This window comes from Streptomyces sp. NPDC050508 (assembly GCF_040655155.1).
Taxonomy (GTDB): Bacteria; Actinomycetota; Actinomycetes; order Streptomycetales; family Streptomycetaceae; genus Streptomyces.
The window spans coordinates 56651-114321 of record NZ_JBFAJJ010000011.1 but is presented as its reverse complement, the minus strand read 5'-3'; the positions used below and the strand labels follow the sequence as shown (position 1 = coordinate 114321).

At 69.5% G+C, this 57671-nt stretch carries 50 protein-coding genes and 2 pseudogenes (2 of these 52 running past the window's edge); 33 read left to right on the top strand and 19 right to left on the bottom strand.

The genetic code is table 11. From position 1 onward, the window contains the following. The 7 genes from AB0I69_RS29390 to AB0I69_RS29360 all read left to right on the top strand — a co-directional run. Positions 1-2892, top strand: partial view of a type I restriction endonuclease gene (locus AB0I69_RS29390; RefSeq protein ID WP_363098728.1) — the 3' portion only. The gene continues 678 nt to the left of window position 1, outside the view; only the last 2892 of its 3570 coding nucleotides appear in the window; its start codon lies beyond the left edge, outside the window; it ends in the stop codon at positions 2890-2892. Between the two features lie 5 nt (positions 2893-2897). Further along, a complete protein-coding gene (locus tag AB0I69_RS29385) occupies positions 2898-3680 on the top strand; it encodes a SprT family zinc-dependent metalloprotease (protein ID WP_363098727.1) in 783 nt (260 codons plus the stop codon). A 122-nt stretch (positions 3681-3802) separates the two neighbouring features. Next, the gene (locus AB0I69_RS29380; RefSeq protein WP_363098726.1) at positions 3803-4648 is read left to right on the top strand and encodes a serine hydrolase; all 846 of its coding nucleotides are present in this window, start codon (positions 3803-3805) and stop codon (positions 4646-4648) included. A 46-nt stretch (positions 4649-4694) separates the two neighbouring features. Next, positions 4695-5744, top strand: coding sequence for an esterase-like activity of phytase family protein (locus AB0I69_RS29375; RefSeq protein WP_363098725.1), 1050 nt, complete (start codon positions 4695-4697; stop codon positions 5742-5744). Positions 5745-5846: 102 nt separating this feature from the next. After that, entirely contained in the window at positions 5847-9581 is a 3735-nt protein-coding gene (locus AB0I69_RS29370; RefSeq protein WP_363098724.1) for an ABC transporter ATP-binding protein, read from the top strand. 311 nt (positions 9582-9892) lie between these two features. Beyond that, positions 9893-10285 carry a hypothetical protein gene (locus AB0I69_RS29365; protein ID WP_363098723.1) on the top strand — a complete coding sequence of 131 codons (393 nt, stop codon included), beginning with the start codon at positions 9893-9895 and terminating at the stop codon, positions 10283-10285. 104 nt (positions 10286-10389) lie between these two features. Next, positions 10390-11814, top strand: coding sequence for a S28 family serine protease (locus tag AB0I69_RS29360; protein WP_363098722.1), 1425 nt, complete (start codon positions 10390-10392; stop codon positions 11812-11814). A 33-nt stretch (positions 11815-11847) separates the two neighbouring features. Here AB0I69_RS29360 and AB0I69_RS29355 read toward each other — a convergent pair whose 3' ends face one another. Next, positions 11848-12480 carry a hypothetical protein gene (locus tag AB0I69_RS29355; protein ID WP_363098721.1) on the bottom strand — a complete coding sequence of 211 codons (633 nt, stop codon included), beginning with the start codon at positions 12478-12480 and terminating at the stop codon, positions 11848-11850. A gap of 111 nt (positions 12481-12591) precedes the next feature. Then, a complete protein-coding gene (locus tag AB0I69_RS29350) occupies positions 12592-14376 on the bottom strand; it encodes a glycoside hydrolase family 3 protein (RefSeq protein ID WP_363098720.1) in 1785 nt (594 codons plus the stop codon). 432 nt (positions 14377-14808) lie between these two features. Here AB0I69_RS29350 and aroA point away from each other — a divergent pair, with 432 nt between their 5' ends. From aroA to AB0I69_RS29335, 3 genes are read left to right on the top strand one after another with little or no spacing between them, the layout of a single operon-like run. Further along, a complete protein-coding gene (aroA, locus tag AB0I69_RS29345) occupies positions 14809-16050 on the top strand; it encodes a 3-phosphoshikimate 1-carboxyvinyltransferase (protein ID WP_363098719.1) in 1242 nt (413 codons plus the stop codon). Between the two features lie 21 nt (positions 16051-16071). Then, positions 16072-16713 (top strand): GNAT family protein, encoded by a 642-nt coding sequence (locus tag AB0I69_RS29340; RefSeq protein ID WP_363098718.1) that lies wholly within the window; start codon positions 16072-16074, stop codon positions 16711-16713. 48 nt (positions 16714-16761) lie between these two features. Beyond that, on the top strand, positions 16762-17349 hold the full coding sequence (locus AB0I69_RS29335) for an alpha/beta hydrolase (RefSeq protein ID WP_363098717.1): 588 nt from the start codon (positions 16762-16764) through the stop codon (positions 17347-17349). 15 nt (positions 17350-17364) lie between these two features. Here the strand turns inward: AB0I69_RS29335 and AB0I69_RS29330 are convergent. The 4 genes and pseudogenes from AB0I69_RS29330 to AB0I69_RS29315 all read right to left on the bottom strand — a co-directional run. Continuing rightward, positions 17365-18576, bottom strand: a pseudogene (locus AB0I69_RS29330) (MFS transporter); the annotation flags it as partial. A gap of 94 nt (positions 18577-18670) precedes the next feature. Further along, positions 18671-19471, bottom strand: a complete 801-nt coding sequence (locus AB0I69_RS29325; protein ID WP_363098716.1) for a sugar phosphate isomerase/epimerase family protein — start codon at positions 19469-19471, stop codon at positions 18671-18673. Positions 19472-19488: 17 nt separating this feature from the next. Further along, positions 19489-20433 carry a bifunctional helix-turn-helix transcriptional regulator/GNAT family N-acetyltransferase gene (locus tag AB0I69_RS29320; protein WP_363098715.1) on the bottom strand — a complete coding sequence of 315 codons (945 nt, stop codon included), beginning with the start codon at positions 20431-20433 and terminating at the stop codon, positions 19489-19491. A 101-nt stretch (positions 20434-20534) separates the two neighbouring features. Continuing rightward, positions 20535-21533 carry an NADP-dependent oxidoreductase gene (locus tag AB0I69_RS29315; protein ID WP_363098714.1) on the bottom strand — a complete coding sequence of 333 codons (999 nt, stop codon included), beginning with the start codon at positions 21531-21533 and terminating at the stop codon, positions 20535-20537. Positions 21534-21609: 76 nt separating this feature from the next. On the opposite strand from AB0I69_RS29315, the gene AB0I69_RS29310 reads away from it, so the two are divergent. Further along, on the top strand, positions 21610-22194 hold the full coding sequence (locus AB0I69_RS29310) for a TetR/AcrR family transcriptional regulator (RefSeq protein WP_363098713.1): 585 nt from the start codon (positions 21610-21612) through the stop codon (positions 22192-22194). A gap of 310 nt (positions 22195-22504) precedes the next feature. Here AB0I69_RS29310 and AB0I69_RS29305 read toward each other — a convergent pair whose 3' ends face one another. Continuing rightward, complete coding sequence (locus AB0I69_RS29305; protein WP_363098712.1) at positions 22505-23551, bottom strand: LacI family DNA-binding transcriptional regulator; 1047 nt, start codon at positions 23549-23551, stop codon at positions 22505-22507. A gap of 226 nt (positions 23552-23777) precedes the next feature. Here AB0I69_RS29305 and AB0I69_RS29300 point away from each other — a divergent pair, with 226 nt between their 5' ends. From AB0I69_RS29300 to AB0I69_RS29285, 4 genes are all read left to right on the top strand, one after another. Beyond that, positions 23778-24935, top strand: a complete 1158-nt coding sequence (locus AB0I69_RS29300) for a Gfo/Idh/MocA family oxidoreductase (RefSeq protein ID WP_363098711.1) — start codon at positions 23778-23780, stop codon at positions 24933-24935. Continuing rightward, positions 24932-26086 carry a dihydrodipicolinate synthase family protein gene (locus tag AB0I69_RS29295; RefSeq protein WP_363098710.1) on the top strand — a complete coding sequence of 385 codons (1155 nt, stop codon included), beginning with the start codon at positions 24932-24934 and terminating at the stop codon, positions 26084-26086. Before AB0I69_RS29300 ends, AB0I69_RS29295 begins: the two co-directional genes overlap by 4 nt. Positions 26087-26121: 35 nt before the next feature. Continuing rightward, positions 26122-26922 (top strand): sugar phosphate isomerase/epimerase family protein, encoded by an 801-nt coding sequence (locus tag AB0I69_RS29290; protein WP_363098921.1) that lies wholly within the window; start codon positions 26122-26124, stop codon positions 26920-26922. Positions 26923-27193: 271 nt separating this feature from the next. Further along, a complete protein-coding gene (locus AB0I69_RS29285; RefSeq protein WP_363098709.1) occupies positions 27194-27547 on the top strand; it encodes a hypothetical protein in 354 nt (117 codons plus the stop codon). Between the two features lie 301 nt (positions 27548-27848). On the opposite strand, the gene rbsD is transcribed toward AB0I69_RS29285, so the two are convergent. The 5 genes from rbsD to AB0I69_RS29260 are packed head-to-tail and all read right to left on the bottom strand — an operon-like array spanning position 27849 to position 33699. Then, positions 27849-28238 (bottom strand): D-ribose pyranase, encoded by a 390-nt coding sequence (rbsD, locus tag AB0I69_RS29280; RefSeq protein WP_363098708.1) that lies wholly within the window; start codon positions 28236-28238, stop codon positions 27849-27851. After that, positions 28235-29137 (bottom strand): ribokinase, encoded by a 903-nt coding sequence (locus AB0I69_RS29275; protein ID WP_363098707.1) that lies wholly within the window; start codon positions 29135-29137, stop codon positions 28235-28237. Before AB0I69_RS29275 ends, rbsD begins: the two co-directional genes overlap by 4 nt. Before the next feature lie 47 nt (positions 29138-29184). After that, on the bottom strand, positions 29185-31137 hold the full coding sequence (locus AB0I69_RS29270) for a substrate-binding domain-containing protein (RefSeq protein ID WP_363098706.1): 1953 nt from the start codon (positions 31135-31137) through the stop codon (positions 29185-29187). Then, positions 31127-32656, bottom strand: a complete 1530-nt coding sequence (locus AB0I69_RS29265; RefSeq protein WP_363098705.1) for a sugar ABC transporter ATP-binding protein — start codon at positions 32654-32656, stop codon at positions 31127-31129. The genes AB0I69_RS29270 and AB0I69_RS29265 overlap by 11 nt, the downstream gene beginning before the upstream one ends. Further along, positions 32653-33699, bottom strand: a complete 1047-nt coding sequence (locus tag AB0I69_RS29260; protein WP_363098704.1) for a LacI family DNA-binding transcriptional regulator — start codon at positions 33697-33699, stop codon at positions 32653-32655. Before AB0I69_RS29260 ends, AB0I69_RS29265 begins: the two co-directional genes overlap by 4 nt. Positions 33700-33977: 278 nt before the next feature. Here AB0I69_RS29260 and AB0I69_RS29255 point away from each other — a divergent pair, with 278 nt between their 5' ends. The 5 genes from AB0I69_RS29255 to AB0I69_RS29235 all read left to right on the top strand — a co-directional run bounded on the left by AB0I69_RS29255 (position 33978) and on the right by AB0I69_RS29235 (position 36814). Further along, the gene (locus AB0I69_RS29255) at positions 33978-34169 is read left to right on the top strand and encodes a hypothetical protein (RefSeq protein ID WP_363098703.1); all 192 of its coding nucleotides are present in this window, start codon (positions 33978-33980) and stop codon (positions 34167-34169) included. Next, the gene (locus tag AB0I69_RS29250; protein ID WP_363098702.1) at positions 34153-34677 is read left to right on the top strand and encodes a DUF6879 family protein; all 525 of its coding nucleotides are present in this window, start codon (positions 34153-34155) and stop codon (positions 34675-34677) included. Before AB0I69_RS29255 ends, AB0I69_RS29250 begins: the two co-directional genes overlap by 17 nt. Then, positions 34674-35504: a helix-turn-helix transcriptional regulator gene (locus AB0I69_RS29245; RefSeq protein ID WP_363098701.1), complete on the top strand. Its 831-nt coding sequence runs from the start codon at positions 34674-34676 to the stop codon at positions 35502-35504. The genes AB0I69_RS29250 and AB0I69_RS29245 overlap by 4 nt, the downstream gene beginning before the upstream one ends. Before the next feature lie 533 nt (positions 35505-36037). Next, positions 36038-36262 (top strand): DUF397 domain-containing protein, encoded by a 225-nt coding sequence (locus AB0I69_RS29240; RefSeq protein ID WP_363098700.1) that lies wholly within the window; start codon positions 36038-36040, stop codon positions 36260-36262. 84 nt (positions 36263-36346) lie between these two features. Beyond that, positions 36347-36814 carry a hypothetical protein gene (locus tag AB0I69_RS29235; RefSeq protein WP_363098699.1) on the top strand — a complete coding sequence of 156 codons (468 nt, stop codon included), beginning with the start codon at positions 36347-36349 and terminating at the stop codon, positions 36812-36814. An 18-nt stretch (positions 36815-36832) separates the two neighbouring features. Here AB0I69_RS29235 and AB0I69_RS29230 read toward each other — a convergent pair whose 3' ends face one another. Then, positions 36833-37246 (bottom strand): ATP-binding protein, encoded by a 414-nt coding sequence (locus AB0I69_RS29230; protein WP_363098698.1) that lies wholly within the window; start codon positions 37244-37246, stop codon positions 36833-36835. Positions 37247-37477: 231 nt separating this feature from the next. On the opposite strand from AB0I69_RS29230, the gene AB0I69_RS29225 reads away from it, so the two are divergent. From AB0I69_RS29225 to AB0I69_RS29200, 6 genes are all read left to right on the top strand, one after another. Beyond that, on the top strand, positions 37478-38308 hold the full coding sequence (locus AB0I69_RS29225) for a helix-turn-helix transcriptional regulator (protein WP_363098697.1): 831 nt from the start codon (positions 37478-37480) through the stop codon (positions 38306-38308). 8 nt (positions 38309-38316) lie between these two features. Beyond that, positions 38317-38496, top strand: a complete 180-nt coding sequence (locus AB0I69_RS29220; protein WP_363098696.1) for a DUF397 domain-containing protein — start codon at positions 38317-38319, stop codon at positions 38494-38496. An 8-nt stretch (positions 38497-38504) separates the two neighbouring features. Further along, a complete protein-coding gene (locus AB0I69_RS29215; RefSeq protein ID WP_363098695.1) occupies positions 38505-38693 on the top strand; it encodes a DUF397 domain-containing protein in 189 nt (62 codons plus the stop codon). Between the two features lie 8 nt (positions 38694-38701). Further along, entirely contained in the window at positions 38702-38896 is a 195-nt protein-coding gene (locus tag AB0I69_RS29210; protein ID WP_363098694.1) for a DUF397 domain-containing protein, read from the top strand. Positions 38897-38935: 39 nt separating this feature from the next. Beyond that, complete coding sequence (locus AB0I69_RS29205) at positions 38936-41218, top strand: ATP-dependent RecD-like DNA helicase (protein ID WP_363098693.1); 2283 nt, start codon at positions 38936-38938, stop codon at positions 41216-41218. A 244-nt stretch (positions 41219-41462) separates the two neighbouring features. Beyond that, entirely contained in the window at positions 41463-42752 is a 1290-nt protein-coding gene (locus AB0I69_RS29200; protein WP_019056518.1) for a citrate synthase, read from the top strand. A 599-nt stretch (positions 42753-43351) separates the two neighbouring features. On the opposite strand, the gene AB0I69_RS29195 is transcribed toward AB0I69_RS29200, so the two are convergent. The 3 genes from AB0I69_RS29195 to AB0I69_RS29185 all read right to left on the bottom strand — a co-directional run bounded on the left by AB0I69_RS29195 (position 43352) and on the right by AB0I69_RS29185 (position 46992). Then, the gene (locus AB0I69_RS29195; RefSeq protein WP_363098692.1) at positions 43352-45619 is read right to left on the bottom strand and encodes a heavy metal translocating P-type ATPase; all 2268 of its coding nucleotides are present in this window, start codon (positions 45617-45619) and stop codon (positions 43352-43354) included. A 99-nt stretch (positions 45620-45718) separates the two neighbouring features. Next, the gene (locus AB0I69_RS29190; protein WP_363098691.1) at positions 45719-45958 is read right to left on the bottom strand and encodes a heavy-metal-associated domain-containing protein; all 240 of its coding nucleotides are present in this window, start codon (positions 45956-45958) and stop codon (positions 45719-45721) included. Positions 45959-46041: 83 nt separating this feature from the next. Further along, positions 46042-46992: a PrsW family intramembrane metalloprotease gene (locus AB0I69_RS29185; RefSeq protein WP_363098690.1), complete on the bottom strand. Its 951-nt coding sequence runs from the start codon at positions 46990-46992 to the stop codon at positions 46042-46044. Positions 46993-47053: 61 nt separating this feature from the next. Between AB0I69_RS29185 and AB0I69_RS29180 the strand changes: the two genes are divergently transcribed. Beyond that, a complete protein-coding gene (locus tag AB0I69_RS29180) occupies positions 47054-48253 on the top strand; it encodes a cation:proton antiporter (RefSeq protein WP_363098689.1) in 1200 nt (399 codons plus the stop codon). Positions 48254-48272: 19 nt separating this feature from the next. Here AB0I69_RS29180 and AB0I69_RS29175 read toward each other — a convergent pair whose 3' ends face one another. After that, positions 48273-48908, bottom strand: a complete 636-nt coding sequence (locus AB0I69_RS29175) for a TetR/AcrR family transcriptional regulator (protein ID WP_363098688.1) — start codon at positions 48906-48908, stop codon at positions 48273-48275. A 169-nt stretch (positions 48909-49077) separates the two neighbouring features. Here AB0I69_RS29175 and AB0I69_RS29170 point away from each other — a divergent pair, with 169 nt between their 5' ends. Then, entirely contained in the window at positions 49078-51339 is a 2262-nt protein-coding gene (locus tag AB0I69_RS29170; RefSeq protein WP_363098687.1) for an MMPL family transporter, read from the top strand. Next, complete coding sequence (locus tag AB0I69_RS29165; RefSeq protein WP_363098686.1) at positions 51308-52351, top strand: zinc-dependent alcohol dehydrogenase family protein; 1044 nt, start codon at positions 51308-51310, stop codon at positions 52349-52351. Before AB0I69_RS29170 ends, AB0I69_RS29165 begins: the two co-directional genes overlap by 32 nt. Here AB0I69_RS29165 and AB0I69_RS29160 read toward each other — a convergent pair. Beyond that, positions 52332-52919 carry a GNAT family protein gene (locus AB0I69_RS29160; RefSeq protein WP_363098685.1) on the bottom strand — a complete coding sequence of 196 codons (588 nt, stop codon included), beginning with the start codon at positions 52917-52919 and terminating at the stop codon, positions 52332-52334. The two genes, AB0I69_RS29165 and AB0I69_RS29160, sit on opposite strands and share 20 nt — an antisense overlap. Before the next feature lie 120 nt (positions 52920-53039). Then, positions 53040-53240 carry a MerR family transcriptional regulator gene (locus tag AB0I69_RS29155; protein WP_200691293.1) on the bottom strand — a complete coding sequence of 67 codons (201 nt, stop codon included), beginning with the start codon at positions 53238-53240 and terminating at the stop codon, positions 53040-53042. A gap of 425 nt (positions 53241-53665) precedes the next feature. On the opposite strand from AB0I69_RS29155, the gene iolC reads away from it, so the two are divergent. The 4 genes and pseudogenes from iolC to iolD all read left to right on the top strand — a co-directional run. After that, a complete protein-coding gene (iolC, locus tag AB0I69_RS29150) occupies positions 53666-54616 on the top strand; it encodes a 5-dehydro-2-deoxygluconokinase (RefSeq protein ID WP_363098684.1) in 951 nt (316 codons plus the stop codon). Then, on the top strand, positions 54613-55602 hold the full coding sequence (locus AB0I69_RS29145; RefSeq protein ID WP_363098683.1) for a deoxyribose-phosphate aldolase: 990 nt from the start codon (positions 54613-54615) through the stop codon (positions 55600-55602). Before iolC ends, AB0I69_RS29145 begins: the two co-directional genes overlap by 4 nt. 22 nt (positions 55603-55624) lie before the next feature. Next, positions 55625-55819: pseudogene (locus tag AB0I69_RS29140) on the top strand (5-deoxy-glucuronate isomerase); the annotation flags it as partial. Positions 55820-55959: 140 nt separating this feature from the next. Further along, positions 55960-57671: the 5' portion of a 3D-(3,5/4)-trihydroxycyclohexane-1,2-dione acylhydrolase (decyclizing) gene (gene iolD / locus AB0I69_RS29135; protein WP_363098682.1), read on the top strand. Its footprint extends 172 nt past the window's final position; 1712 of the gene's 1884 nt are visible here — the first part of the coding sequence; its start codon is at positions 55960-55962; its stop codon lies beyond the right edge, outside the window.

The window sequence follows — 57671 nt, the reverse complement described above, 5'->3', positions numbered from 1 at the left end:
GTCACCTCCACGCCGGATCACTATGCTCCGTGGCGCAGCGTGGCCCCGGAGAGTGAAAGTACTCTCAAGGCGGAACTGCCCCGCGACATCGGCAAGTTGACCGAGCAGCACAAACTCGTCGGCGTCGTCCTGCGGCCTGCGGCCCTCCTCAACTTCGTACGCCACTACGTCATCCCGCTGCCCGTCGAGACCGACTCCGGTGCGGTGCGGACCGTGAAGGTGGTGGCCCGGCACCAGCAGCACCGGGCCGCGGAGAAGGCCGTACGGAAACTGCTCACCGGCCGCCCGCGCGGCGGCCCGGTCCTCGACGACGAGCGCGGCGGCGTCATCTGGCACACGCAGGGTTCCGGCAAGAGCCTGACCATGACCTTCCTGGTGCGCCGGGTGCATCTGCATCCGAGACTCAGCGAGTTCACGGTCGTCATCGTCACCGACCGTACACAGTTGCAGGACCAGCTCTCCGAGACTCTGAAGCTGAGCGAGTCCGACGTCGAGACGGCCGAGACCCGTACGCAGATGGAAGGGCTGCTGCGGGACGGCGGACGCCGGGTCGTCTTCGCGATGATCCAGAAGTACGGGGGTGGGTTCACCTTCGCCGCGGAAGCCTCGGAAGCCGAGGGCGACGGAGACGACCGGGATCTCGCGGGCGAGTACCAGGCCGCCGAGCGGGCCAGGAAGGACAGGCGCCGCAAGAGCCCGCCTCCGGTTCCGAACTTCCCGGAGTGCAACACCTCGTCCGACATCCTTGTTCTCGTCGACGAGGCGCACCGCTCGCACACCGGCGTCATGCACGCCGCTCTGCGCAAGGCCATCCCGAACGCCGCGAAGATCGGGTTCACCGGCACGCCGATCATGACGGGCGAGGAGGTCGAAACCCGCCGGATCTTCAGCGGCGGCCCGGACCGGGGTTTCCTCGACACCTACCGGATGGAGGACGCGGAGCGTGACGGCGTCGTCGTGCGCATCCGCTACGAGGGGCGCACCGGTGAAGGCAAGATCCAGGACAAGGACGGCCTGGACCGCGACTTCGAGGACCTGATCCGCGACCGCAGTGACGACGAGCGGGCCACCCTGCTCAAACGCTGGCCCACCGAACGCGATGTCGCCGAGTCCTGGCCGATGATCTGCAAAAAGGCCGAGGACATGCTGGAGCACTGGGTGTGCTGGGTGCTGCCCGGTGGCGGTTTCAAGGCTCAGGTCGCCGCCGTCAGCCGGAAGGCCGCGGTCGAGTACCACCACGCGCTGCGCCGGGCCCGTGACCAACTCCTCGCGGAACTGGTCGAGTTCAAGCCGGCATCGGTTCACGGGATCCCGGTCAAGGAGCTTCCGCGACACCTTCGCTATCTGTACCAGGCTTACGAGTACCGGGCACTGCTCCGTCGCGTCGACTTCGTCCCGGTCATCTCCCCGGGCGCGGAGCGCAAGCGCCGCAAGTGGCTGCACTGGACCGACCCGAACCGGCAGAGGGCGTACATCGAACGCTTCCACGAGGCCTTCCCGCAGCTGCCGCCCGAGCCCGACTGGGTCGCTGCGACACCCTTCAACGTTCCGGAGCCGGACATTCCCGCGAACGGCCTCGGGGCCGACACTCCTTGGTCCGACATACCGACGGGGGAGCCGGAACTGGCCGTAGACCCGTCGAAGGCCGTCGTTCCCGACCCCGTGCACCCGGAAAGCCCCATCGCTTTCCTGATCGTGAAGTCGATGCTGCTCACCGGATTCGACGCCCCGCGCGAACAGGTGCTCTATCTCGACCGGCCGATCCGTGACGCCGAGCTGCTTCAGGCCGTCGCCCGGGTGAACCGGCCCGCGCCGGGCAAGCAGGTCGGCTATGTCGTGGACTACTACGGCGTGTTCGAGCACCTCTCCAACGCACTCGCCGACTACCGGAAGGCCGACGTCGATGACACCATGCGCAGCCTGTCCGAAGAGATTCGGGACCTGGCACCGGCCGCCGAGCGGGTGCGGACCTTCCTGAGCGGCCACGGCGTCACGGACGCGGACCTCACCGACCTTGCGCGGCTGCGCGGCGCCGTGCTGGCCTTCGAGGACGAGACGGTGCGTCTCGGTTTCGACGAGGTGCTCCACGAGTTCCTCGCCGTACTGGAACGGGTGCTGCCGCACGAGGACGCGCTGGATTACCTTCCCGACGCGCGCCGTTGGGGGATGCTGCAGAAGCGCGTCCGGCGTCTGTACCGGGACGACACAGGTGGGACGTTCACTCTGCGCCGGTACGGACGCAAGGTACGGGCCATGATCGCCGACCATTTGGAAGGACCGGAGATCGAGCAGGTCATCCCGCCTGTCTCGCTCACCTCGCCCGCCTTCGACGACATGGTGCGCGAGCTGCCCCCGCGCGAGGCCGCGGCCGAGATGGGCCATGCCCTCCGGTTCCATCTGGAGGAGCGGGTCAAGCGGGAGGACCCGGAGAAGTACGACAGGCTCTCCAAGCGGCTGGAGGAGATCCTGAAGCAGATGCCCGGTCGCTTCGAGGAGCAGGTCGAGGAGTTCGAGACGCTCATCGAGCAGGCCAGGCATGAGGACGAGGAGGATCCCGCGCTCGCAGGGCTCAGCCCCCTGGAGCAGCGCGTCCACCGGCTCCTGGACCAGCTCCTGGAGGACAACCCGGGTATCGAGGGCGGTGGACAGGACACGCGACCGTTGGTCGTCGCCGTGTGCGACACCGCGGCGAGCATCATGTCCAAGGTTTCCTACCAGGGACAGCATCAGGACATCAACCGGCTCGCGAACGGCATCCAGAAACAGCTGACCCGTGGTGGGCTCAGGCCGGCGAGCGTCGACTGGGGCCCGCTCTCCAGTGTCTCCCAGCGACTCGCGGCGTACGCGGAGAACAACCGGCAGCAGTTTCTGAGTCGCGCCAGGGGAGACTAGGGCGTGTGACCGCGCTCGCAGAGAACCGCCAGGCCGAGACACCCCTCGACGGTGGCTCGGTCACTGTCGACGGCCTCTCCCTCCGCGTGCGTACGAGTGCCCGCAGAAAACGGTTCGCGCTCACCGTGGAACCCGACGCGACCCTGACCCTGCACGTTCCCGAAGGGCGCTCCTCGGTGGAGGCGGAGGACTTCGTACGGGCGCACCGGGAGTGGGTGTCCGCGAAACTCGGCCAGCGGGAGCGGACCCGCCCGCTCAATCCCGCAAAGCGGCTGGCCGAGGGCGAGGTCTTCCGCTACCTGGGGCGGACGTACCGTCTCGCTGTGTCTGACAGCACGCCGGGCGACGGCAGGGTCCGGCTGGTCGCCGGGCGGCTGGTCATCGCCCGGAAACAGGCCGAGGACGTGACTGAGGGGCGTACGGCACTGGTCGACTGGTACTGCCGGGCAGGCCGTACCTGGGTGGCCGACCGGCTCCAGCCCTGGGCGGCACGTATGGCGGTGGGCGAGCCCGACCTGGACGTGCGGGACCTGGGGCAGAAGTGGGGCGCGTATCAGCCCGGGGACGGGACGAGTGGGCGGGGTCGGATGAGCCTGGGGTGGCCGCTCTTCCAACTGCCCATGCACCTTGTCGACTACGTCGTCGCACATGAACTGGCCCATGTGAAGGTGGCGGGGCACGGTGCGGACTTCTGGCGGCTGGTGCGGCTGGCGTTGCCGGAGTACGAGGAACGCCGCGCGGAACTCGACGAGTTGGGGCGTCGTATGTGGATGGGGGAGATCCGCTGAGACAGCGCGGATAGATGTTCGTTCCCAGAACGTGTGTACAACTTTCGGTCATACCGATGAGTCATGAGAGCTGAGTGCACCAGGGTGCGCTCACCGACACGTAAGGGGACGGAAAAACCTCTATGACTCACCACATATCCCGGCGTGGCCGTGTGCTCGGAGTCGGCCTGGCCGCCGGGATCCTCATACCCTGCGTGGCCGCCGCGACGCCGGCTGCCGCAGCCACCCCGACGGTCAGCTGTACGTCCGCGAAGGCCGGCCTCGCCGACAAGCTGAAGAAGGACATCACCGCGGCCCTCGCGACCCGCAAGGGAACCGTCGCCGTCGGCCTCTACGACCGCACGACCAACACCACCTGCACGCTGCGGGCGACGAGCGCCTTCGACTCGGCCAGCAGCGTCAAGGTCACCGTCCTCGCCACGCTGCTGTGGGACGCGAAGAAGCACAACCGCTATCTGACGACGCGGGAGACCACGCTCGCCACGGCCATGATCACCAAGTCGGACAACGACGCGACCTCCACCCTGTGGAGGCAGTTGGGCCTGACGAAGATCAAGGGCTTCCTCACTGCCGCCGGCATGACCCAGACCAAGCCGGGCGCGAACAACTACTGGGGCCTGACCCAGGAGACCGTGACCGACGAGCAGAAACTGCTCAAGCTGGTCACCGCCAAGAACACGGTGCTGAGCGACAACTCCCGTGCGTACATCCTGAAGTTGATGAACCAGGTCATCTCCAGTCAGCGCTGGGGCACGCCGTACGGCGCCCCGTCGACCGTCACCGTGCACGTCAAGAACGGCTGGCTGCAGCGCTCCACGCACGGCTGGCGCGTGCACAGCCTGGGTACCTTCAACGGCGGCGGCCACGACTACATGATGAGCGTGCTCACCCAGGACAACAGCACGATGAGCTACGGCATCACGACGATCCAGGGTGTCGCAAAGGCCATTCACAAGGATCTCGCTTAACTGGCCGGTCTCCCGCACGTCACCCACCCGTCCTACGGTGGCGCCCATGCGCCTGAGAACCGTACTCGCGACCGCGACCGCCGGCCTGGCGGCGGCCACCTGCCTCACCGCCGCCGGGCCCGCGACCGCCGTCAGCACCACCGGTACCACCAACTCCCGTACCAGCAACGCCTGTTCGTCCTCCGTATCGATCGACCGCTTCTCCGACGCGCTCGACAAGACGACGTACGACGGCACCTTCGTCGGCAACTTCTCCGCGCTCGCGCTGGACAGGGACGGCTCGCTCGCGGCCCTGGAGGACCGCTCCTCGCTGTTCGGCCTGGACGCGAAGACCCTCCAGCCGAAGAGCGTCGTCCCGCTCGCCGACGAGAACGGCGCCGCCCTCGACTCCGAGGGCCTGGTCATCGACCGTGACGGCACGCGCCTCATCACCTCCGAGACCGAGCCGTCCATCCGCCGCTACTCCCGCGACGGCAAGATCCTCGACCGCCTCCCGGTCCCGTCCTCGCTGCTGGTCGCCCCGGCGGGCCGGGCTGTCTCCAACCAGACCTTCGAGGGCCTGACCCTGCTGCCCGGCGGTCACACCCTGCTCGCGTCGATGGAGGACCCGATCGCCGGCGACACCTCGGGCGCCGTCCGCTTCCAGACCTGGACCCGGACCAAGGGCGACCACTTCGAGCTCGCCGCGCAGTACGCCTACAAGACCGACGCCACCTTCCTCGGCGTCCCCGAGGTGCAGGCCCTGCCCGACGGCCGCCTCCTCGTCCTGGAGCGCGGCTTCACCAGCGGCGTCGGCAACACGGTCCGCCTCTACCTGGCCGACCCGCGCCACGCGACGGACACCAGCGGCATCGACACCCTCACCGGCCAGCCCGGCGTCCGCCTGATCAAGAAGACCCTGCTCGCGGACATCGCCGACTGCCCGACCCTGGGCGCCACGGCGAAGCAGCCCCAGCCGAACCCCCTCCTGGACAACATCGAGGGCATGGTGATCACGGGAAGGGAGAAGGGCCGCTACAAGGTGCTGCTGGTCAGCGACGACAACCAGAACGCCGTACAGACGACGCGGTTCTACTACCTGCGGGTACGCGCCTGACGGTCTCGCCCGCCGGTTTGTTGCAGAGGGATGAAATCCGGTTCGATGCGCGTTGGTGCCTTCCGTAGGACCAGCTGATCAGGGGCGAACGGAAGGCACCGCGTGGCAGCGAAACAGGGGGAGACACCGGGGCAGGCACAGGGCTGGGCCCGAAGGCTCGCCGGATACGCCTGGCGATACCCCAAGGACGTCGTCCTCGCCCTCGGCGCCTCCCTCGCCGGTATGGCGGTGATGGCCGTCGTCCCGCTGGTCACCAAGGTGATCATCGACGACGTGATCACCGGCCACACCCGCTCCATGGCCCCCTGGGCGGGCGCCCTCATCGTCGCCGCGCTCCTCGTCTACGTCTCGACGTACATCCGCCGCTACTACGGCGGCCGTCTCGCCCTGGACGTCCAGCACGACCTCCGCACCGAGATGTACGGCACGATCACCCGCCTCGACGGCCGCCGTCAGGACGAACTGTCCACCGGCCAGGTCGTCGGCCGCGCGACCAGCGACCTCCAGCTGATCCAGGGCCTGCTCTTCATGCTGCCGATGACCATCGGCAACGTCCTGCTCTTCGTGATCTCCCTCGCGATCATGGCCTGGCTGTCCCTGCCGCTGACCCTGATAGCCCTGGCGGTCGCCCCCGCCCTCGGCATCATCGCCAAGCGCAGCCGCAGCAAGCTGCACCCCTCCACCTGGTACGCGCAGGCCCAGGCCGCCGCCGTGGCCGGTGTCGTCGACGGCGCCGTCAGCGGCGTACGCGTGGTGAAGGGCTTCGGCCAGGAGGACCAGGAGACCGGAAAGCTGCGGGAGGTCGGCCGCCGCCTGTACGCGGGCCGGCTGCGCACGATCCGGCAGAACGCCAAGTACACCCCCGCCCTCCAGGCCGTCCCCGCCCTCGGCCAGGTCGCCATGCTGGCCCTCGGCGGCTGGCTCGCGGTGCGCGGTCACATCACGCTCGGCACGTTCGTCGCGTTCTCCACCTACCTCGCCCAACTCGTCGGCCCGGTCCGCATGTTGGCCATGGTCCTCACGGTCGGCCAGCAGGCCCGCGCCGGCACGGAACGCGTCCTGGAACTGATCGACACCGAGCCCTCCATGACGGACGGCACCAAGGAACTCCCCGCCGACGCCCCGGCCACGGTCGAGTTCGACGACGTGTCCTTCGGCTACGACCACGAGCGCCCCGTCCTCAACGGCCTCAGCTTCGAGATCCGCCCCGGCGAGACCCTCGCGGTCGTCGGCTCCTCCGGCTCCGGAAAATCCACGGTCTCGCTGTTGCTGCCCCGCTTCTACGACGTCACCCACGGCGCCGTCCTCATCGGCGGCCACGACGTCCGCGAACTCACCCTCGACTCCCTGCGCGCCGCGATCGGCCTGGTCCCCGAGGACTCCTTCCTCTTCTCGGACACGGTCCGCAACAACATCGCCTACGGCCGCCCCGCCGCGACCGACGAGGAGATCCTCACCGCCGCCCGTGCCGCACAGGCCGACCGGTTCATCAAGGAGCTCCCCGACGGCTACGACACGACGGTCGGCGAGCACGGCCTCACCCTCTCCGGCGGCCAGCGCCAGCGCGTCGCCCTCGCCCGCGCGATCCTCACCGACCCGCGCCTGCTGGTCCTGGACGACGCGACCTCGGCGGTGGACGCACGCGTCGAGCACGAGATCCACGAGGCCCTGAAAGAGGTCATGCAGGGCCGGACGACGCTGCTCATCGCGCACCGCCGCTCCACCCTCAACCTCGCCGACCGCATCGCCGTCCTCGACGCCGGCCGCCTCGCCGACATCGGCACGCACGACGAACTCCAGGAGCGCTCACCGCTCTACCGCCGCCTCCTCACCGACCCCGACGAACTCGGCGGCGTCTCACCGGGCCACGCCCTGCCCGCCGCCGAACCGGCCGAAGACACCTCCGTACGCGCCGAGTTGGACGCGGAGTTCGACGCCGAGCGCGGGGTCACGCCCCGCCTGTGGACCGGCGACCGCGAGCCCAAGGACACCGCGCTGTCCGGGATGCCCGCGACACCCGAACTCCTCGCGCAGGTCGACGCGTTGCCCCCGGCGACCGACGTCCCCGACATCGACGAGGCGCGGGCGGTGCGTGCCGAGGACTCGTACGGACTGCGCCGGCTGCTGCGCGGGTTCGGCACCCCGCTGCTGATCAGCCTCGGCCTGGTCGCCGTGGACGCGAGCATGAGCCTGCTGCTGCCGATCATGATCCGGCACGGCATCGACCAGGGCGTGACCAAGATGGCGATCGGCGCGATCTGGTCGGCCTCGGCCCTGGCCCTCATCGCCGTGGTCGTGCAGTGGGCGGCACAGCGCGGCGAGACGAGGATGACGGGACGCACGGGGGAGAGGGTCCTCTACACCCTCCGCCTCAAGATCTTCGCCCAGCTCCAGCGCCTCGGACTCGACTACTACGAGCGGGAGTTGACCGGCCGGATCATGACGAGGATGACGACGGACGTGGACGCGCTGTCCTCGTTCCTGCAGACGGGCCTGGTCACGGCCTTCGTCTCGGTCGTCACCTTCTTCGGCATCATGGTCGCCCTGCTGGTGATCGACATACAGCTGGCGCTCGTCGTCTTCGCCACTCTCCCCCCGCTGGTCATCGCCACCTTCTTCTTCCGCCGGGCCAGCGTGAAGGCGTACGAACTCGCCCGTGAGCGTGTGTCGTTGGTCAACGCCGACCTTCAGGAGTCGGTGTCGGGGCTGCGGATCGTGCAGGCGTTCCGGCGCGAGAAGGACGGCGGCCGACGCTTCGCCGAGCGCAGCAGCAGCTACCGCGCGGCCCGTACCCGGGGCCAGTGGCTGATATCGATCTACTTCCCCTTCGTGCAGTTGCTGTCGTCGGTGGCGGCGGCGTCGGTACTGATCGCGGGCGCGGGAAGGGTGGACAACGCGACGCTCACGACAGGCGCGTTGGTCGCGTACTTGTTGTACATCGACCTGTTCTTCGCCCCGGTCCAGCAGCTCTCCCAGGTCTTCGACGGCTACCAGCAGGCCACCGTCTCCCTGGGCCGCATCCAGGAGCTGCTCCAGGAACCGACGTCCACGCGAGCGGCAGACGAACCACTCGAAGTCCTGTCCCTCCGCGGCGACATAGCCTTCGAGGACGTGCACTTCGCGTACGGCGACGACGAAGAGGCCATCGGGGGAGTCGAGTTGACGATCCCGGCGGGCCAGACGGTCGCCTTCGTCGGTGAGACGGGCGCGGGCAAGTCGACGCTCGTCAAGCTCGTGGCCCGTTTCTACGACCCGACGGGCGGCCGGGTGACGGTCGACGGCACGGACCTCCGCGCCCTGGACATCACGTCGTACCGCCACCACCTGGGCGTCGTCCCCCAGGAGGCGTACCTCTTCCAGGGCACCGTCCGCGACGCCATCGCCTACGGCCGCCCCGATGCCACCGACGCCGAGGTGGAGGCGGCGGCCCGCGCGGTCGGCGCGCACGAGATGATCGCCACGCTGGACGGCGGCTACCTCCACGAGGTCGCCGAGCGGGGCCGCAACCTCTCCGCGGGCCAACGCCAGCTGATCGCCCTGGCCCGCGCCGAACTGGTAGACCCGGACATCCTCCTCCTCGACGAGGCGACGGCAGCCCTGGACCTGGCCACAGAAGCCCAGGTCAACCAGGCCACCGACCGCCTCGCAGGCCGCCGCACCACCCTCGTCGTCGCCCACCGCCTGACGACGGCGGCCCGCGCGGACCGGGTCGTGGTGATGGATCACGGCCGGGTCGTGGAGGACGGCACGCACGACGAGTTGCTGCGGCTCGGCGGGACCTATGCGGAGCTGTGGCGGAACTTCGTGGGGGAGGACGTGCCCGCAGCCGCTGCCTGACCCGCGCGCGTCTGCGGCGACACCGAGCGTCGGACGGAGTCCGGCCGCCGTCTCGAAGCCTGATTGGCCCGCCAGGGCCGAGCGGTGCGAGAGCGGCATCGGGAGGTTCAGCTCACGGCCGGGTCGTGGAGGACGGCACACACGACGAGCTGCTCGCGCTCGGCGGGACCTACGCCGAGTTGTGGCGGAACTTCGTCGGTGCACCAGGGGCGGAAGAGCAGGTCGCGGCGCCCCGCTGAGGGCCGCGCAACCGTACGACATACGTCTTGCGTCCGTACATCAGTACGCTGTTCGGCTGCTGTGCGGGAGGGATGACTGTGGACATGGGTGCGCTACGACGGCGGGTCGCGCTCGGCATGGCCGTGCTCACCGCGTCCGGACTGCTCGCGCTCGCGGCCCCCGGCACCGCCCAGGCGGCCCCGGTCTGCCCGGGGCGCAAGGCCGCGACGCTCCCCTTCTCCACCGGTACCGTCCACGTCTTCCGGCAGAGCGGGTACGTCTGCGCGTACACGGTCCCCAACACCCCCGGCGCCAAGCGCACGATGTCGGTCAGCGTCCAGGCGCGCGGCAACCGCCCGGTCGTCGACAAGGGCCGGTACACGCGCCGGGCCGGTCCGGTCACCGTGCATGCGGGGCACCGGTGCGTACGGGTGAAGGGCTCGGTCGGCAGCGGTTCGGTCAGCTCGGGCTGGATCCTCTGTTGAGCCGCTGACCGGCCGGCCGGTGCCCGGTGTGAACAACCACCCCTGGTGTGACGGGAGTTGCTCCGATAGCTTCCCGTTCACAACTGCCTCACAGGGGAGATTGCATGCGCAAGGCGCTCAGATGGCTGCTGGCGCTCGCCGTGCTCATAGGCACGCTGAGCACGGCCGGGGTGGCCACCGCCGCCCAGGCCGGCCGAGCCGGTCAAGTCGCGGACATCAAGGACCAGTTGCTGGCGATACCCGGCATGAGCCTGGTCCAGGAGAAGCCGTACACCGGCTACCGCTACTTCGTCCTGAACTACACCCAGCCGATCGACCACCGGCACCCGTCCAAGGGCACGTTCCAGCAGCGGATCACCGTGCTGCACAAGGACGTCTCGCGCCCGACGGTCTTCTACACCAGCGGCTACAACGTCTCCACGAACCCCAGCCGCAGCGAACCGACCCGCATCGCGGACGCCAACCAAGTCTCCCTGGAATACCGCTACTTCACGCCGTCCCGCCCCGAGCCGGCCGACTGGTCCGAGCTCGACATCTGGCAGGCGGCCAGCGACCAGCACCGCGTCTTCAAGGCCCTCAAGCCGATCTACACCAAGAACTGGATCGCCACCGGCGGCTCCAAGGGCGGCATGACGGCCACCTACTTCGAGCGGTTCTACCCGCGCGACATGGACGGCGTCGTCGCCTACGTCGCCCCCAACGACGTGGTGAACAACGAGGATTCGGCCTACGACCGCTTCTTCACGAAGGTCGGCACCAAGGAGTGCCGCGACCGCCTGGACGCCGTACAGCGCGAGGCGCTGGTGCGCAGGGACTCGCTGGAGAAGAAGTACGCGGCGTACGCGGCCGAGAACGGCTTCACCTTCACCACCGTCGGCAGCCTGGACAAGGCCTACGAAGCCGTCGTCCTCGACTACGTCTGGGGCTTCTGGCAGTACAGCCTGCTGTCCGACTGCGACACCATCCCGGCGAACGCACAGGCCGCCACCGACGACGAGATCTGGACCTCGGTCGACACGATCTCCGGCTTCTCCTTCTACACCGACCAGGGCCTGTCCCCGTACACCCCGTACTACTACCAGGCGGGCACCCAACTCGGCGCCCCCACCATCCAGTTCCCGTACATCGAGAAGAAGTACGTCCGCTACGGCTACCAGCCGCCCCGCGACTTCGTCCCGCGCTCCATCCCGATGAAGTTCCAGCCGGGCGCGATGCGCGACGTGGACAGCTGGGTCCGCCACCACGCCGACCACATGCTCTTCGTCTACGGCCAGAACGACCCGTGGGGCGCGGAGCGCTTCGCCGTCGGCAAGGGCTCGAAGGACTCGTACGTCTTCACCGCGCCCGGCCTGAACCACGGCGCGAACGTCGCGGCCCTGACCGCCGACCAGAAGGAGCTCGCCACCGCCCGTATCCTGGCGTGGGCCGGAGTCCCGGCTCCCACCACGGCACAGGCGAAGCCACTGGCGTCGTACGACGCGACGCTGGACCGGCCCGTCCTGGAGCGCGAACCGGCACTGCGGCCGTAACGGCACGTAACGGCACGCAGGGGCTGCGCCCGGCTACACCGGCCGGGCGCAGCCCACCGGCTGCTCGCCGCCGAGCTGGACGTAGAGGTCGGTCGACGCGGGGCAACTCGCGCGCCGGAGCACGGCCTTGACCACCTTGTACTGCGGCTTCCGCGGCCCCGAGCCGTCGCACGCCGTCTCCCGGACCTGGCCGCTGCCCGAGCCGTAGACGCAGTCGCCGACGATCGTGCGGGGGCCGCCCCCGCCGCCCGGGTCGCCGGGGTGCGGCGGCTCCAGGTTGCGCATACAGGCGTAGCCCTTGGGTATGACACCGTCGCCGCCCGCGCCCGTCGATCCCTGGGCGCTGATGTGCAGCACGAAGTCCGTCGTCGCCGGGCACACCGGGCCGTCGCTCACCGCGCCGTCGTACCGGGCGATGACGCGGGCCGCGGCCCGTTCGCTGGTGCACGGCACCTCGGTGAAACTCGCCGTGCCGAAGGAACTGCACTCGTCGACGGCGAGGAACACCGCGCCGTAGCCGGAGGGTTGGGTGATCGTGGCGGACGGGGACGCCTTCCCGCCGAGTCGCCCGTCGCCCTCACCGGAACCGTGCGCGGCCTGGCAGCCCGTCGTCAGGGCGGCGAGCAGCACCGCGCACACCACCCCCACGCACCATTTCCCACGCATCGATCCCCCCGACTGCCCCCGCCCAGCGTGACCCGCGGTGGCGGGCGCACGCCAGACGTGCGGGGGGCTTTGGGCCAGTTGGCGGGGGTGGGGCGGGGGCGGAACGTACCCCTAGTACGACAGTCCGTGCCCGACCGGATACAGCACCTGCGTCGGATCGTCCGCACGCTGCACCGCCACCGGCAGCTTCCCGCGGGGTGACACCCGGCCCGCGATCACCCGTGCCGCCGCCCGCAGTTCGACGTCGGTCCAGGAGTAGGACGCCAAGCAGGCCGAGACGGTGGGCAGTTGGGCGACATCGTACGGGTTGCGGACGGCGACGGCCACGACCGGCTTCGTGGTGGCGACCAGGTGCTCGACCAGAGTCCTCTGCGCGTCGGCCGCCGTGACGTTGTAGGTCGCCACGACCACCACATCCGCCTCCTGTGCCGCCGCCACGGCCTTCGTGACGGTCGCGGCGGAAGGAGCCGTACCGGTGGACAGGGCGGTCGCCGTGAAGCCCAACTCGCCGAAGGCCGCGGCGAGTACACCGGTGGGCGGTCCCGTCGTACCGGACGGGGAGGCCGGATCGGCGCCGACCACCAGCACCCTCCCGTGCGTACGACGGGACAGCGGCAGCAGCCCCGCCGAGTTGGCCAACAGGGTGGTGGTCCGCTCGGCGATACGGTCCGCGGCGGCGAGATGCGCCGCGGTACCGACCGTGCGGCTGACGCCCGCCCGGCTGACGTGGGCCTTCTCGAACAACCCCAGCCGTGCCTTCAGTCGCAGCACCCGCAGGATCGACTCGTCGAGCCGCGCCTCTGTCAACTCCCCGCCCCGCACGGCCTTGAGGACGGCGTTCCAGGCGATGTCCAGGGAGGGCGGGTTGAGGAGCTGATCCACCCCCGCCTTCAGTGCGAGTACGGGCACCCGGTCGTCGCCGTACTTCTGGCGTACGCCCGCCATGCCCAGCGAGTCGGTGACCACGACGCCGTCGTAGCCGAGTTCGCCGCGCAGGATGCCGGTGACGATCGGGTGGGAGAGGGTGGCCGGGTCGCCGGAGTCGTCGAGGGCCGGGACCATGATGTGCGCGGTCATGATCGAGTCGATGCCCGCCCTGACCGCGGCCCGGAAGGGTACGGCGTCCAGTGCCTCCCACACCTCGCGGCTGTGCGTGATGACGGGGAACCCGAAGTGGCTGTCCACGGCGGTGTCGCCGTGCCCCGGGAAGTGCTTGGCGGTCGCGGCCACCCGGCTGCCCTGATACCCCTTCACCTCGGCGGCGACCATGGCCGCCACCGCGTCCGGGTCGGCGCCGAAGGACCGTACGCCGATGATCGGGTTGGCCGGGTTCACGTTCACGTCGGCGTCGGGGGAGTAGTCCTGGTTGACGCCCATCGCGCGCAGCTCGGCGCCGGAGATCCGGCCGAGGGTGCGGGCGTCGGTGCGGGAGCCGCCGGCGCCGATCGCCATCGCGCCCGGGAAGAGTGTCGCGGGCTTGCCGATGCGGCAGACGATGCCGTGTTCCTGGTCGGTGGTGATGAGCACGGGCAGCCCGCGGGGTTGGCCGAGGGACGCCTTCTGGATGCCGTTGGACAGGTCGGCGATCTGGTGCGGGTCGCGGGTGTTGTGCGCCCAGGTGAAGTAGATGATCCCGCCGACCCGGTACTTCGCGATGAGTTCGGCGGCCGTGCGGACGCCGATCTCGCTCAGGTTGGCATCGATGTCGGCCTGGTCGGGGGCGGTGGCGGAGTGGCCGTAGACCCGCATCACGAACAGCTGGCCGACCTTCTCCGGCAGTGTCATGCGGGAGATCAGCGAGCGGAGTGTCTTGTCGTCGGCGTGGGCGGTGCCGCCGACCGCGAGGGATGCGGTGACGCCCATGGTCGCGGCGAGAACGGTACGTCTGGAGGGCACGTGCGCTCCTTCCGGAGATGTTCCTCTTCGGATCCGCTGAAGGAAACTTCCAAGATTTCACGAATATCCGGGAAGTTTCCGTCAGTCAAGGGGGGCGCACAGTAAACGCGAGGAGGGGCCGCCATCGGCGCAGTTGGAGGGGGGCGCGCCGATGACGGCTTGCCGCCGGCCGCGGTACGGAGGAGAGGGTTTGTCAGCTTTCGCAGCCAGCAGCTAGGCCGACGCCGTACCACGGAGACTCGTCCGACGGCATGCGCCTTGGACGGAGCGGAAGGGGTCCGGGTTCCCCGCTTCGGCCCGATTCCCGGAAGTTGGTGAACCCGTGCACAACGGGACGGATGCGGTCACTCACAGGGACGTACCGGCGAACGGCGGTGGTCCATCTCGTGGACGTCCCGGCGAGGCGGACGGCCGCCGCCCGATCATGAGGGCATGACCGTAGTCGACATCCCCGGTTCCAAGTCCATCACCGCCCGCGCGCTCTTCCTGGCGGCGGCGGCAGACGGCGTCACCGCCCTCAGGCACCCCCTCCGCTCGGACGACACCGAGGGCTTCGCCGAAGGGCTGACCAGGCTCGGCTACCGGGTGGGCCGGAGTCCGGACGCCTGGCAGATCGACGGCCGCCCGCAGGGCCCGGCGGTCACGGAGGCCGACGTGTACTGCCGGGACGGCGCGACCACCGCCCGCTTCCTCCCCACCCTCGCCGCGGCCGGCCACGGCAGCTTCCGCTTCGACGCGTCCCCGCAGATGCGCCGCCGCCCCCTCCTCCCGCTCACCCGGGCCCTGCGCGACCTGGGCGTGGACCTGCGCCACGAGGACGCCGAGGGCCACCACCCGCTGCGCATCGAGGCGTCCGGCGTCGAGGGCGGCGAGGTGGTGCTCGACGCCGGCCAGTCCTCCCAGTACCTGACCGCCCTGCTCCTGCTCGGCCCGCTGACCAGGAAGGGCCTGCGGATCAGGGTCACCGACCTGGTCTCCGCGCCGTACGTCGAGATCACGATCGCGATGATGCGGGCGTTCGGGGTGGAGGTACTCAGGGAGGACACCGTCTACGTGGTCCCGCCGGGCGGCTACCGGGCGACCACCTACGAGATCGAACCGGACGCGTCGACCGCGAGCTACTTCTTCGCGGCGGCGGCCGTCACGGGCGGCGAGGTCACCGTCCCCGGGCTCGGCACCGGCGCGCTCCAGGGCGACCTGGGCTTCGTCGACGTACTGCGCCGCATGGGCGCCGAGGTGGAGAGCGGCGCGCACGGCACCCGGGTGCGCGGCACGGGCGAACTCCGCGGCCTCACGGTCAACATGCGGGACATCTCGGACACCATGCCGACCCTGGCCGCGATCGCCCCCTTCGCCTCCGGCCCGGTCCGCATCGAGGACGTCGGCAACACCAGGGTGAAGGAGTGCGACCGCCTGGAGGCCTGCGCGGAGAACCTCCGGCGGCTGGGCGTGGAGGTGGCGACGGGCCCGGACTGGATCGAGATCACGCCGGGGGCAACTCCCGTCACGGGTACGGAGATCAAGTCCTACGGCGACCACCGCATCGTCATGTCCTTCGCGGTCGCCGGGCTGCGGGTGCCGGGTATTTCGTTCGACGACCCGGGGTGTGTACGCAAGACTTTCCCGGGTTTCCACGAGGCGTTCGCGGCGCTGCGGGGGCAGTTGCCCGGATAGGCCGAGACAAGGAGTCAACGGGTGGGTTTCGAACTGAAGGCTCCGGTCCTGACAGGCGAGTCGGTGCGCCTGGAGCCCCTCGACCACTGCCACGCGGCCGAGCTGGCGGTGGCGGCGGAGGAGAACCGGGGTTCGTACGCGTACACCTGGGTGCCGAGGGCGGACCAGGTGCCGGCCTACATCGACGCCCAGCTGAGCAGGGCGGCAACAGGCCAACTCGCGCCGTACGCCCAGGTGTTGACGACCACGGGGAAGGCCGTCGGCGTCACGGCCCACTGGGAACCCCGCTCCTGGCTGACGGACGACCGGCTCGACGCCGTCGAGGTCGGGTTCACCTGGCTGGCAGGTTCGGCGCAGGGCACGGGTGTGAACGCCGAGGCCAAACTCCTGCTGTTCCGGCACGCGTTCGAGGAGTGGGGCGTGTCCCGGGTCGACCTGAAGACGGACGCCCGCAACGACCGCTCCCGCGCCGCGATCCAGAGCGTCGGCGCCCGCTTCGAGGGCGTCCTGCGCAACTGGTCCCGGTCCTGGGCGCCGGGCGAGGACGGACAGTTGCGGGACTCCGCGATCTACTCGATCACGGCGGCGGAGTGGGCGGAGTGCCGGGTCGGGCTGGAAGCGCGGGTGCGGCGGTACCGTACAACTCGCGGGCGGACAGCTTGAGTTGATCCCGAGAGTGAAGGTTGGACAGGGGTGGCGAGTATCGGGGGCATGAAGTCCTACCTCATCCTCCACGGCTGGCAGAACCGCCGCCCGAAGGAGCACTGGCAGCACTGGCTGGCCGACCGGCTCGGTGAGCTCGGCCACTACGTCGTCTACCCCCAGCTGCCCGACCCCGACACCCCCGACCTGGACGTGTGGCTGGGTGAACTCGCCTACTGTATCGACGAGTTGAAGAACAGCGGCGGCGCCGAGCGAGTCGTCCTCGCACACAGTGCCTCGGGGCTGCTCTGGCTGCACGCCGTCGCCCGCGGGCTGGTCCGGGGCGGTGAGGCGGACCGGGTGCTGCTGGTCGGACCGCCCTCACGTGCCCTGGTCGCCCAGCATCCCGAGGTCGCCGGATTCGCCCCGCCCGCCCCCGAGTTCACCCTCCCCGGAGACGTCCGCCTCGTCGCCGGCGACGACGACCCGTACTGCCCGGAGAACGCCCGCATCGCCTACGGCGACCCGTTCGCCCTCCCCACCGAACTCATCCCGGGCGCGGGCCACTTGGGCCTGGTCGCCGGGTACGGCTCGTGGCCCGCCGTACTGGAGTGGTGTCTGGACGGGACGGTGAGGCTCACGGCTCGTCAGGTGTGACCCCCGCTCCGGCGGCAGTTCAGGGGTGCTCGCGCCCACGCCCGCCACCGCCAGCACGCACAGCAGACCGCCGGTGAACAGGGCCGTCGTGCCGGAGGTCCAGCCGGCGACCAGGCCGCCGCGGAGGTTGCCGAGGTTGGGGCCCGCCTGGCCGACCATCTGTTCGACGGCGGAGACGCGGCCCAGCAGGGCGTCCGGGGTGTGGGTCTGGATGATCGTGCTGCGGGAGACCACCGAGCAGGCGTCGGCCCCGCCGGCCAGGGCGAGGAACCCGAGGCCCGCCCACGGGTTCGTCATCAGGCCGAACGACGCCAGCGCGGCACCCCACGTGCTCGCGCCGAGCAGCATCACCAGGCCGGGGCGGCCCAGCCGGGTGACCGCGCCGGAGAAGGCGGACGCCGTGATCCCGCCGACCGAGATCGCCGAGAGGAACAGGCCCAGCGTGCGCGGGTTGCCGCCGAAACGCTCGGCGTTGATCAGCGGGAACAGGCTGACCGGCATCGCCAGGACCGTCGCGGCCAGGTCGGTCAGCAGCGCGCCGCGCACCACCCGGTGGCCGGCCAGGAAGCGCAGGCCGTCCAGGACGCCGTGCAGTCCGGCCCGCGACGGCTCGCCCTCGGGCGGCAGCGCGGGCAGGCCGAAGGCGCCGTAGAAGGCGAGGAGGAAGGTGAGTGCGTCGACCAGGTAGCAGGCGCCGATGCCCGCCCAGCCGATCAGCAGGCCGCCCAGCGCCGGGCCGAGAAGCATCATGGTCGTGAAGGACATCGTGTTGAGCGCCAGGCCCGCCGCCACCTGGTCCTTCGGCAGCAGTCGCGGTACGAACACGCCCGAGGCCGGGCCGCCCACCGCGCCGAAGCACGACTGTGCGGCGATCAGCGCGAGCACGCCGAGCACCGGGACGTGACCGGTGAAGCCCTGGACGGCGAGGAGAAGCGAGCAGACGGCTTGTCCGACGGTGTTGAAGAGGTAGATGCGGCGCCGGTCGCCGCGATCCACCCACGAACCGGCGAACAGGCCGACGACCACCGTGGGCACCGCGTTCGCCAGCCCGACCGCGCCGGTCCAGACCGTGCTGTGGGTCATGTCCCAGACCTGGTACATGACGGTCACCATGGTCATGAACCCGCCGAGCACGGACACCGTCCGCCCGATCAGCAGCCGCCGGAACACCGGGGACGTCCGCAACGGCCGGACGTCGATCAACGTACGGGTGAGCGCGGGGCTCATGAGGGCATGACGGGGCGCGGGGCGGGTTGCTGGGGCACCGGGGGACCCTATGCGCCTGCGGCCACCGCGGCCAGCGAATTATGCGGTCAGCGATTCACGCGGAGTCGTTGAGCAGCCGCGCCAGGTGATCGTGACCGGCGGCCAGCAGCCCGGGCAGCGGCGCGGCGGCCTCGTACCACCGCTTCTCGTACTCCCAGCACAGCCAGCCGTCCCACCCGTGCCGGGACAGCACCTCGACGCACTCGGCGAGCGGGAGGACGCCGGAGCCGAGCGGCAGCGGAGTCGTGTCGTCGGCCGACGCGATGTCCTTGACCTGGACGTATCCCAGATACGGCCCGAGCGCGGCGAACGTCTCCGACGGCTGCTCCCCGCCCAGCCAGGTGTGCATGACGTCCCACAGGGCCCCCACCTGCCGGTGCCCGACCGGCCCGAGCACGCGCAGCGCGTCCGCACCCGTCCGGTGCGAGTCGTGGGTCTCCAGCAGGATCCGTACGCCGAGGTCGGCACCCCACTCCGCCGCTGTGCCGAGCCGCCGCGCGGCCGTGGCGTCGGCCTCCCCGACGGGCTGCTCGCTACCGCCGCCGGGAAAGACGCGGATGAAGGGCGCGCCCAAGTCCCGTGCCAGCTCCAGGAGTTCGCGGATCTCCGCGAGTACGGCGTCGTCGTCACCGGGCGCCGCCACCCGCGGATACCCGGCGAGGCCCAGGACTTCGACGCCGGCCGCCTTGAACTCGGCGACCACGTCGGCCCGTTGGGCGGCGTCGATACCGGGGTGCACGGGCTCCTCCGGGTGCGCGCGCAACTCGACGCCGTGATAGCCGTGCGTGACGGCGAGGTCCAGCACGTCGGCCACGGGGAGCCCGGGGACACCGAGGGTGGAGAAGGCGAGCTTCATACTCGGGACACTACTCGTCACTCACCGGTCCCGTGCAGGTCGAGCCGCCAGTCCTGGCCGACGAGATCCTGGCCGAAGGAGCGGTGCGGCTTCTCGGCGGTGAGGACGAAACCGTGCCGCTGGTAGATACGCCGGGCGGCGCCGAGGATGTCGTTGGTCCACAGCACGAGGTCGCGATAACCGACCCCGCGCGCGAACTCGACGACCGCCGCGACGAGTTGATCCCCGATCCGCAACCCTCGCGCATCGGGCTCCACGAGCAACAACCGCAGCCGGGCAGCCCCCGGGGCGTCGTCCCGTACACACATCACACACCCCACCGCCCGCCCGTCGAGCTCGGCGATCCACACCCGCTCCAGATGCGGATCGTGGTCCTCGGCGAAATCGGCGACGATCCGCGCCACGAGCCCTTCGTAGTCGGCGTTGAAGTCGTACTCGGCGGCGTACAGCGCCGCGTTCCGCTGCACGATCCACCCCAGATCCCCGGGCCCCGGCTCCCGCAGCACGACATCCTCGGGCCGGGACCGCCGAACGTCCTCCGAGTCCTCCGACAGGATGGTCCGTACGGTGTGCAGCGCCTCGGACAGCCGCGGCCGGTCGGCGTCCGGCACGGTCGCGAGCAGCGCCCCCACGGACTCGTCCGCCCGCTCGGCCAGCAGCGCGGCGGTCTCCCGCCCCCGCACCGTGAGCGTGACCTGCCGCCGCCGCGGATCCCGCTGCGAGGGCGCCCGCTCGATCAGCCCGTCCTGCTCGAACCGGTTCAGGATCCGGCTCAAGTACCCGGCGTCCAGCGACAGTTCGGAACGGAGATCGGCCGCGTCCGTGTGCGGGGAGTGCGCGAGTTCGTACAGGACGCGGGACTCGGTGAGGGTGAACGGGGCGTAGAGGTGGCGGCTGTAGTCGAGGGCGCCGATGACGTTCGTGTAGAAGCGGTTGAAGGCGCGGATGTCCTGGACGGTCATGATCGATCCCCGGTGCTCGCTCAGGGTAGTTGACTCAGTCAGAGGTATTGCGGTTCTGACGGTAGTACGCGGGGCGCCGTCCGTCCATGGGACGGGTGGCCTCACATCCGGACGACGACCTTGCCCTTGGCGCGGCCCTGTTCGAGGTACGCGAAGGCGTCGGCGATCTGACCGAACGGGAAGACACGGTCGGTCACCGGCTTCAGCTCACCCTTGTCGACCAGGCCGGCCAGCAGGTCGAGGTCCGCTCCGCTCGGGTGCATGAACAGGAACCGGTAGCCGACGCCCTTCCGCCGCGCCTGGCGGCGGATCTTCACGCTCATTGCCCACAGGGCGGCAGCCATCAGTGCGCCCTTGTCCATGTCCGCGGCGGTGGCCGGCTCGGGGACTCCCGCGACGGAGACCGTTCTGCCTCCCGGCTTGAGGATGGCGAAGGCGTCCGGCAGATCCTGGCCGCCGGTCAGGTCGAATGCGGCGTCGTAGTCACTCAGGACGTCCTTGAACTTCTGCTTCTGGTAGTCGATGACCGTCGTGGCCCCGAGGGAGCGGACCAGTTCCTCGCCCCTGGGGGACGCGGTGGTGGCCACCCGCGCCCCCATCCAGACGGCCAGCTGGATGGCGAGGGTCCCGACGCCCCCGGCTCCGCCGGAGATGAACACCTTCTCGCCCGCGGTGAGGCCCAGCTCGTCGCGCAACGCCTGCAGCGCGGTCAGCCCGGCCAGCGGCAGCCCGGCCGCATCGGCGAAGTCCAGCGACTCGGGCATCTTCGCCACCAGGCTCTCGTGGACGACGGCACAGGCGGCATAGGCGCCCAGCTTCTTCTTGTCCACCCTCGCGAAAACCCGGTCCCCGGGCGTGAAGCGAGTGACGCCGGGGCCGACCGCCTCGACCACCCCGGCAAGTTCACTGCCCGCAACCTGGGGCAGTTTGAAAGGGGTCACCATCCGCAGCTTGCCCTGGCGAATCCCGTAGTCGACGGGGTTCAGTCCGGCAGCCCGTACCCGGATGAGCACCTCCCCCTCGCTCGCCGTCGGCTCGGGGACATCCCGCAGTTCCATCGCGCTCGCGTCCCCGTATCGGGTCAGTACGTATGCCTGCATGTCGGTAGCCCGTTCTCCCGAATGTGTACGATGCTTACATCGGCCTGCGGGCCACGCTACGAGGAGGATGTAAGCAGTGTCAACTTCGGAGAAGCCCCGCTATCACCACGGTGATCTGCGCGCGGCTCTGCTGGGCGCTGCCATGGAGCTGCTGGAGGAGGACGACGGCGGCCTGTCGCTGCGCGCGGTCGCCCGCCGGGCCGGCGTCTCGCCGACCGCGCCCTACCGGCACTTCGCCGACAAGGAAGCGCTGGAGTCCGAACTCGCGGCCCAGGGCTTCGCCGACCTCGGCCGACGCCTGGGCGCCGCCGCCCCGCAGCCGGCCGCCCCTGAGGACTTCGCCCAACTCGCCGTCAGCTACGTCCGGTTCGCCCTGGACCGGCCGGCGCTGTTCCGGCTGATGTTCGGCACCCCCTGCACCACCCCCGAGGACGCGCGGGCCGTCGCCGCGGCAGAACTCGGCGTGTTCGTACTGGCCCACGTACGGCAGGCGTTCCCGCAGGCCGACGCCGAGGCCCTGGCCACGGCCAGTTGGTCACTCGTCCACGGCCTCGCGTTCCTGCACCTGGACGGCAAGTTGCCCGCGGGGAACGCGGAGGAGGTCGAGGCCCGGGTGACGGCGGCGATCACCGCGATCCTCACGCTGCGAGCGACGGCCTGACGTCCTCGTCACTGTCCGGACTGTCCGGACCGCGCCCGCGCCGATGAACTTCCCTCCACCGGCGGTCAGTTCGGCCGGCATCCGGTCCGGGGCACGACCGGTGACATCCACCTGTCAACCGGCCCCCAGCAACCGCAGCGCGGTCGACCGCACTTCTCAACGCCGGTCAGCAACATCCAGCCCGTCCGGCGTTTGAGGACGAGGCCCCTTCAGGGCCGAAGCACCGTCCCAAAGAAGGCAGCCCCCAGCAACGCCCACCGCAACGAAGGGCACCCTGGCAGCCAACCGCCCCTACGAAACCCCCGGCCCACTACTTCCGCGGCACCCCCGAAGACCCCCGCACCATCAACTCCCCCCGAACCGTGGCGATCCCACCCGGCGGCGGCTCCTCCCGCCCCATCGCGATCCGTCCCGCCCGAGCCCCCGCCTCCGACAACGGCAACCGCACCGTCGTCAGCGAAGGCACCGCGTCCACACTGAACGGCAGATCGTCGAACCCGGCGACCGAGACATCGTCCGGAATCCGCAGCCCCGACTCCCGCAGCGCGGCACTCGCCCCCACCGCGACGGAGTCGTTCGCCGCGACCACAGCGGTCAACGACGGGTCCCGGCGCAGGAGTTCCAACGTCGCCTCGTACCCGGACCGCCGGTCGTACCGCCCGTGCACAGTCCACCGCGGGTCCTCTACGATCCCGTGCGCGGCCAGCGCCTCCCGGTGGCCCTCCAGCCGGTGCCGGGTCGTCGTCCGTTCCTCCGGGCCCGCGATGTAGCCCAGCCGCCGATGCCCGAGCCCGATGAGGTGCTCGGTCAGTTCCCGCCCGCCGCCGCGGTTGTCGAAGGTCAACGCGAACGCCCCCGTGTCCGGCGCCGGAGGCCGTCCGCACAGCACCACCCGCGTCCCGGCCTCGCCCAGCTTCCGCAGCTTCGCCGCGACCGCCGCCGCGTGCGGCGCGTTCTCCATGGCCCCGCCGGTCAGCACGACGGCCGCCGCCCGCTGCCGCTGCAGCAGGGTCAGGTAGGTCAGCTCACGCTCCGGCGAGCCGCCCGTGTTGCAGACCACCGCCAGCCGCTCCCCGCCCGCACGCCCGCCCGGCCCGCCGATCTCGGACTGGATCGCACTCGCCATGATCCCGAAGAAGGGGTCGGCGATGTCGTTGACCAGGATGCCGACCAGGTCGGAGGTCGCCGCCGCCAGTGCGCTCGCGGGACCGTTCAGCACGTAGTCGAGCTCGTCCACCGCCCGCAGTACCCGCTCGCGGGTGGTGGCCGCGACCGGGTAGTTGCCGTTCAGCACGCGCGACACCGTCGCGGGGGAGACCTGGGCGCGGGCCGCCACGTCCGCCAGGGTCACCGTCATGTCGTTCGTCCTCCGGTCGCGCATCTTGTCGTACAACGTTGTACATAGGCTGCTCAAAGGAAGCCCCCGTCCGAGCAGACCATAAGGCCACCGGCCCCTGTTGTTCGCCCCCTCGAACAACTCGACCCCATCACGGTCTTGTACAGACCAGTGTGCAAAGGCTAGCTTCTGCATATATAGAAAGCGCTTGCTGCGTTACTGACACGTAGCGGACGAAGGGAATCACGTGACACGCAAGACGGTGCGTATCGCCATGAACGGCGTGACCGGGCGCATGGGCTACCGACAGCACCTCGTCCGCTCGATCCTCGCACTGCGCGAGCAGGGTGGTCTAGACCTTGGCGACGGAACCGTGCTGTGGCCGGAACCGATCCTGGTCGGCCGCCGCGAGCACGCGCTGAAGGCGCTTGCCGAGCAGCACGGACTGGACCCCGAGAACGTCTCCACGGACGTCGACGCGGTCCTCGCCGACCCGACCGTCGAGATCTACTTCGACGCCCAGGTCACCTCGGCCCGCGAGGAGGCGCTCAAGAAGGCGATCGCGGCCGGCAAGCACATCTACACCGAGAAGCCGACGGCCACCGACTTCGACGGCGCCCTGGAGCTGGCCCGCCTCGCCGACGCCGCCGGCATCAAGCACGGCGTCGTCCAGGACAAGCTGTTCCTGCCGGGCCTGCTCAAGCTCAAGCGGCTCATCGACGGCGGCTTCTTCGGCCGGATCCTGTCCATCCGGGGCGAGTTCGGCTACTGGGTCTTCGAGGGCGACTGGCAGAGTGCCCAGCGCCCGTCGTGGAACTACCGCGCCGAGGACGGCGGCGGCATCGTCGTCGACATGTTCCCGCACTGGGAGTACGTCCTCCACGAGCTGTTCGGCCGCGTCAAGTCCGTCCAGGCCATCGCGACCACCCACATCCCGCAGCGCTGGGACGAGAACGGCAAGCCCTACGACGCCACCGCCGACGACGCCGCCTACGGCATCTTCGAACTCGAAAGCGGCGCCATCGCCCAGATCAACTCCTCGTGGGCGGTCCGCGTCAACCGCGACGAACTCGTCGAGTTCCAGGTCGACGGCACGGAGGGCTCGGCGGTCGCAGGTCTCCGCAACTGCCGTGCCCAGCACCGCAGTTCCACCCCGAAGCCGGTCTGGAACCCGGACCTCCCCGCCACCGAGGTCTTCCGCGACCAGTGGCAGGAAGTCCCCGACAACACCGACTTCGACAACGGCTTCAAGGCCCAGTGGGAACTGTTCCTCCGCCACGTCTACGCCGACGCCCCCTACCACTGGGACCTGTTGGCCGGCGCCCGCGGTGTCCAGCTCGCCGAGCTGGGCCTGAAGTCGTCCGCCGAGGGCCGCCGTTTCGACGTACCGGAGATCACCCTGTGACCATCCAACTCCCGGACTTCAAAGGCGGGTTGCGGTCCTACGAGCCGCGCCCCGAACCCCTCGCCGTCACCTCCGGCACCCCCTTCAGCTCTCGTACGGTGTTCTCGGCGGCGCACGTCGTCGCCGACCCCTTCGCCGACACGAGCCCCGACTCGCCCGCCGCCGTCGACTGGGACGCCACCCTCGCCTTCCGCCGCCACCTCTGGTCCCACGGGCTCGGTGTCGCCGAGGCGATGGACACCGCCCAGCGCGGGATGGGCCTGGACTGGGCGGGCGCGGCCGAGCTGATCCGTCGTAGCGCCGCTGAGGCCAAGGCGGTTGGCGGCCGGATCGCGTGCGGCGTCGGCACCGACCAGCTCACCGGCCCGGCGTCCCTGGCCGACGTACAGGCCGCGTACGAGGAGCAGTTGGCCCTCGTCGAGGAGTCGGGCGCGCAGGCCATCCTGATGGCGTCCCGCGCGCTCGCGGCCGTGGCGAAGGGCCCCGAGGACTACCTGGAGGTCTACGGCCACCTGCTCCGCCAGTCCTCCGAACCGGTCGTCCTGCACTGGCTGGGCCCGATGTTCGACCCGGCCCTTGAGGGCTACTGGGGCTCGTCCGGCCTGGACGCGGCCACCGACACGTTCCTCGAAGTCATCGCCGCGCACCCCGACAAGGTGGACGGAATCAAGGTGTCGCTCCTGGAGGCTCAGCGGGAGATCGACATCCGGCGCCGACTGCCGCAGGGCGTCCGCTGCTACACCGGCGACGACTTCAACTACCCCGAGCTGATCGCGGGCGACGAGCAGGGCTTCAGTCACGCGCTGCTCGGCATCTTCGACCCGCTGGGCCCGCTGGCGGCGGAGGCGGTCCGCGTCCTGGACACCGGGAACACGGCCGGATTCCGTGAACTCCTCGACCCCACCGTCGAGTTGTCCCGTCACCTCTTCCAGACCCCCACCCGCTTCTACAAGACGGGCGTGGTGTTCCTGGCCTGGCTCGCGGGCCACCAGTCGCACTTCACGATGGTCGGCGGCCTCCAGTCGTCCCGCTCCCTCCCGCACTTCGCCCGCGCCTACGAACTCGCCGACGGCCTGGGCCTGTTCCCCGACCCGAAGCTCGCGGAGGAACGGATGAAGAACCTGCTGTCCCTGTACGGAGTGAACCAGTGAGCGCCGCCGACCTCTCCCGCTTCTCCATCAACCAGATGACGGTCAAGCAGCTGTCGATGCCCGAACTGGTGGACGCCTGCCTGGAGTTGGGCGTCCCCGGCGTCGGCCTGTGGCGCGAGCCCGTCCAGTCGTACGGCCTGGAGGAGACCGCGAAGCTGGTCCGCGGTGCGGGGCTCGTGGTGACAACGTTGTGCAGGGGCGGCTTCTTCACGGCGATCGACCCGGCCGAGCGCGCCCGCGCCCTTGACGACAACCGCCGGGCCGTCGACGAGGCCGCCACCCTCGGCACGGACACCCTGGTGCTCGTGTCGGGCGGCCTGCCGGCCGGTTCCAAGGACCTGCACGGCGCGCGGGAGCGGATCGCCGACGCGCTGGGCGAGTTGGGGCCCTACGCCGAGGAGCGGGGCGTACGGCTGGCCATCGAGCCGCTGCACCCCATGTTCGCCTCCGACCGCTGCGTGGTCTCGACACTCACCCAGGCCCTCGACCTCGCCGAGCGTTTCCCCGCGCAGCAGGTCGGCGTCACCGTCGACACCTACCACCTCTGGTGGGACGACCGGGCGCCGGCGCAGATCGCCCGGGCGGGCGCGGGCGGCCGTATCCACACCTTCCAGCTCGCCGACTGGACGACCCCGCTGCCCGAGGGCGTGCTCAACGGCCGCGGGCAGATCGGGGACGGTGCGATCGACATGCGGGAGTGGCTGTCGTACGTCGAGGCCGCCGGATACACCGGGCCCATCGAGGTCGAGTTGTTCAACGACGGGCTGTGGGCGCGGGACGGGCGCGAGGTGCTGGCGGAGACGGCGGCGCGCTTCGTGGAGCACGTGATTCGGTAGCCGGAATGTGAGAGTCACCTTCACACAGCTCGTTTTTATAAATGCAGATCAGGGTCCGTGCGGTGCGCACAATTCCTGTGACTAGCCTGTCGATTTAAGTTTTCCGGAGCTTTCCGGAACCGTATCTCCCCAGGTCATGTCTGTAGGATCGTGCTCGCCGCGGGGCCGGGAGAAAGCCCGGAAGCGCGGTCTTCCGGGCTTTCTCTTGTATGAGAGAAGCCTGAGAGGTGCATAAGAGAAGTAATTCGAGAAACAAAACAAGGAGTTATCTGTGAACGTGCGTATCGCCGCCGTATCCGTCGTCTCCGCCGCGCTCGTCGCCGTCGGCGCCACCTCCGCCGTCGCCGCGCCCGCCCCGGCGAGCATCACCCTCAAGGCCAACCACACCACGGTGAAGCTCGGCGACGTGGTCACCTTCACCGGCAAGTCCACCGGTCTGAAGGAGGGCAGCAAGGTGACGCTCCAGGTGAAGAGCGGCAGGACGTGGAAGTCCCTGCCCGTGACCGCCAAGGTCAACCACAGCGCCTACAAGCTGACCGACAAGTTCCAGAAGAAGGGCGTCGAGGTCCTGCGCGTCAAGGACGGCGCCGCCGTGTCCAAGGCGGTCTCGGTCACCGTCCGCTGACACCGGCCGAACCCCTGACACACCCTTGAGCCCTGCCCCACCCCGTTCGATCCGGGGTGGGGCAGGAGGTCTGGAGTATGCCGTACCCGACCGCCCCGGAGCCGTTCTGAAGAATTTTCAAGATGCCGTACAACCCTCGCCCCACCATGCGGGTCGTACTTGGCATCAGGACTCTTGGAGGGGGATCTGGGGGGATCGCGGGGGTTCTGATGCTGGAGGGGAAAACCCGAGGAGGCCCGGTCGACGGACCGGGCCTCCTCGAATTTGAAAGTGTTACACATTCGCCCGAACTGTCACACTTCTAGAAGAACACCCCGCACCGCAGCAGCACGTTCGCGTACGGCCGCGCCTCGCCCGTCCGTACGATCAGCCGCGCATCCGCCGACAGCTCCTTGAGCCGCTCGTGGGGGACGAGGTCCAGGTCGGGGAAGCGCGCGTCGAGCAGGGCCGTGGCCGCTCGATTGGCGCCGCGCACCTCGGTCGCCGCCGTCGCGCCCTCCACCACCAGCTCGGCCAGCAGCCCGTCCAGCACCTCCGCGAACGACGGCACCCCGGCCCGGAACGCCAGGTCCACCACCCGGGGCCCCTTGGGGATCGGCATCCCGACGTCGCACACCAGCACCCCGTCGCCGTGGCCCAACTCGGCCAGCGCGCCGGAGAGATGACGGTTCAGAATCCCTGTTTTCTTCACAGCCAGGCGACCTCGTCCGCTGTAGGGAAGGACTCCTGGGCGCCCTTCCGGGTGACGGCCGCCGCCCCCACTCGGGCCGCGTACGCCGCGGCCTCCGCGAGGTCGGAACCCGTGCCCAGCTTCCAGGCCAGCGCCGCGGTGAACGCGTCGCCCGCACCCGTCGTGTCCACGGCGTCCACCTTCACGGACGGCACCCGCGTGACCCCGTCCTTGGAGGCCACCAACGCGCCCTCGGAGCCCAGCGTCACGACCACCGAACGCGGCCCCTTCGCCAGCAGGATCCGCGCCCAGTCCTCGGGCCGCTCACTCACGCACGCGTCCCCGAGGATCACCTTCGCCTCGTGCTCGTTGACGATCAGCGGGTCACAGGCCGCCAACACCTCGGACGGCAGCGGCCGGGGCGGCGACGGGTTCAGCACGAAGCGACTGCCGTCCGCCAGATTCCGTACGACCTCCACGACCGTCTCCAGCGGGATCTCCAGCTGTACGGAGACCACCCGTGCGGCCTGGAAGAGACACGCGGCGGCCTGGATGTCGACGGGGAACAGCTTCCCGTTGGCCCCGGGCGACACCACGATGCTGTTGTCGCCGGACGGATCCACCGTGATCAGCGCGACCCCGGTCGGCGCACCGCCGACCAGCACGCCCACCGTGTCGACACCGGCGGCCCGCTGGGAGTCGAGCAGCAGCCGGCCGTACGTGTCGTCGCCGACCCGGGCCAGCAGGACTGTACGGGCACCGAGCCGGGCGGCGGCGACCGCCTGGTTGGCGCCCTTGCCGCCGGGGTGGACGGCCAGGTCGGAACCGAGGACCGTCTCGCCGGCACCCGGCCGCCGCTCGACGTCGATCACGAGGTCGGCGTTGGCCGATCCGACGACCAGCAGGTCGTAGTCGTACATGAAGTGACTCCCCACAGTGGTGACTTGGCGTGGTGACCTGTCCGCTGTCAGCCGGTGAAGCCGGCCACGTTCTCCTTGGTGACCACCTTCACGGGCACCTTCACCGTCGTCTCCACCTTCTTGCCCTGAGCCGCGCGCAGCGCGTTGTCCACGGCGATTCTGCCCAACTGGCTCGGCTGCTGCGCCACGGACGCGTACAGCGTGCCCTGCTTTACGGCGGTCAGCCCGTCGGGCGTGCCGTCGAAGCCTACGACCGAGACCGACTTGCCCGCCTTGGAACCGAGCGCCTTGATCGCGCCGAGGGCCATCTCGTCGTTGGCCGCGATGACGCCCTGGACGTCGGGGTGCGCCTGGAGCAGGTTCGACATCACGTCGAGGCCCTTGGTGCGGTCGAAGTCGGCGGGCTGTTGGGCGAGGACCTGGATGCCGGGGTAGGCCTTCAGCCCCTTGGCGAAGCCCTCGGCCCGCTCACGCGCCGCCGAAGTGCCCGCCTGGCCCTGGAGGATGACGATCTTGCCGGTGCCGCCCAGCTTCTCGGCGACGGTCTTGGCGGCGAGTTCACCACCGGCGATGTTGTCGGAGGCGACGAGCGTGTCCACGGCCGCCTTGTTGACGCCCCGGTCGACGGCGATGACCGGGATCTTCGCCTTGTCGGCGGCCTTCACGGAGTTGCTCGCCGCGTCCGAGTCCACCGGGTTGACGATGATCGCGCCGTAGTTCGAACTGGTGAAGTTCTGCAGCTGGTTGGCCTGCTGGGAGGCGTCGTTCTGCGCCTCGGTGACGGTCAGGTCCAGGCCCAGCTTCTTGGCCTCGGCCTGCGCACCGGCCCGGATCTGCACGAAGAACGGGTTGTTGAGCGTGGAGAGCGACAGACCGAGCTTGGGCTTCGACGTCGTGGAGGAGTCGTTGTGCAGGAAGGAGGTGGCACCGACGATCGCGATGGTGACGACGGCCGCGAGGGCGTACGTCGTCGCCTGCTTGCCTTTGCCGCCGCCATCAACACCCGCACCGGAGACGGGAGTTGCGCCCGCCTTGCGGCGCACGGTGTCCAGCAGGACCGCCAGCGCGATCACGACACCGATGACGACCTGCTGCCAAAAGGCGGACACGGAAAGGAGGTTGAGGCCGTTGCGCAGCACCGCGAGGATCAGCGCGCCGATGAGCGTGCCGGACGCCTTGCCGGTGCCGCCCGCGAGGGAGGCGCCGCCGATGACGACCGCGGCGATGGCGTCCAGCTCGTAACCGTCGGCGGCCTGCGGCTGCGCCGAGGAGAGCCGGGAGGCGAGGACGATGCCCGCGGCGGCGGCGAACACGCCGGACAGGGCGTAGATCGCGAGCTTCTGCTTCGAGACGCGCAACCCCGAGAGCCGCGCGGCCTCTTCGTTGCCGCCGATCGCGTACATCGAGCGGCCGATGTACGTCCGCCCGAGGATGAAGGCGGCGATGAGCCCCATCGCGATCATCACGAGGACCGGCACCGGCAGCCACCCGCCGAGGGTGTCACCGAGGTGCGAGACCGAGTCCGGGAAGGCGATCGGGGAACCCTGCGAGATCACCAGCGACAGACCGCGCGCCACCGACAACATCGCCAACGTCGCGATGAACGGCGGCAGTTTGCCGTAGGCGATGAGGAAACCGTTGATGAGACCCGCCGCGATACCCGTGGCGATCGCGAGGATCACGGCGAGGAAGACCGGGACGCCGTGCTGCGTGGCGCTCCAGGCCAGCACGGTGGCCGACAGGGCCGCCACCGAACCGACCGACAGGTCGATGCCCGCCGAGACGATCACGAAGGTGACACCGAAGGCGAGGATGGCGGTCACGGCCGCCTGGACACCGACGTTGAGGAGGTTGTCGGTGGTCAGGAAGTCACCGGACAGCGCCGACATGGCGATGACCAGGACGATGAGCGCGGTCAACGCCCCGTTGTCCAGGAGCAGTCGGCGGATTCCCGAGGCGCCACTCGCGCCCGGCGTGCTCAGATGCGTGTCAGTGGCCACGGTGGCCCTCCACAGCGGTAGTCATTTGGGTCGGTGTGCTGACGGCGAGTGCCATCACGGAGTCCTGCGTGGCCTGTTCGGCGGAGAGTTCGCCCGCGATACGCCCCTGGGCCATGACCAGCACCCGGTCGCTCATACCGAGAACCTCGGGCAGATCGCTGGAGATCATGAGCACGGCGGCACCGGCGGCGGTGAGTTCATTGATGAGTTGATAGATCTCGACCTTGGCGCCGACGTCGATCCCGCGCGTCGGCTCGTCGAGGATCAGCACCTTGGTGTCGGCGAGGAGCCACTTGCCGATGACGACCTTCTGCTGGTTGCCGCCGGACAACGTCCGTACCTGCTGTCCGAGTCCGGCCATCCGTACGCCCAGTTGCTTCGCGATCCGCCTGGCGGCCTCGCGCTGCCCCTTGAGGTCGACAAGACCACCCTTGGTGGCGGCTCGCATGGTGACGAGCCCGAGGTTCTCCTCCACGGACTGGTCGAGGACGAGCCCCTGCCCCTTGCGGTCCTCGGGCACGAGCCCGATCCCGGCCGCCATGGCCGCGTTGACGTCATGCTTGGGGACGAGTCCACCGGAGACGGTGACGGCCCCCTGGTCGTACGGGTCGGCCCCGAAGACAGCCCGTACGACTTCGGTACGACCGGCCCCGACGAGCCCGGCGATGCCGACGACCTCACCGGCCCGCACCTCGAAGCTGATGTCGTGGAAGACCCCGTCCCGGCTGAGCCCCTCCACGGAGAGCAACGCGGCGCCGGTGTCCGGCCGTTCACGCGGATACTGCTGCTCGATCGACCGCCCCACCATGAGCCGCACGAGCTCGTCCTCGGGAGTCGAGGCAGGCACCTGCCCGACGGACCTGCCGTCCCGAATGACGGTGACGCGGTCACCGATGGCGGCGATCTCCTCCAGATGATGGGTGATGAACACGATCCCGACGCCGTCCGCGCGCAGTTGACGCACAATCGCGAACAGCTTCTCGACCTCTTCCGAGGTGAGCACGGCGGTAGGTTCGTCCATGATCAGCACACGCGCGTCGAGACTCAGCGCCTTGGCGATCTCGACCATCTGGAGCCGCGCGATACCGAGTTCACGCACCCGAGCGTGCGGCGAGACGTTCACACCCACCCGTTCCAGCAGAACGGCGGCGTCGGCCTCCATCCGCTTCCGGTCGATCACCCCCAGCCGACGCGGCTGCCGCCCCAGAAAAATATTCTCGGCGACCGTCAGATCGGGAACGAGGTTGAACTCCTGGTAGATGGTGGCGATCCCGAGGTGCGCGGAGTCCTGCGCACTGTGGATGCGCACCTCCTCACCACCGGCCAGGATGCGACCGCTGTCGGGACGGTAGGCACCGGAGAGCATCTTGATGAGGGTGCTCTTGCCGGCGCCGTTCTCACCGAGCAGCACATGGACCTCGCCCCGGCGCAGATCGAAGTCGACGCCGTCCAGCGCGACGACACCGGGGAAGGTCTTGCGGATGCCCTCGATGCGCAGCAACTCGTCCTGGTTGCTCACGACTGGCTCCTTCGAACAGTTTGAACAGTTTGAACAGGGGGTTGCGCGGGGCCCGGCTCACCGCACGAGCGGCGCACGACGAGCCGGGCGGGAAGGGTGACGGACTGCGGGGCCCGCCCCTCGATCTGGTCGACAAGGGCGCGCACGGCGGCCCGCCCCAACTCGCCCGTGGGCTGGGCGATGGCGGTGATCGGCGGATCGGTGTGCACGAACCAGCGGATGTCGTCGAACGCGGCCAGCGCGAGGTCCTCGGGAATACGAAGCCCACGCGCGCGTACGGCGTCCAGGGCACCCAGGGCCATCAGGTTGTCCGCGGCGAACACGACCTCGGGCGGCTCGGCCAGATCGAGAAACCCTTCAGTCACCCGCCGCCCGCTCTCGGCCTGAAAGTCGCCCTGCCCGATGTAGTCGTCGGGGAGCGGAATCCCGTACTCGCCGAGCGCGTCCCTGAAAGCAGCGACGCGCTCACTACCGGTGGTAGTGGCAGCAGGCCCCGCGATGATGGCGAGCCGGCGATGCCCGAGCCCGTGCAGATGCGCGACGAGATCCCGGATGGCGGCCCGCCCGTCGGCCCGCACGACGGGCACGTCCACGCCCGGGATCCACCGGTCCACGAACACCATCGGCGTCCCGGCGCGCGCGGCGTCCAGCATCCCGGCGGAGCCGCCGTCGGTGGGGGAGAGGAGCAGCCCGTCGATACGACGGTCCAGCAGCGTCCGCACGTGGTGGTCCTGCAGCTCCGGCCGCTCGTCGGCGTTCCCGATGATGACGCTGTACCCGAGGGCGCGGGCCTCTTCCTCGACGGAACGGGCGAGCTCGGTGAAGTAAGGGTTCAGCACGTCGCTGATGACCAGGCCGAGGGTGCGGGTCTGATCGGTGCGCAGCGACCGGGCGACGGCGTTGGGGCGATAACCCAGCGCCTCTACGGCGGCCAGCACACGCGTGCGTGCGTCGTCACTGACCGACGGATGGTCGTTCAGCACCCGCGACACCGTGGCCACGGAGACCCCGGCCTCGGCGGCGACGTCCTTGATGCTCGCCATCGCCGTTCCACCTCCTCGTGGAATCGATTACATGGAGGATTGGAATCGATTACATGCGAGTTAACAAGACCTTGAGACCGGATTGTGATGAAGGGTGTTCGGGTGGGGGTGGTGCGTACGGCGGGGTTGCGGGGCGATCCCGGGGCGGCTGGTTGGGTGCGGGTTACGCGGTTTCCCGTTCCGTCAACCGTGATCGCTTGACCCGTCCGCCCCTCGCTCGGGAGCATCAACCCGGAAGCGGGGTACTGGCAGCGCCATGGCGGAGGGGAACCCGGACCATGAAGGTCACGAAGCTGGTCAGCACGTGCGACATCAAGGACTGCCCGACGATCTATGCGACGGATCGCGGCACCTTCCTGGTGCAGGGCGAGACGCCGACCGATCACGGGCTTGAGATTCCCGCTCATGAAACCCTGGTGGAGATCCCGGTGGAACTGATCCAGAAGGCCATCCGTGACAACCTCGTCTAGGAATCTCGGGGATCTCTTCGACGCGTTCGAACGTGAGGCGTTCCGCCTCGAAACTCTCGACGACTACAGCAAGTCCGGAAGCGTCGATGCCTATCACGCTTTCCTGGCCGGGGAGGCGCAGCCGGACGACTACAACGCGGGCTGGGTCAAAGAACTCCGATCGCACACAGGGAAGGGTAAGAGGATCTATCGGGTGCACATTCTGCGCCGCCCGCTCTCGGACTATCTCAGGTTCGAACTCGGGTGGGGATATCAGAAGAACATGTCAGGGGGCGAAGAGTTCTTCATCCTCGACATCACCGACAGAGCCAACCCCCTGGAGAACGTGCCGGACTTCTGGTTCTTCGACTCCGAGTCCGTGGCCACCATGAACTACGACGGAACCGGAAAATTCCTGGGCGCGGAAGTCCTGTTGCCGGAACGAACGGCGGAATTCGCGCGGCTCCGTGACCTGGCACTCGCACAGGCGGAGCCGTTCACCGAATGGTGGGCCAAGTACCGGGCGTGAACAGAGCACAGCTTGGAGCCGCGCTGCGGGCGCTGCGAATGGCATCCGGGAAGGAAGCCAAAGCGGTGGCCCGCAGCGCCCTCATGTCCCCGTCCAAGCTGTCCAAGATCGAGAATGCGAGGCTCGCGGCCGGCGCGGAGGACGTCGAGCGCATCCTGACCGCCATCGGAGTATCCGATGAGGTCAAGGCGGAGTACACCGAGGCCGCGCGACTGTCGGCGACCGAGGCGACAGCGTGGCGTCTCCTGAAGCGCAGCGGTGTCCACAAGGGGCAGCAGGCCGCCAAGGCTCTGGAGACTCAGATGTCGACGCTGCGACTGTTCCAGCCGGCCCTGGTCCCCGGTCTGCTCCAGACACCGGAATACATCCGGGCCGTCCTGCGACGCCACAACCTCAGCGAGGACGCACTCACCCGTACGATCAACGGTCGACTTGAACGTCAAGCAGTCCTGTACGACGACAAGAAGTCACTGCGGTTCATCATCACGGAATCTGTCCTGCGGTGGCGAATCGTCCCGCCGCAGATGATGGTCGCGCAGCTCGACCGCATTGTTTCTGTTTCTCGGCTCTCTCACGTAGATGTCCGAGTCGTCCCCCTGCGGGTTCAGCAGCACGATATCGCGAATCACGCATTCGTCATTCGCGACGACCGAATGGTCACGATAGAAACGGTCCACGCCGAGGTGGTCGTCACGGACCCCAGAGATGTAGAACTCTACGTCGAAAAGTTCGAGGGATTCGAGCGAATGGCGTTGTCCGGTGACGGCATGCGAAGCTTCATCGAGAGTACCCGCGACGAATTCTTGCGGGAACAGGAAACAGGCTAGAGAAGCCTCTGCAGCGCGCCGAAGATGGCGACATGGAGAGCGAAGAAAGAACGTCCGATCCTCAGACCGAGGCCACGGCAGGAACGCACCTGACCGAACTTCCGCGTGAGCCGTCGGCTGTGCCTGGCTGCACTGACTGCCTGTCCTTGTCGACCGCCCGCGAGAACGCCCGTTCCACAGGAGACTCCAGCGCCGTGATCGACGCCAACGTGAGGATTCGCCGACACCAGGCGAAGGCGCATGCGGCATGAAATCCGGCTCGGACCTCTTCGCCGACCGCCCCTTGATGACCATGCGAGTCTCTCGTGACTCCGGACGGTCCTGGGAGCCCGAGCGGGCCGTTTTCGGCGGCGACGTCGACCTGGCCCCCCTGGCCACTTCGGAATGGCCCCCGTGCCAGTGCCGGCGTTGCGCTGCGCGCGGGATGCGCTCCGATCGCTGAGGCGTCGATCTCCCTCTCCCATGAACTCCCGCCCGATACGGGCGGCGGCGGTCAGTCATGGCCGCGATCAGCTCAACAGGAAGGTGCAGCCATGCAGAACGGAACTGACCTGTACGCACTCGACCTCAGCGGCGCATCGTTCGTGAAGGCATGCGGCGGCCCCTGCACCGAAGGGTGCGTGACCCTGGCCCGGATCGATGCGGACGCCTGGGCGTTGGGCGACAGCAAGCGGCTCGACGCGGAGCCGTTGCGGTTCACCACGGAGGAGTTGGCCGCGGCCGGTATCGACCCGGCGCGCTTCGGTCTGAACGCCTGATCCGCCCCCTCTGCCGACCGGGCCGGGTCCATAACCTGCCCTTGAGCCCGGCCCGGCCGGCACTTCTCGAAACGGGAACAACTGGTGCACCACCACGGCTATCTGTGGACCGGCCCGAAAGCGAGCTTCGACAACGAGGCGCTACGGCGGCCCCCGCATCCGGAGCCTCCCCCTGCCGGAAGCAAGCCGGAACTGAACCAGCGCTATCGCGAAGTGGCGGCGGAGTTCCCGACGGTGGATCTTCCGCCGCTTGAAACGGCGTACTGGCTCATCAAGCCCCGTTCCCTCGTCCGCGGCACGTGGGACGAGGCGAAGGAAGCAGCGTCATGGCTCGGGGAGCAACTCGCGGAGTACGCACTCCGGTTCGCGTCCGAAGCCGAGCGCGACACCACGCACCTGGCCCGGCTGGTGAACTCCGCTGCCGAACGGCTGGAGTCGGGGGCTGACATCTCGCTCGGCTTCTATCTCGAACGCCCCTCGTATCTGTCCCTGGCCCTGCTGACGTGCTCCCCGAACCGTTCGAAGCCCGAACTGCCCTGCCCTGTGCGGTAGTCCGGGCAGAACATCACCTCAAGCCGCACCAAGCTCGCACCACACGAGCTTCCCCTGCTTGCCGTTCCGGGACAGCGGCTGCCACCCCCACTGATCGGCACAGGCCCGGACCAGCGCGAGACCGCGCCCGTCCTCCGCGTCGCCGAGTTCCTCCAACGGCCGTGGCGGCTCCGGCGGTTCGGGATCGGCATCCCAGGCCCCGAGCCGCAGTACCCCCGCCGACCAGCCCACGCGCAGCGCGGCGGGCCCCTTCGCGTGCAGTACGGCGTTGGCGACCAGCTCCGTCGAGAGGAGTTCGGCGGTGTCGGCCAGCCGGATCAGACCGTGCACGGTGAGGATCAGGCGGAGAGTGCGACGACTGACGGTGACGGCACGCAGGTCGTTCGGGATGTAGAGGCAGTACTCCCAGGGCACGGGCGGGTTTTCGGGCATGCGTCAACTCCGGTTCGGTGGTGAGGGGTTGGAGATTGCCGGCGGTGGCTCTGCCGCGACCGTCATGGCAGGACGGGGCGGTGCGCTTCCGGGGTCCGGCGTTTCCACACAGTGTGCGTCGCGTCACCGACGGTAGATCTAAATATAGAGATACGGCAAGCCGTTCGCGTAGTCTGGCCCCCGAACGAGGAGCACGCGCAGGCGTGTTGAACCGAGGAGTGGTCGAGAGCTTTGAGGCGCGAACCAACGGCCCGCCAGCTGCGTCTGGCAACTGAACTACGCAGGCTCCGCGAAGCGGCAGGACTCAGCTCCCGTGAGGCGGCTGCTCTGCTCGGAGTGAGCCCGGCTCAGATCACGCACATCGAGTCCGCTCTCGCGGGAGTGAGCGAGCAGCGGCTTCGGCGCCTGGCATCCCACTACGCCTGCACGGACGCGGAGTTCGTCGACGCTCTGGTCGCGATGGCCACCGACCGGACGCGAGGCTGGTGGGAGGAGTACCGAGGCCTGCTGCCCACGTCGTTCCTGGACCTTGCCGAACTGGACCATCACGCCACGTTTCTGCAGGAGGTGGCGATCCTGTACGTGCCGGGCCTGTTGCAGACGGAGGACTACGCCCGCGCGGTCTTCTCCGCCAGGGTGCCCGAACTCGCGCACGACGAGCTTGAGTTGCGCGTCCGTCACCGGATGAGGCGTCAGCAGGCCAACATCCCGTACGAGTTGGTGATCCACGAGTCGGCCCTGCGGATCAGGGTCAGTGACCGCGCAGCCTCCCGAGCCCAACTCGCCAAGCTCCTCGAACTCTCCCTGGCGGACACCATCACCGTGCGTGTCATCCCGTTCGACCTGGACGGCTTCGCCAGAGCCGCGAGCGCCATGACGTACGCGGGCGGCCGGGTTCCCAAACTGGATACGGTGGTGCGTGACGTACCCCACGGCTCGGCTTTCATCGACTCCGAAGCACAACTCGGCGCCTTTCGAACGCGCTTCCGTAAGGTGGAAGCCGTGTCACTCGCCCCCGAACGGTCGCGTGACTTCATCAACAGGCTGGCGAAAGAGTTGTGAGGCATGCCATGGGTAACTGGCGGAAGTCGTCCTACTCGGGCCCGGACGACGGGAACAACTGCGTGGAGATCGCAAGCTCCCGCACTCACATAGCCGTCCGTGACTCAAAGGCCCCGAACCGAGCCGCTCTCTCCTTCCCCGCCGAGGCTTTCACCTCCTTCGTCGACGGGCTGGTCAAAGAGAGGTGAGGCACCCCATGGACACTCGCGCCCCCTGGCGGAAGTCGTCCTACTCCGGCGCGGGAGACGGCAACAGTTGCGTGGAGATCGCGAACACCCCCACCCACGTAGTGGTCCGCGACACGAAAACCCCCTCCAGGGCCACCCTCACCTTCCCTGCCTCCGCCTTCACCGCCTTCATCGACAGGCTGACCAAAGAGTTGTGAGGCACTCCATGGACCCCCTCGACAACTGGCAGAAGTCATCGTTCTCCGGGGGCGGCCAGGGCGACGCCTGCGTGGAGGTCGCCCACCGCCACCCGCACATAGCCATCAGGGACTCCAAGGTCCCGACCCGCGCCACCCTCACCTTCCCCACCCCCACCTTCACCACCTTTATAGAAGCCCTGAAGCAGCACCCCCACCCCTGACCCCACCCCCCTGTCACACCCGCCCGGTACCGTCGACCCATGTCCAACCAGGCGAGGAGTCCAGGGACCCCCGGGCCCCCAGGGACCCCCACAGGCGAGCGCCACCTCGCCGTCCTAGAAGGCGTCCTGGAACGCATCACCTACGCCAACGAAGAGAACGGCTACACGGTCGCCCGCGTCGACACCGGCCGAGGCGGCGGCGATCTCCTCACCGTCGTAGGCGCACTGCTCGGCGCCCAGGCCGGCGAATCGCTCCGTATGGAGGGCCGTTGGGGCTCGCACCCCCAGTACGGCAAGCAGTTCACCGTGGAGAACTACACGACCCTCCTCCCCGCCACCATCCAGGGCATCCGCCGCTACCTCGGCTCCGGCCTCGTCAAGGGCATCGGCCCCGTCTTCGCCGACCGCATCACCCAGCACTTCGGCCTGGACACCCTGCAGATCATCGAGGACGAGCCCAAGCGCCTCATCGAGGTCCCGGGGCTCGGGCCCAAGCGGACGAAGAAGATCGCCGACGCCTGGGAGGAACAGAAGGCGATCAAGGAGGTCATGCTCTTCCTCCAGACCGTCGGGGTGTCCACGTCGATCGCGGTCCGCATCTACAAGAAGTACGGCGACGCGTCGATCTCCGTCGTCAAGAACCAGCCGTACCGCCTCGCCTCCGACGTCTGGGGCATCGGCTTCCTCACCGCCGACAAGATCGCCCAGTCCGTCGGCATCCCGCACGACAGCCCGGAGCGCGTCAAGGCGGGCCTCCAGTACGCCCTTTCGCAGGCCACCGACCAAGGCAACTGCTATCTCCCCGAGGAACGGCTCATCGCCGACGCGGTGAAGCTGTTGCAAGTCGACACCGGGCTCGTCATCGAGTGCCTCGCCGAACTCGCCCTCCCGGACGAGGAGTCGGGCGACCCCGGTGTCGTACGCGAAAAAGTCCCCGGCCCCGACGGCAGCCCCGACCCCGTCACCGCCGTCTACCTCGTTCCCTTCCACCGCGCCGAACTCTCCCTCGCCGCCCAGCTCCGCCGCCTGCTGCACACGGAGGCGGACCGCATGCCCGGCTTCCACGACGTGGCCTGGGACAAGGCGCTGGCATGGCTGAAGTCCCGAACCGGCACCGATCTCGCCCCCGAGCAAGAGGCCGCCGTCAAGCTCGCCCTGACGAAGAAAGTCGCGGTCCTCACCGGCGGCCCCGGCTGCGGCAAGTCCTTCACCGTGCGCTCGATCGTCGAACTCGCCCGCGCCAAGAAGGCCAAGGTCGTCCTCGCCGCCCCCACCGGCCGCGCCGCCAAACGCCTCGCCGAACTCACCGGCGCCGAGGCGTCGACCGTCCACCGCCTCCTGGAACTCAAGCCCGGCGGCGACGCGGCCTACGACAAGGACCGCCCCCTGGACGCCGACCTGGTCGTGGTCGACGAAGCCTCCATGCTCGACCTCCTCCTCGCCAACAAGCTGGTCAAGGCCGTACCCCCAGGAGCTCACCTCCTCTTCGTCGGAGACGTGGACCAACTCCCCAGCGTCGGCGCCGGCGAGGTGCTGCGCGACCTGCTGGCCGACGGCGGCCCGATCCCCGCCGTACGCCTCACGCGCGTGTTCCGCCAGGCCCAGCAGTCCGGGGTCATCACCAACGCGCACCGGATCAACTCCGGCCAACACCCCATCACCGACGGCATGAAGGACTTCTTCCTCTTCGTCGAGGACGACACCGAGGAGGCCGGCCGGCTCACCGTGGACGTGGCGGCGCGGCGGATTCCGGCCAAGTTCGGGCTGGACCCGCGCCGGGACGTCCAGGTCCTCGCGCCCATGCACCGGGGACCGGCGGGCGCGGGCAACCTGAACGGGCTGCTGCAGCAGGCGATCACCCCGGGGCGTCCCGACGTCCCCGAGAAGCGGTTCGGCGGCCGGGTCTTCCGCGTCGGCGACAAGGTCACCCAGATCCGCAACAACTACGAGAAGGGCGAGAACGGCGTCTTCAACGGCACGGTCGGCGTCGTCACCTCACTCGACCCGGTGGACCAGCGCCTCACCGTGCTGACGGACGAGGACGAGGAGGTGCCGTACGAGTTCGACGAACTGGACGAACTGGTGCACGCCTACGCGGTGACCATCCACCGGTCCCAGGGCAGCGAGTATCCGGCCGTGGTGATCCCGGTCACCACGGGCGCGTGGATGATGCTTCAGCGGAACCTTTTGTATACGGCCGTCACCCGCGCCAAACAGCTGGTCGTGCTGGTCGGATCGCGCAAGGCGATCGGCCAGGCCGTGCGCACGGTGTCGGCGGGCAGGCGCTGTACAGCCCTGGACTTCAGACTCTCGGGCCCGTGACCGGACCCAGCCCTGGACGTAGCCCGGACTCATCACGAAAAATGATCGATCAAATGAGTCAGGAAGGTCACACAGCACTTCCTGACAGCGGGGTGGAGGGGGCAGGATGAGCAGGTTGGCGGCACTGAGTGCCGCCAATAGGCCCAATGGTCGACCCCGAGTGCACTCTCCTGCGCCAAATGGGGGATGGTAGAGACAGTCAGGGCAACCTCGAAGAAGAGGCACAACGTCGGTGAGGGATGACGTGAGCGACAACTCTGTAGTACTGCGGTACGGCGACGGCGAGTACACCTACCCGGTGATCGACAGCACCGTCGGCGACAAGGGCTTCGACATCGGGAAGCTCCGTGCCCAGACCGGTCTGGTGACGCTGGACAGCGGTTACGGAAACACAGCCGCCTATAAATCCGCCATCACCTACCTCGACGGTGAGCAGGGCATCCTCCGGTACCGCGGCTACCCGATCGAGCAGCTGGCCGAGCGCTCCACCTTCGTGGAGGTCGCCTACCTGCTCATCAACGGCGAGCTGCCGACCGTCGACGAGCTCACCGTGTTCAAGAACGACATCACGCAGCACACCCTGCTGCACGAGGACGTCAAGAACTTCTACAAGGGCTTCCCGCGCGACGCCCACCCGATGGCGATGCTGTCGTCGGTCGTCTCGGCGCTGTCCACCTTCTACCAGGACAGCCACAACCCGTTCGACGAGAAGCAGCGCAACCTCTCCACGATCCGGCTGCTCGCGAAGCTTCCGACGATCGCGGCGTACGCGTACAAGAAGTCGATCGGCCACCCGTTCGTCTACCCGCGCAACGACCTCGGCTACGTCGAGAACTTCCTGCGCATGACCTTCTCGGTCCCGGCGCAGGAGTACGACCTCGACCCGGTCGTCGTCTCCGCGCTCGACAAGCTGCTGATCCTGCACGCGGACCACGAGCAGAACTGTTCGACCTCGACGGTCCGCCTCGTCGGCTCCTCGCAGGCCAACATGTTCGCCTCGATCTCGGCCGGCATCAACGCGCTGTGGGGCCCGCTGCACGGCGGCGCCAACCAGTCCGTCCTGGAGATGCTGGAAGGCATCCAGGCCAACGGCGGCGATGTCGACTCCTTCATCCGCAAGGTGAAGAACAAGGAGGAGGGCGTCCGCCTGATGGGCTTCGGCCACCGGGTGTACAAGTCCTTCGACCCGCGCGCCAAGATCATCAAGTCCGCCGCGCACGACGTCCTCTCGGCCCTCGGCAAGTCCGACGAGCTGCTGGACATCGCGCTCAAGCTCGAAGAGCACGCGCTGTCGGACGACTACTTCGTCTCGCGCAACCTCTACCCGAACGTCGACTTCTACACCGGCCTGATCTACCGGGCCATGGGCTTCCCGGCCGAGATGTTCACGGTCCTGTTCGCCCTCGGCCGCCTCCCGGGCTGGATCGCCCAGTGGCACGAGATGATCAAGGAGCCCGGCTCCCGCATCGGCCGCCCGCGCCAGATCTACACGGGCGTCGTCGAGCGCGACTTCGTGCCGGTGGAAGGTCGCTGATCCAGGCGCAGCAGGCCTGAGCGTCAAAGAAGAAGGCGCCCTGCCGACGGTCCCCCCACGGGCCGGCGTACAGGGCGCCTTCCCATGTCCCGGTGCGGATTCCCCCCACGGGATCCGGCCGGGCGCCTGTGAGAACCAGCGCCTGAATCGCTGTCGTACCGAAGCCCGATGAATCTGGGCTTCGTTGAGCAGAACGAGCAAAACTCCTCGTACTACTGGGTGGTGCCAGTGATGTGTGCGGTCTGCCGGGACATCGCACGTCGGGAGGGCCGCTCAAAGCTCCCCGTTGCACGTGTCCCGGCAACGCACCTCTGAGGAAGTCCCCCAAGACATCCTCAGATGCCAGTTCGCGCCCCCCAAGACGCTTACTGACATCGTCAACTTAGACCTTCGAACCCCTTCGATGGTTACGTTCACATCACTGTGATCTGCGTCTCTTGCATATGTCCGTTAGATGCGCAAGAGCCCCGATGTCGCGGTCGGGACCCCAGCGTAAGGATGATGCGCGAGCCTTGTGAAGAGCTTATGTGAGCCCGTCGTCGGTCTCTAGAGGGACTCTTACTTCAGGTTCCCGTAACTCCCGGTAACTTTGCGGAACTTCAGCGAAATGTCCTGAGTCGCAGGCTGTTGGAGACCACGAACACCGAGGAGAAGGCCATCGCGGCCCCCGCGATCATGGGGTTCAGCATGCCCGCGGCGGCCAGCGGGAGCGCCGCCACGTTGTATCCGAAAGCCCACACGAGATTGCCCTTGATGGTGCCGAGCGTCCGCCGCGACAGCCGGATCGCGTCCGCGGCCACCCGTAGGTCCCCGCGCACCAGCGTCAGATCGCTCGCCTCGATCGCCGCGTCCGTCCCGGTGCCCATCGCCAGCCCCAGGTCGGCGGTGGCGAGCGCGGCGGCGTCGTTCACGCCGTCGCCGACCATCGCGACGGTCCGCCCCTCGCGCTGAAGCCGTCGTACGACGTCGACCTTGTCCTCGGGCAGCACCTCGGCGATGACGTCCCCGGGGTCGATCCCGACGGCGGTGGCCACGGCTTCCGCCACCGTGCGGTTGTCGCCGGTCAGCAGCACCGGGGTGAGTCCGAGGGCCCGCAGTTCGCGTACGGCCTCGGCGCTCGTCTCCTTCACCGCGTCGGCGACCGCGACGATCCCGCGCGCCGCTCCGTCCCAGCCGACCACCACGGCCGTACGTCCGCCGCTCTCGGCCTCGGACCGGGCGCGGGCCAACTCCTCCGGAAGAACGTCGAAGAGGCGCCCCACGGCCACCTCACGGCCCTCCACGCGTCCGCGCACGCCGCGCCCGGGCACGTTCTCGAAGTGCTCGGCCGACGGCAGCGGTCCCACCCGCTCCTCCGCGCCCGCCGCCACGGCCCGCGCGACGGGGTGCTCGGAGGCGTGCTCCAGGGCGCCCGCGAGCCGCAGCAACTCCCGCTCGTCGGTGCCCTCGGCGACGTAGACCTCCTGGAGGGTCATGCGGCCGGTGGTGATGGTGCCGGTCTTGTCGAGTACGACGGTGTCGACGCGGCGGGTGGACTCCAGGACCTCGGGGCCCTTGATGAGGATGCCCAGTTGGGCGCCGCGGCCCGTGCCGACCATGAGGGCGGTCGGGGTGGCCAGGCCGAGCGCGCACGGGCAGGCGATGATCAGCACGGCGACGGCCGCGGTGAACGCGGCGGCCGTGTCACCGGTGACTCCGAGCCACACCCCGAACGTGCCGACCGCGATCAGCAGCACCACCGGCACGAAGATCCCGGAGATCCGGTCCGCGAGCCGCTGCACCTCCGCCTTGCCGTTCTGCGCGTCCTCCACCAGCCGTGCCATGCGGGCGAGTTGGGTGTCGGATCCGACACGACTCGCTTCTACGACGAGCCGCCCGCCGGCGTTCACGGTCGCGCCCGTGACGGTGTCACCCGGTGCCACGTCGACCGGCACCGACTCGCCGGTCAGCATCGACGCGTCGACCGCCGAGACACCTTCGACGACGGTGCCGTCGGTCGCGATCTTCTCCCCGGGCCGTACGACGAAGCGGTCGCCGACCGCCAACTCGGCGACCGGGACCCGTACTTCACGCCCGTCCCGCAGTACGGCGACGTCCTTGGCGCCCAGTTGCATGAGCGCGCGCAGGGCGGCCCCCGCGCGGCGCTTGGAGCGGGCCTCCAGATAGCGGCCCAGCAGGATCAACGCGACGACTCCGGCGGCCACTTCGAGGTAGATCGTCGAGGCGCCGTCCGTACGCGAGACGGTGAGACGGAACTCGTCGTGCATGCCGGCCATGCCCGCGTCGCCCCAGAACAGCGCCCACAGCGACCAGCCGAACGCGGCCAGCGTGCCGACGGAGACGAGGGTGTCCATAGTGGCCGCGCCGTGCCGGGCGTTGGTGAACGCGGCCTTGTGGAACGGCAGTCCGCCCCAGACGACGACGGGCGCGGCGAGGGTGAGTGCGAGCCACTGCCAGTTGTCGAACTGCAGGGCCGGGATCATCGAGAGCAGCACGACGGGCAGGGCGAGGAGGACGGAGACGGTCAACCGCTCGCGCAGGGAGGCGAGTTCGGGATCGTCGTCGCGAACCGGTGTCTCGGGTTGCGGCGGTGCGGGTTCCTCGGCGGTGTACCCGGTCTTCACGACCGTAGCGATGAGGTCGGCGACCTGGATTCCCGCCGGGTAGCTGACCTTCGCCTTCTCGGTCGCGTAGTTGACGGTGGCGCTGACGCCGTCCATGCGGTTGAGCTTCTTCTCGACGCGGGCCGCGCAGGAGGCGCAGGTCATCCCGCCGATGAGCAACTCGACCTCTGCGGCGGCGGATTCGGGGGCCGCGGCTATGGGTGTCTCTGCGGTGGTGCCGATCGTGGTGGTGCTGCTGGTCATGTCCGGACTCCAGACATCGGACCGGACCGCACGGAGCCAGTATCAGCTGGTCGGCACGGCCCGGTCGGAGAGAACAGAAGTGTGGTGCCGGTGCTGCTGTCAGACCTGGCCGACGAGCTCGAAGCCCGCCTCGTCGACGGCCGCGCGCACGGCCTCGTCGTCGAGCGGGGCGGCGGATACGACGGTGACCTCGCCGGTCGACGCGACGGCCGTCACCGAGCTGACACCGGGCAGCCCGGAGATCTCGCCGGAGACGGAGCCCTCGCAGTGTCCGCAGCTCATCCCGCTCACCTTGTAGACGGTGGTGACGGAACCCTGGGTGTCGGTCTGGGCGGTCATGTCGTTCTCCTCGTGGAGGCGTGTGGAGGCAGATGGGGTCGGAGTGGTCCACGGTGGCTCACTCTGTACTCCACACTATACCCCTAGGGGGTATTTCTCCAAGAGGGGTCGCGTCGGGCCAGCGACCGCACCCAGCCGACGCCGAGCAGTGCCACGAGCACCGTCCCGCCCACCGAGAACATCGTGAAGAGGTGCTCCTGCTGGTCGGTCGGCCGGAGGATGTACCCCTGGGCGAACAGGTGCTTGTCCAGCCCCGTGCCCGACAGCCGGGCCACCAGCCAGATCGCGATGCCGTGCGTCGAGTCCCACAGGGCGTGCAGCAGTGAGACGCCGAGATACGTGCCGACGACCGGCCCGGTGAAGCGGAAACGCCCGTTCAGCTGCCGGTAGGAGAGCAGTACGGCACCCGCGACCGCCGTCCACAGGCCGTGCCCGAAGGGTGCGAGGACCCCGCGCAGGATCTCGGTCTCCAGCAGCGCCCGCAGATCGATGCCCTTGGTGGAGACGGCCGCGTTGAAGGCGTACCCGGCGCTCTCCAGGGCCGCGAAACCGAAGCCGACCGTCGCGCCGAGCACCAGCCCGGCACGGATCCCGTGCAGCCGGGGCTGCCGGCGCAGCACGAACATCAGTGCCCCCAGCTTCACGGCCTCCTCGATGAGGCCGACGCCGACGAACATCCACAGCGAGGGGTGCAGCAGGTAGTACTCCATCACCGAGGCGCCCAGCACCCCGAGCGTGCCGCCGGTCAGGAAGCAGCCCAGGATCACGCTGACGCCCAGGTCGCGCCCGTGCCGCTCGTACGCCCACAGCACGAAGGTGACCGGGACCAGGAAGCTGCCGAGCAGGATCAGCGTCGGCAGCAGGGTCGTGTTCTTCGTCGCGTACGTGACCAGCGCGGTCAGCACCCACAGCGCCAGCCCGCCGCCCAGGCAGTGCTTCCACCGGCCGGTACGGATCTGGGGGTACGTCGGCGGCGGCTGCTGCGGCCCGGGGATACGGGCCCGGGGTGCGCCGGGCGGCGGAGAGTAGGTCACGGCAGATCCCCTCGTACTCCTGCAGGGCGGATTTACCGGCACTTTATGGTAGATACGCCTCATGTCGCAGTCCGGGACGCTCATCCTGATCATGGCCATCGCGGTACTGGCCCCCCTGCTGGCCTACGCGATCGGCCGCCGTCTACCGGTCCCGCTGGTCATCTTCGAGATCCTGCTGGGCATCCTCGTAGGACCGGACGCACTCGGCTGGGCGGGCGACGGACAGGTGATCGACACCCTCTCCGACCTCGGTCTGACGATGCTGATCTTCCTCGCCGGGTACGAGATCGAGTTCGACAAGATCCGAGGGGACACGCTCAAACGGTCGGTACGCGCGTGGCTGATCTCTTTGGCGGCAGGCCTGATCCTCGCCACCGCGCTCTCCGGCTGGTCCAAGGGCGTCTACGTCGGCACGGCCCTCACCAGCACCGCCCTCGGCACGGTCCTGCCCGTGCTGCGCGACGCCGGGGACCTGCACTCGCGTTTTGGCTCCGTGATGCTGGCGTTCGGCGCGGTGGGGGAGTTCGGCCCGATCATCGCGATGGCCCTGCTGCTGAGCGGCCGAGCGCCGGGCCGCTCGACGGCCGTGCTCGCCGTGTTCGCCCTGCTCACGGCCGCGGCCGTGTGGTGGGCGCTGCGCCCGCGCCCGCCGTGGTTCTCCCGGGTCATCGCCAAGACCCTGCACAGCAGCGGCCAGTTCGCCGTACGGCTGGTGGTGCTGCTCCTCGCGGTGATGCTGGGCATCGCCGGGGCCCTCGGCCTGGACACCCTCCTCGGCGCCTTCGCCGCCGGCCTGATCACCCGCCTGGTGCTGCACGGGGCGGCTCCGGAGAGCGCGGGGTCGGTCCTGGAGAAGGTCGAGGCGATGGGCTTCGGCTTCCTGGTACCGGTGTTCTTCGTCGTCACCGGCATCGAGTTCGACCTCGACGCACTGCTGTCCGGGGGCCACGCCCTGCTGCTCCTGCCGGTCTTCCTGGTGCTGTTCCTCCTCGTCCGCGGCCTTCCGGTCCACGTCCTCGCCCCGCGCGATCTCGTACGACGGGACCGGCGCGCCCTCACCCTCTTCGCCTCCACGGCACTGCCCCTGGTCGTCGCCATCACCACCATCGGGGTCGACGACAAGGTCCTGAAGTCGGCGGACGCGGCGGCACTGGTCGGGGCGGCGATGGTTTCGGTGCTGGTGTTTCCGCTGGTCGCGTTGAAGCTGCGGGGAGAGCGGGTCGCGGGGGAGGACGCGGTCACGGGGGCGGAGTCGTGGTGAGGCGGCGAGGGGGCGCGCGTCAGGCCGCGCCCTGCGCCGCGCTGACCATCGGGGCCAGGTAGCGGATCAGGACGTTCTTCAACTCCTGGATGTACGCCTCGCGTTCGGTGCCCTCGTGGGAGAGGACCAGTTCGAGGCCGGCCTTGTAGAGGCCGAAGCACATGCGTGCGGTGCGGGCGACGTCGGTGGTGGGGGCGTCGGGGAGGTAGAACGCGATCAGCGCCTCGACCCGGGCGAGCAGGTTCGCGTGCAGCGCGTCGTGCTCCTCGGTGAGCCGGCCGGGGATGTCCGGGCCGTGCATCAGGGCGAAGAACACCGGGTGCTGGCAGTTGAAGGCGATGAAACGGTCGACCGCGGTGCCGACGGCTTCCTCCAGCGGGGTCGACGGGTCGACCGGGGCCAGCGCCTCGCCGTAGGTGTCCCGCATCTCGTGCACCAGCCGGTCGCCCAGCTCGATCGCGATCGCTTCCTTGTTCGGGAAGAACTGGTACAGCGTGCCCGGTGAGACACCGGCTTCGCGGGCGATGGCGTTGGTGCTGGACGCGGTGTAGCCCGTCGTGCAGAAGACGGACGCGGCGGCCTCCAGCAGCTGGGCGATGCGGCGCTCGCCGCGGGCCTGGCGGCGGGGGCCGGCCTTCTCCTGGTCCACGGGCACGAGTTATCCCCAGCTCTCCGAACGTGATTGACAAACGCGAGCGGTCGCTCGCATTCTGGTGCTCCGGCGAAACGCGAGCGGTTGCTCGTGTTTCCCATTTTATTGCAAGGCCGACCCGAGCCACCGCTCTGCGCGGAGGCCGGGTCAAGGTGAAGGGGAGCACCGCACGATGACCGAAGTCAACAGCCCACCGCGCCTCGGGGGATGGGCACGTTTCGTGACCGCCCGCCCGCGGTTGTCGCTGCTCGTGGCCCTGGTGCTCACCGCGCTCGCCGTGGTGGCCGGCAGCGGGGTCGCCGACCGGCTGGGCAGCGGCGGCTGGGAGGACCCGACCGCCCAGTCGACGTACGCGACCAAGGCACTGGAGCGGGAGTTCCCGGCCTCCCAGCCCAACCTCCTGCTGCTCGTCGACTCCGGCAGCGCCTCCGTGGACGACCCGGCGGTCACCGCGGAGGCCGCCCGCCTCACCGCCCGCCTGACCGCTGAGCGGGGCGTCATCGGTGTCGGCTCGTACTGGCAGACCAAATCCCCGTCCCTGCGCGCGAAGGACGGACACGAGGCGCTGATCGCCGCCCACATCACGGGCGACGAGAAGGCGATGAGCAACACCCTGGACCGCATCGCGCCCGCCCTCCGCGGCACCCACGGCCCGGTGCGGGTCAAGATCGGCGGCATCGTCGCCGTCCGCCACGAGATACAGACGACCATCCAGGAGGACCTGGCCCGTGCCGAGATGATCGCCCTGCCGGTGACCCTCCTCCTGCTGGTGATGGTCTTCGGCTCCGCGATCGCGGCCCTGCTGCCCCTGGGCATCGGCATCGTCGCGATCCTCGGGACGAACGCGGTGCTGCGCGGCCTCACGGAGTTCACCGACGTCTCGGTCTTCGCGATGAACCTCACCACGGCCCTGGGCCTCGGCCTGGCCATCGACTACGCCCTGTTCATCGTCCGCCGCTTCCGCGAGGAACTGTCCACCGGCGCCGAGCCGTTGACCGCCATCGCCACCACCCTGCGCACAGCCGGCCGCACGGTGCTCTTCTCCGCCCTCACGGTCGCGGTGTCCCTGGCCGCGATGCTCGTCTTCCCGATGTACTTCCTGCGCTCCTTCGCCTACGCGGGCATCGCCGTGGTGCTCCTGGCAGCGGCAGCTGCCCTGATCCTCCTCCCGGCGGCACTCCTGCTGCTCGGCCACCGGGTCAACTCCCTCGATCTACGGCGCCTGTTCCGCCGCGGCCGGCCGGCGAGGGCCTCCGGCGAGGAGGGCACGGCCTGGGCGCGCACGGCGAGCCTGGTGATGCGCCGGGCCCCCTTCTTCGCCCTCGCCACCACAGCCGTCCTCGTCCTCCTCGGACTGCCCTTCCTGGGCGTCAAGTTCGGCACCGCGGACGACCGGCAACTGCCCTCGGGCGCCGAGTCGCACGTCGTGCAGCAGGACATCCGCGACGGCTTCCCGGGCAACCCCGGCGGCACCCTCGAAGTGCTCGCCGAGGGACGGGCGACACCGGCGCAGTACACCGCGTACAAGGCCGGAATCTCCCGACTCCCCGAGGTGGTGCGGGTGGACGGACCGGTGGTGCAGGGCGACTCGGCGTACTTCACGGTGCTGCCCAAGGGCGAGGCGGTCGGTGACACGGCCCAGCGCCTGGTCGGCGACCTGCGCGCCACGGACGCCCCCTTCACCACCGAGGTGACCGGCACGGCGGCCGTCCTGGTCGACTCCAAGCACGCGATAGCGAGCCGCCTGCCCTGGGCGGTCGCCCTCATCACCGTGGTCACCCTGCTCCTGGTCTTCCTCCTGACCGGCAGCGTGGTGATCCCCCTCCAGGCGGTACTGCTCAACGCGCTCAGCCTCACGGCGATGTTCGGCGCGGTCGTCTGGGTCTTCCAGGACGGCCACCTCTCCGGCCTGCTCGGCTTCACCAGCACCGGCTCGATAGAGACGACCCTGCCCGTCCTCATGTTCTGCGTGGCCTTCGGACTCTCCATGGACTACGGCGTGTTCCTGCTCTCCCGCATCAAGGAGGAGTACGACCGCACGGGCGACCACAACCAGGCGGTCCGCCACGGCCTCCAGCGCACGGGCGGCCTGATCACGGCGGCGGCGGTGATCCTGGCGGTGGTGATGGTCGCGATCGGCACGTCCCGGATCGCCAACACCAAGATGCTCGGCCTGGGCATCGCGCTGGCGGTCCTGATGGACGCGATGATCGTCCGCAGCCTGCTGGTCCCGGCAGTGATGAAGCTGACGGGGAGGGCGACTTGGTGGGCGCCGGGTTGGTTGCGGAAACTGCATGAACGGTTCGGTCTAAGCGAGGCAGGAGAGAACCCACCTAGGGGCGCGGGGAACTGCGCGACCAGCCACGACGAACCTGCAGATAACAACGGCGATGGGAGCCTGAATGAAAGCGGTGGTGTTCGAGCAATACGGTGAACCCGCCGAAGTACGCGACGTACCCGACCCCCACCCCGCAGACCACGGAGTGACCGTCCGGGTCGAAGCCACCGGCCTCTGCCGCAGCGACTGGCACGGCTGGCAGGGCCACGACCCCGACATCACGCTCCCTCACGTACCGGGCCATGAACTCGCCGGTGTGGTCGAGACGGTGGGCGCCCGGGTGACCAACTGGCACCCCGGCGACCGCGTCACCGTACCTTTCGTGTGCGCCTGCGGAACCTGCGGAGCATGCGCGGCCGGCGACCAGCAGGTGTGCGAGCGGCAGACCCAGCCGGGCTTCACGCACTGGGGTTCCTTCGCCCAGTACGTGGCGCTGCACCACGCCGACGTGAACCTGGTCGCGGTGCCGGACGAGATGTCCTTCGCGACGGCGGCCTCGCTCGGCTGCCGGTTCGCCACGGCGTTCCGCGCGGTGGTGCAGCGGGGCCGGGTCGCCGCGGGGGAGTGGGTCGCGGTGCACGGCTGCGGGGGAGTCGGCCTGTCGGCGGTGATGATCGCGGCGGCCTCGGGCGCCCGGGTCGTCGCCGTCGACGTCTCGCCCCAAGCGCTGGACCTGGCAAGGAAGTTCGGGGCGGCGGAGTGCGTGGACGGCGCGAGCGTCCCGGACACCGCGCAGGCGGTACGCGAGCTGACGGGCGGCGGCGCCCACCTCTCCCTGGACGCGCTGGGCTCACCGGCGACCTGCGCCGCCTCCGTGAACGGCCTGCGCCGCCGGGGCCGCCACATCCAGGTGGGCCTCCTCCCCTCCCCCTCCGGCACGACCCCGGTCCCCATGGCCCGCGCGCTGTCCCTGGAGCTCGAACTCCTCGGCAGCCACGGCATGGCAGCCCACACCTACCCGCCGATGCTGGAACTGGTCCGGGCGGGAGTGCTGCGCCCCGACCTCCTGGCCACCTCCACGATCACCCTGGACGAGACCCCGAAGGCGCTCGCCGCGATGGGCACGGCGCCGGGAGCGGGGGTGACGGTCATCGAGCCGTGGAGCTGACGTCGGCTTCGGGGTACCCGCGGTGCGCGCTCCACTCGCGGTCGAGCAACCCCATGAGCACCTCGTCGACCCACTCCCCGTCCCGCAACTCGGCCTCGCGCCGCGCACCCTCGACCACGAACCCGACCTTCTCGTACACCCGCCGGGCCCGGTGATTGTTGCCGTAGAGCTCCAACTGGACGCGGTGCAGGCCAAGTTGCTCGAAGCCGTACCCGACGATCAGGCGGGTCGCCTCCGTGCCGATGCCCCGGCCGCGGCCACGGGGGCCGATGAGGGTGCGGAAGGTGCAGCTGCGGGCGTCGGGGCACCACTCGTACAGGACGACCTCGCCGAGGAGTTCACCGGTCGCGGGGTCGGTGACGGCGAGGTCGAGGCGGTCGGGCTGGGTGGCCCGGGCACCGTAGACGGAACGCAGCTGTTCCAAGGTGAATTCGGTCGACGGCTTGAAGGTGAAGCGGACGACCTCCGGGTCCTGGATCAGCTTCCACATCGGCTCGGCGTCCGCCCCGGTGAAGGGGCGCAGGACGGTCTTCTCGCCGGTGAGGACGGGTTTGACGGAGAGGTTCATCCGGGGATTCTCGGCGGCGGTCGGCCGTACCGGCAATCGAATTGGCCCACCCCGCACGCCACCCGCACGCGACCGGCGCGGTACCGGGCGCCCGGTACCGCGCCGGCCCACCGGCTCGGGTCAGTCGTCCCTGCGGCCCCGGTTGCCGGGCCGGGAGGCGACCCAGGCCCGGACCGTGTCGGCGTACCAGAACGGCTTGCCGCTCTCCACGTGGTCGGGCGGGGGCAACAGGCCGTGCTTGCGGTAGGAGCGGACGGTGTCGGGCTGGACGCGGATGTGGGCCGCGATTTCCTTGTACGACCAGAGCCGTCGGTCGGTCATGAGTGCACCTCCCTGCGCGCGCCGCGGCGGCGGCCGGGGGCGGCCGTCGGGGGAGCCGTGCGCTGCGCTGGCGATCACAAAGCCTGTGCTCGGTCAACGACACAGAGTGAGGAAGGGGAAGTGCCTGTGTGCCGGGTGTGACGCAAGACCCGCGTACGCGCGACATGTGTGACACGAGGGGGGCTTTTGTGACAGAGGTGACGCAAAGGCGCACGCGGGCGCGGAGGCGCGGCGCGTTGACTCCTGACGCGAGAGGTGCCGCGCATCCCTCGGTGACCGCAAAGGTGTCAAGGTCTGGTCCGAATGTCTGGACAAAACATTGACAGGGCTCGGGGCGCGGGACTACAAACCGTGGAGAGCCGAAACGAAGCCGCTCCGCATCCGGTCCTCAGGGGGGCCGGGCGTGAGGGCGCGAAGGGAAACCGATGGCGTACGACCTGATCACCATGGGGCGGATAGGGGTGGACCTCTATCCGCTGCAGACGGGCGTGCCGCTGCCTCAGGTGACGACCTTCGGGAAGTTCCTGGGCGGTTCGGCGACGAACGTCGCGGTCGCCGCCGCCCGGCTGGGTCGCAGTACGGCCGTGATCACGCGCACGGGCGACGACCCCTTCGGCACCTACCTGCACGAGGCGCTGCGCGACTTCGGCGTCGACGACCGCTGGGTCACCCCGGCCCCCGGCCTGCCGACGCCGGTCACCTTCTGCGAGGTCTTCCCGCCGGACGACTTCCCGCTGTACTTCTACCGGCAGCCCAAGGCCCCGGACCTGGAGATCGACGCCCACGACCTCGACCTGGACGCGATCCACGAGGCCCGCATCTTCTGGATCACCGGCACGGGCCTGAGCGAGGAGCCCAGCCGTACGGCCACGCTCGCGGCCCTCGCCCATCGCGCCAAGTCCGGTACGACGGTCTTCGACCTCGACTGGCGGCCGATGTTCTGGAAGGACCCGAGCGCGGCCCGCCCCTTCTACGAAGAGGCCCTCCGCCACACCACTGTCGCCGTCGGCAACCTCGACGAGGTCGAGGTCGCCACCGGCGTACGCGAGCCGCACGCCGCAGCTCAGGCGCTCCTGGACGCCGGTGTCGAACTCGCCGTCGTCAAGCAGGGCCCCAAGGGCGTCCTCGCGGTCAACCGGGACGGCGAGTCGGCCGAGGTGCCCCCGCTGCCCGTGAACGTCCTCAACGGACTCGGCGCCGGTGACGCCTTCGGCGGCTCGCTGTGCCACGGCCTGCTGGCCGGCTGGGACCTGGAGAAGATCATGCGGCACGCCAACGCGGCCGGCGCGATCGTCGCCTCCCGCCTGGAGTGCTCGTCCGCGATGCCCACGGTCGCCGAGGTCGAGGGTGCCATCGCCGCCGGAGCGGTCCTGTGAGGGCGGGCCGCGTCGCGGGCGCCGAGCACGAACACGGGGGCGGGGACGGTCTCTCCGGTCCCTCGGATCCCTCCGGCCCCGCGGGGCACGAGAGCGGCACCGGTCCTCGCGTCGACATCTCCGAGCTCGTCCGGGTCCGCACCCGGCACCCCGAGGCGATCTCCGAGGCCGCCGCCCGCCGTGTCCGGCGGCCTCTCCTCAACGAGGCCGGCCGGCTGATGATCGTCGCCGCCGACCACCCGGCCCGCGGCGCGCTCGGCGTCGGCGACCGCAAGTTCGCCATGGCCAACCGTGCCGAACTGCTCGAACGCCTCTGCCTGGCGCTGTCCCGGCCCGGCGTCGACGGCGTCCTCGCGACCGCCGACATCCTCGACGACCTGCTCCTCCTCGGCGCCCTCGACGGCAAGGTCGTCATGGGCTCGATGAACCGCGGCGGCCTCCAGGGCGCCAGCTTCGAACTCGACGACCGCTTCACCGGCCACCGCGCCCAGGACATCGAGCGCCTCAACTTCGACGCGGGCAAGCTCCTCCTGCGCATCGACTACGACGACCCGGGCTCGCTCACCACCCTGGAGTCCACTGCCCGCGCCATCGACGACATGGCCGCGCGCCGACTCCCGCTGTTCGTCGAGCCGTTCATCAGCCGCCGCACCGACGAGGGCAGGCTGAAGAACGACCTGAGCGCCGAGGCCGTCATCAAGTCCATCGCCATCTCCTCGGGCCTGGGCGGCACTTCGGCCTACACCTGGCTCAAGCTCCCGGTCACCGAGAACCCGGACGACATGGCCCAGGTCATGGAGACCTCCACCCTCCCCGCCGTCCTCCTCGGCGGCGAGGTCGGCGACGACCAGGACGGCGCCTACGAGAAGTGGCGCGGCGCCCTTCAACTCCCCACCGTGCGGGGCCTGGTGGTCGGCCGTTCGCTGCTCTATCCGCCGGACGGAGACGTGGCCGCCGCCGTCGACACCGCCGTAGGGCTGCTGTGAGGGCCGGCTTATGACGGCCGCCGGTGACGGGGAGCGGATCGTGCTTCCGCTCAGCGGTGGATGTACCGTGCGAATTACGGACGAAAAGTTCCAACTCCTGGGCGAGGACAGCATGTTCGCCCAGACACAGAACGCCTCCGGCGCGGGAGGCCGCTTCGCCCTGGCAGGAGCGAAGTGCGAGCGACGACTCCCCGCTCGCTACGGCCCCGCGCCGGAGGTCTCCAACTCGCCTGACAACTCTGCGTGTCGGAGCGTGCGCACTGAGGTTCCGGGCGCCGGACGTCGAGTCGGACGGGGTCGCCGAGCCGTACGGGAGTGGCAGATCCGCTTCCACCCGCACCACACGGAGGAATACCGATGACCTCACCGACGAGGCTCACGGTCGCACAGGCGCTCGTACGCTTCCTGTCCGCCCAGTACACCGAACGGGACGGCGTACGGCGGCGGTTGATCGGCGCGACCTGGGGCATCTTCGGCCACGGCAACGTGGCCGGCCTCGGCCAGGCGCTTCTTGAGTACGCCGACGACATGCCGTACCACCAGGGCCGCAACGAACAGTCCATGGTGCACGCGGCCGTCGGCTACGCACGTCAGTCGAACCGCCTGTCGGCACACGCGGTCACGACCTCGATCGGCCCGGGCGCCACCAACCTCGTCACCGGCGCCGCACTCGCCACGATCAACCACCTCCCGGTCCTGCTCCTCCCCGGCGACACCTTCGCCACCCGCGTCGCCGACCCGGTGCTCCAGCAGCTCGAAGTCCCGTACGCGGGCGACGTGTCGGTCAACGACTGTCTGCGCCCGGTGTCGAGGTACTTCGACCGGATCACCCGCCCCGAGGCGTTGATCCCGGCGGCACTGCAGGCCATGCGCGTGCTGTCCGACCCCGTGGAGACCGGGGCCGTGACTCTCGCGCTCCCGCAGGACGTTCAGGCCGAGGCCTACGACTGGCCGGACGAGTTCTTCGCCGAACGCACCTGGCACGTACGGCGACCGGCCGCCGACCCGGCCGAACTCGCCGAAGCCGTAAGGGCAGTTCGGGCCGCCAAGCGCCCTCTGATCATCGCGGGCGGCGGAGTCCACCACAGCCGGGCCGAGGCAGCCCTCGCCGAGTTCGCGTCGGCCACCGGCATCCCGGTCGCGTCCACCCAGGCCGGCAAGGGCTCGCTGAACCACGACCACCCGCAGGACGTCGGCGGCATCGGCCACACCGGCACCGCGACCGCCGACGAACTCGCCCGCCTCGCCGACCTGGTGATCGGCATCGGCACCCGCTACACGGACTTCACCACCGCCTCCGGCACCCTCTTCGAGCGCCCCGGCGTCCGCTTCCTCAACCTCAACATCGCCCCGTACGACGGCCACAAGCTCGCCGGTCAGCCGCTGATCGCGGACGCCCGCAGCGGACTCACCGCGCTGGCCGAGGAGTTGGGCAGCGACGAGTACCGGGTCACCGCGTCCTACATCGCCGAGTACCGCGAGGACAAGGAGCGTTGGGAGCAACGCGTCGACGCCTGCTACGAGGCGGAGGAACCCGACGTACGACCGACGCAGCCCCAAGTCCTGGGCGCGCTGGACGAGATCGTCGACGAGTCGGACATCCTGATCAACGCGGCCGGCTCGCTCCCCGGCGATCTGCACAAGCTGTGGCGGACGCGGTCGTTCGACCAGTACCACTTGGAGTACGGCTACTCCTGCATGGGCTACGAGATCCCGGCGGCGATCGGCGTGAAGCTGGCCGCGCCGGACCGGCCGGTGTGGGCGCTGGTCGGCGACGGCACGTATCTGATGATGCCGACGGAGATCGTGACCGCCGTACAAGAAGGCATCGCGATCAAGGTCGTGCTGATACAGAACCACGGGTACGCGTCGATAGGCGGCCTGTCGGAGTCGGTGGGCGGCGAGCGCTTCGGCACGGCCTACCGTCACCAGGCGGACGACGGCACCTACACCGGCGCCCCGCTGCCCGTCGACCTCGCCGCCAACGCGGCCAGCCTCGGCATGCGCGTGCTGCGCGCGAAGACCGTCAGTGACCTGCGCGAGGCGCTCGCCGTGGCGCGGGCCGCGGA

Bases quoted from the DNA above. Each gene is read 5' to 3' on its own strand.
- AB0I69_RS29260 (WP_363098704.1), bottom strand. From the start codon at position 33,699: ATGGCGAGCATCAAGGACGTCGCCGCCGAGGCCGGGGTCTCCGTGGCC.
- AB0I69_RS29165 (WP_363098686.1), top strand. From the start codon at position 51,308: ATGAAAGCGGTGGTGTTCGAGCAATACGGTGAACCCGCCGAAGTACGC.
- AB0I69_RS29320 (WP_363098715.1), bottom strand. From the start codon at position 20,433: ATGACCGTCCAGGACATCCGCGCCTTCAACCGCTTCTACACGAACGTC.
- AB0I69_RS29240 (WP_363098700.1), top strand. From the start codon at position 36,038: ATGCAGAACGGAACTGACCTGTACGCACTCGACCTCAGCGGCGCATCG.
- AB0I69_RS29155 (WP_200691293.1), bottom strand. From the start codon at position 53,240: ATGACCGACCGACGGCTCTGGTCGTACAAGGAAATCGCGGCCCACATC.
- AB0I69_RS29365 (WP_363098723.1), top strand. From the start codon at position 9,893: ATGACTGTGGACATGGGTGCGCTACGACGGCGGGTCGCGCTCGGCATG.
- AB0I69_RS29355 (WP_363098721.1), bottom strand. From the start codon at position 12,480: ATGCGTGGGAAATGGTGCGTGGGGGTGGTGTGCGCGGTGCTGCTCGCC.
- AB0I69_RS29205 (WP_363098693.1), top strand. From the start codon at position 38,936: ATGTCCAACCAGGCGAGGAGTCCAGGGACCCCCGGGCCCCCAGGGACC.
- AB0I69_RS29275 (WP_363098707.1), bottom strand. From the start codon at position 29,137: ATGTACGACTACGACCTGCTGGTCGTCGGATCGGCCAACGCCGACCTC.
- AB0I69_RS29190 (WP_363098691.1), bottom strand. From the start codon at position 45,958: ATGACCGCCCAGACCGACACCCAGGGTTCCGTCACCACCGTCTACAAG.
- AB0I69_RS29195 (WP_363098692.1), bottom strand. From the start codon at position 45,619: ATGACCAGCAGCACCACCACGATCGGCACCACCGCAGAGACACCCATA.
- AB0I69_RS29255 (WP_363098703.1), top strand. From the start codon at position 33,978: ATGAAGGTCACGAAGCTGGTCAGCACGTGCGACATCAAGGACTGCCCG.
- AB0I69_RS29335 (WP_363098717.1), top strand. From the start codon at position 16,762: ATGAAGTCCTACCTCATCCTCCACGGCTGGCAGAACCGCCGCCCGAAG.
- AB0I69_RS29360 (WP_363098722.1), top strand. From the start codon at position 10,390: ATGCGCAAGGCGCTCAGATGGCTGCTGGCGCTCGCCGTGCTCATAGGC.
- AB0I69_RS29290 (WP_363098921.1), top strand. From the start codon at position 26,122: ATGACGGTCAAGCAGCTGTCGATGCCCGAACTGGTGGACGCCTGCCTG.
- AB0I69_RS29215 (WP_363098695.1), top strand. From the start codon at position 38,505: ATGGACACTCGCGCCCCCTGGCGGAAGTCGTCCTACTCCGGCGCGGGA.
- AB0I69_RS29380 (WP_363098726.1), top strand. From the start codon at position 3,803: ATGACTCACCACATATCCCGGCGTGGCCGTGTGCTCGGAGTCGGCCTG.
- AB0I69_RS29220 (WP_363098696.1), top strand. From the start codon at position 38,317: ATGGGTAACTGGCGGAAGTCGTCCTACTCGGGCCCGGACGACGGGAAC.
- AB0I69_RS29180 (WP_363098689.1), top strand. From the start codon at position 47,054: ATGTCGCAGTCCGGGACGCTCATCCTGATCATGGCCATCGCGGTACTG.
- AB0I69_RS29315 (WP_363098714.1), bottom strand. From the start codon at position 21,533: ATGCAGGCATACGTACTGACCCGATACGGGGACGCGAGCGCGATGGAA.
- AB0I69_RS29305 (WP_363098712.1), bottom strand. From the start codon at position 23,551: ATGACGGTGACCCTGGCGGACGTGGCGGCCCGCGCCCAGGTCTCCCCC.
- AB0I69_RS29230 (WP_363098698.1), bottom strand. From the start codon at position 37,246: ATGCCCGAAAACCCGCCCGTGCCCTGGGAGTACTGCCTCTACATCCCG.
- AB0I69_RS29325 (WP_363098716.1), bottom strand. From the start codon at position 19,471: ATGAAGCTCGCCTTCTCCACCCTCGGTGTCCCCGGGCTCCCCGTGGCC.
- iolC (WP_363098684.1), top strand. From the start codon at position 53,666: ATGGCGTACGACCTGATCACCATGGGGCGGATAGGGGTGGACCTCTAT.
- AB0I69_RS29170 (WP_363098687.1), top strand. From the start codon at position 49,078: ATGACCGAAGTCAACAGCCCACCGCGCCTCGGGGGATGGGCACGTTTC.
- AB0I69_RS29375 (WP_363098725.1), top strand. From the start codon at position 4,695: ATGCGCCTGAGAACCGTACTCGCGACCGCGACCGCCGGCCTGGCGGCG.
- aroA (WP_363098719.1), top strand. From the start codon at position 14,809: ATGACCGTAGTCGACATCCCCGGTTCCAAGTCCATCACCGCCCGCGCG.
- AB0I69_RS29160 (WP_363098685.1), bottom strand. From the start codon at position 52,919: ATGAACCTCTCCGTCAAACCCGTCCTCACCGGCGAGAAGACCGTCCTG.
- AB0I69_RS29210 (WP_363098694.1), top strand. From the start codon at position 38,702: ATGGACCCCCTCGACAACTGGCAGAAGTCATCGTTCTCCGGGGGCGGC.